The sequence below is a fragment of the Sphingomonas sp. 179-I 2A4 NHS genome (assembly GCF_045369135.1).
Classification (GTDB): Bacteria; Pseudomonadota; Alphaproteobacteria; order Sphingomonadales; family Sphingomonadaceae; genus Sphingomonas.
Map to the genome: position 1 here is coordinate 1 of NZ_JBIQFL010000010.1, position 41052 is coordinate 41052.

38 protein-coding genes and 1 tRNA gene are annotated in these 41052 nt (G+C 67.4%); 28 read left to right on the forward strand and 11 right to left on the reverse strand.

Annotated features, from left to right (window positions below; translation table 11 throughout):
• Positions 1-90: 90 nt before the first annotated feature.
• Positions 91-2187: a prolyl oligopeptidase family protein gene (locus tag ACH0CP_RS14970; RefSeq protein ID WP_294443448.1), complete on the reverse strand. Its 2097-nt coding sequence runs from the start codon at positions 2185-2187 to the stop codon at positions 91-93.
• Between the two features lie 96 nt (positions 2188-2283).
• Between ACH0CP_RS14970 and ACH0CP_RS14975 the strand changes: the two genes are divergently transcribed.
• Together ACH0CP_RS14975 and ACH0CP_RS14980 are read left to right on the forward strand one after the other, a co-directional pair.
• A complete protein-coding gene (locus ACH0CP_RS14975) occupies positions 2284-3678 on the forward strand; it encodes an MFS transporter (protein ID WP_294443447.1) in 1395 nt (464 codons plus the stop codon).
• 58 nt (positions 3679-3736) lie between these two features.
• A complete protein-coding gene (locus ACH0CP_RS14980) occupies positions 3737-4561 on the forward strand; it encodes an alpha/beta fold hydrolase (RefSeq protein ID WP_294443446.1) in 825 nt (274 codons plus the stop codon).
• 47 nt (positions 4562-4608) lie between these two features.
• On the opposite strand, the gene ACH0CP_RS14985 is transcribed toward ACH0CP_RS14980, so the two are convergent.
• A complete protein-coding gene (locus ACH0CP_RS14985; RefSeq protein ID WP_294443468.1) occupies positions 4609-5265 on the reverse strand; it encodes a sulfite oxidase-like oxidoreductase in 657 nt (218 codons plus the stop codon).
• A 118-nt stretch (positions 5266-5383) separates the two neighbouring features.
• On the opposite strand from ACH0CP_RS14985, the gene ACH0CP_RS14990 reads away from it, so the two are divergent.
• The 5 genes from ACH0CP_RS14990 to ACH0CP_RS15010 all read left to right on the forward strand — a co-directional run bounded on the left by ACH0CP_RS14990 (position 5384) and on the right by ACH0CP_RS15010 (position 12384).
• A complete protein-coding gene (locus tag ACH0CP_RS14990) occupies positions 5384-7660 on the forward strand; it encodes an FdhF/YdeP family oxidoreductase (protein WP_294443445.1) in 2277 nt (758 codons plus the stop codon).
• 365 nt (positions 7661-8025) lie between these two features.
• Positions 8026-10440 carry a TonB-dependent siderophore receptor gene (locus ACH0CP_RS14995; protein ID WP_294443444.1) on the forward strand — a complete coding sequence of 805 codons (2415 nt, stop codon included), beginning with the start codon at positions 8026-8028 and terminating at the stop codon, positions 10438-10440.
• Between the two features lie 134 nt (positions 10441-10574).
• Positions 10575-11054, forward strand: a complete 480-nt coding sequence (gene rplM / locus ACH0CP_RS15000; protein WP_294443443.1) for a 50S ribosomal protein L13 — start codon at positions 10575-10577, stop codon at positions 11052-11054.
• On the forward strand, positions 11054-11602 hold the full coding sequence (gene rpsI / locus ACH0CP_RS15005; protein WP_294443442.1) for a 30S ribosomal protein S9: 549 nt from the start codon (positions 11054-11056) through the stop codon (positions 11600-11602). Before rplM ends, rpsI begins: the two co-directional genes overlap by 1 nt.
• 152 nt (positions 11603-11754) lie before the next feature.
• Positions 11755-12384 carry a TIGR02281 family clan AA aspartic protease gene (locus tag ACH0CP_RS15010; RefSeq protein ID WP_294443441.1) on the forward strand — a complete coding sequence of 210 codons (630 nt, stop codon included), beginning with the start codon at positions 11755-11757 and terminating at the stop codon, positions 12382-12384.
• Here the strand turns inward: ACH0CP_RS15010 and ACH0CP_RS15015 are convergent.
• The 3 genes from ACH0CP_RS15015 to modA are packed head-to-tail and all read right to left on the reverse strand — an operon-like array spanning position 12371 to position 14401.
• Positions 12371-12973, reverse strand: a complete 603-nt coding sequence (locus ACH0CP_RS15015; protein ID WP_294443440.1) for an ATP-binding cassette domain-containing protein — start codon at positions 12971-12973, stop codon at positions 12371-12373. The two genes, ACH0CP_RS15010 and ACH0CP_RS15015, sit on opposite strands and share 14 nt — an antisense overlap.
• Positions 12963-13649, reverse strand: a complete 687-nt coding sequence (modB, locus tag ACH0CP_RS15020; protein WP_294443439.1) for a molybdate ABC transporter permease subunit — start codon at positions 13647-13649, stop codon at positions 12963-12965. Before modB ends, ACH0CP_RS15015 begins: the two co-directional genes overlap by 11 nt.
• The gene (gene modA / locus ACH0CP_RS15025) at positions 13646-14401 is read right to left on the reverse strand and encodes a molybdate ABC transporter substrate-binding protein (RefSeq protein WP_294443438.1); all 756 of its coding nucleotides are present in this window, start codon (positions 14399-14401) and stop codon (positions 13646-13648) included. The genes modB and modA overlap by 4 nt, the downstream gene beginning before the upstream one ends.
• 156 nt (positions 14402-14557) lie before the next feature.
• Here modA and ACH0CP_RS15030 point away from each other — a divergent pair, with 156 nt between their 5' ends.
• The 6 genes from ACH0CP_RS15030 (at position 14558) to ACH0CP_RS15055 (ending at position 20306) form a co-directional block, all read left to right on the forward strand.
• On the forward strand, positions 14558-15517 hold the full coding sequence (locus ACH0CP_RS15030; RefSeq protein WP_294443437.1) for an acyl-CoA dehydrogenase family protein: 960 nt from the start codon (positions 14558-14560) through the stop codon (positions 15515-15517).
• Positions 15514-16665, forward strand: a complete 1152-nt coding sequence (locus ACH0CP_RS15035; RefSeq protein WP_294443436.1) for an acyl-CoA dehydrogenase family protein — start codon at positions 15514-15516, stop codon at positions 16663-16665. Before ACH0CP_RS15030 ends, ACH0CP_RS15035 begins: the two co-directional genes overlap by 4 nt.
• A 12-nt stretch (positions 16666-16677) precedes the next feature.
• The gene (locus ACH0CP_RS15040; protein WP_294443435.1) at positions 16678-17475 is read left to right on the forward strand and encodes a crotonase/enoyl-CoA hydratase family protein; all 798 of its coding nucleotides are present in this window, start codon (positions 16678-16680) and stop codon (positions 17473-17475) included.
• Between the two features lie 48 nt (positions 17476-17523).
• Positions 17524-18699 (forward strand): MiaB/RimO family radical SAM methylthiotransferase, encoded by a 1176-nt coding sequence (locus ACH0CP_RS15045; protein ID WP_406875602.1) that lies wholly within the window; start codon positions 17524-17526, stop codon positions 18697-18699.
• Positions 18696-19628: a signal recognition particle-docking protein FtsY gene (gene ftsY, locus ACH0CP_RS15050; RefSeq protein WP_294444198.1), complete on the forward strand. Its 933-nt coding sequence runs from the start codon at positions 18696-18698 to the stop codon at positions 19626-19628. The genes ACH0CP_RS15045 and ftsY overlap by 4 nt, the downstream gene beginning before the upstream one ends.
• Positions 19629-19691: 63 nt before the next feature.
• Positions 19692-20306 (forward strand): septation protein A, encoded by a 615-nt coding sequence (locus ACH0CP_RS15055; RefSeq protein ID WP_294444199.1) that lies wholly within the window; start codon positions 19692-19694, stop codon positions 20304-20306.
• A gap of 66 nt (positions 20307-20372) precedes the next feature.
• Here the strand turns inward: ACH0CP_RS15055 and ACH0CP_RS15060 are convergent, their stop codons facing one another.
• On the reverse strand, positions 20373-21011 hold the full coding sequence (locus ACH0CP_RS15060; protein WP_294444200.1) for a PadR family transcriptional regulator: 639 nt from the start codon (positions 21009-21011) through the stop codon (positions 20373-20375).
• Between the two features lie 93 nt (positions 21012-21104).
• On the opposite strand from ACH0CP_RS15060, the gene ACH0CP_RS15065 reads away from it, so the two are divergent.
• The 4 genes from ACH0CP_RS15065 (at position 21105) to ACH0CP_RS15080 (ending at position 24771) form a co-directional block, all read left to right on the forward strand.
• Positions 21105-22430: a replication-associated recombination protein A gene (locus ACH0CP_RS15065; RefSeq protein ID WP_294444201.1), complete on the forward strand. Its 1326-nt coding sequence runs from the start codon at positions 21105-21107 to the stop codon at positions 22428-22430.
• 37 nt (positions 22431-22467) lie between these two features.
• Positions 22468-23781, forward strand: a complete 1314-nt coding sequence (locus ACH0CP_RS15070) for a serine hydrolase (protein ID WP_294444202.1) — start codon at positions 22468-22470, stop codon at positions 23779-23781.
• An 18-nt stretch (positions 23782-23799) separates the two neighbouring features.
• Complete coding sequence (locus ACH0CP_RS15075; protein WP_294444203.1) at positions 23800-24678, forward strand: hypothetical protein; 879 nt, start codon at positions 23800-23802, stop codon at positions 24676-24678.
• Between the two features lie 17 nt (positions 24679-24695).
• Positions 24696-24771: transfer RNA gene (locus ACH0CP_RS15080), tRNA-Thr, on the forward strand.
• Positions 24772-24793: 22 nt separating this feature from the next.
• Here ACH0CP_RS15080 and ACH0CP_RS15085 read toward each other — a convergent pair.
• Both ACH0CP_RS15085 and ACH0CP_RS15090 read right to left on the reverse strand, forming a co-directional pair.
• The gene (locus ACH0CP_RS15085; protein WP_294444204.1) at positions 24794-26173 is read right to left on the reverse strand and encodes a serine hydrolase; all 1380 of its coding nucleotides are present in this window, start codon (positions 26171-26173) and stop codon (positions 24794-24796) included.
• Complete coding sequence (locus ACH0CP_RS15090; RefSeq protein WP_406889701.1) at positions 26154-27734, reverse strand: alginate export family protein; 1581 nt, start codon at positions 27732-27734, stop codon at positions 26154-26156. Before ACH0CP_RS15090 ends, ACH0CP_RS15085 begins: the two co-directional genes overlap by 20 nt.
• A 433-nt stretch (positions 27735-28167) precedes the next feature.
• On the opposite strand from ACH0CP_RS15090, the gene ACH0CP_RS15095 reads away from it, so the two are divergent.
• Positions 28168-29274 (forward strand): serine hydrolase, encoded by a 1107-nt coding sequence (locus ACH0CP_RS15095; protein WP_294444206.1) that lies wholly within the window; start codon positions 28168-28170, stop codon positions 29272-29274.
• Positions 29275-29281: 7 nt separating this feature from the next.
• On the opposite strand, the gene ACH0CP_RS15100 is transcribed toward ACH0CP_RS15095, so the two are convergent.
• Positions 29282-29512, reverse strand: a complete 231-nt coding sequence (locus ACH0CP_RS15100) for a hypothetical protein (protein ID WP_294444207.1) — start codon at positions 29510-29512, stop codon at positions 29282-29284.
• Positions 29513-29594: 82 nt separating this feature from the next.
• Positions 29595-29741, reverse strand: coding sequence for a hypothetical protein (locus ACH0CP_RS15105; protein ID WP_294444208.1), 147 nt, complete (start codon positions 29739-29741; stop codon positions 29595-29597).
• 131 nt (positions 29742-29872) lie between these two features.
• Between ACH0CP_RS15105 and ACH0CP_RS15110 the strand changes: the two genes are divergently transcribed.
• The 10 genes from ACH0CP_RS15110 to ACH0CP_RS15155 all read left to right on the forward strand — a co-directional run bounded on the left by ACH0CP_RS15110 (position 29873) and on the right by ACH0CP_RS15155 (position 39531).
• Positions 29873-30568 carry an endonuclease/exonuclease/phosphatase family protein gene (locus tag ACH0CP_RS15110; protein ID WP_294444209.1) on the forward strand — a complete coding sequence of 232 codons (696 nt, stop codon included), beginning with the start codon at positions 29873-29875 and terminating at the stop codon, positions 30566-30568.
• Entirely contained in the window at positions 30565-32850 is a 2286-nt protein-coding gene (locus ACH0CP_RS15115) for a patatin-like protein (protein WP_294444210.1), read from the forward strand. The genes ACH0CP_RS15110 and ACH0CP_RS15115 overlap by 4 nt, the downstream gene beginning before the upstream one ends.
• Positions 32851-32907: 57 nt before the next feature.
• Complete coding sequence (locus ACH0CP_RS15120; RefSeq protein WP_294444211.1) at positions 32908-33294, forward strand: hypothetical protein; 387 nt, start codon at positions 32908-32910, stop codon at positions 33292-33294.
• A 5-nt stretch (positions 33295-33299) separates the two neighbouring features.
• Entirely contained in the window at positions 33300-33974 is a 675-nt protein-coding gene (gene pyrF, locus ACH0CP_RS15125; RefSeq protein WP_294444212.1) for an orotidine-5'-phosphate decarboxylase, read from the forward strand.
• A gap of 97 nt (positions 33975-34071) precedes the next feature.
• The gene (locus ACH0CP_RS15130; protein WP_406875603.1) at positions 34072-34710 is read left to right on the forward strand and encodes a phosphoribosylanthranilate isomerase; all 639 of its coding nucleotides are present in this window, start codon (positions 34072-34074) and stop codon (positions 34708-34710) included.
• Positions 34707-35936, forward strand: coding sequence for a tryptophan synthase subunit beta (gene trpB / locus ACH0CP_RS15135; protein ID WP_294444214.1), 1230 nt, complete (start codon positions 34707-34709; stop codon positions 35934-35936). Before ACH0CP_RS15130 ends, trpB begins: the two co-directional genes overlap by 4 nt.
• On the forward strand, positions 35933-36724 hold the full coding sequence (gene trpA / locus ACH0CP_RS15140) for a tryptophan synthase subunit alpha (protein ID WP_294444215.1): 792 nt from the start codon (positions 35933-35935) through the stop codon (positions 36722-36724). The genes trpB and trpA overlap by 4 nt, the downstream gene beginning before the upstream one ends.
• Positions 36721-37581 (forward strand): acetyl-CoA carboxylase, carboxyltransferase subunit beta, encoded by an 861-nt coding sequence (accD, locus tag ACH0CP_RS15145; protein WP_294444216.1) that lies wholly within the window; start codon positions 36721-36723, stop codon positions 37579-37581. The genes trpA and accD overlap by 4 nt, the downstream gene beginning before the upstream one ends.
• Before the next feature lie 112 nt (positions 37582-37693).
• Positions 37694-39031, forward strand: coding sequence for a folylpolyglutamate synthase/dihydrofolate synthase family protein (locus ACH0CP_RS15150; RefSeq protein ID WP_294444217.1), 1338 nt, complete (start codon positions 37694-37696; stop codon positions 39029-39031).
• 68 nt (positions 39032-39099) lie between these two features.
• Entirely contained in the window at positions 39100-39531 is a 432-nt protein-coding gene (locus tag ACH0CP_RS15155) for a DUF6628 family protein (protein ID WP_294444218.1), read from the forward strand.
• Positions 39532-39545: 14 nt separating this feature from the next.
• Here ACH0CP_RS15155 and ACH0CP_RS15160 read toward each other — a convergent pair whose 3' ends face one another.
• Positions 39546-40895, reverse strand: coding sequence for an AmpG family muropeptide MFS transporter (locus ACH0CP_RS15160; protein WP_294444219.1), 1350 nt, complete (start codon positions 40893-40895; stop codon positions 39546-39548).
• Between the last annotated feature and the right edge of the window lie 157 nt (positions 40896-41052).

Sequence of the window (41052 nt, forward strand, 5' to 3'; positions counted from 1 at the left end):
TCTGGGAATCTCCAGTGATTCAGACTCACGTCATCCCGCTCTAGGGTGTCATTTCGCCCTCAGCCGGAACCGACCCCTTTGTGGTTGGCTTCAGCTCGCGGGGCCCATCAGCCTCTGCGCGAAATACACCGTCTGCAACGCCTGCAGCCGTGCACCCTGGGCGATGTCCGCGTCGCCCGAATGTCCGCCGGCGGTATCCTCGTAGAAGAGGTACGGCAGGCCGAATTCCTTCATCCGCGCCGCGAACTTGCGCGCATGCTGCGGCCCGACGCGATCGTCCTTGGTCGTCGTCCAGATATAGGGCTCGGGGTAACGCACCCCCTTCTTCAGCGCGTGGTAGGGCGAGATACGCGCCAGGAACGCGCGCTCCTCGGGCACGCTGACCGATCCATATTCGTCGACCCAGGATGCGCCCGCCGCAATTCCTTCGTACCGCAGCATGTCGAGCAGCGGCACCTGGATCGTCACCGCCTCCCAAAGCTCGGGATGCTGCGTCATCTCGACGCCCATCAGGAGCCCGCCGTTCGATCCGCCGTAGATGCCAAGCTTCGACGGCTTGGTGATGCCGCGCTTCTCCAGATCGCGGGCAACGCTCGCGAAATCGTCGAACACGATCTGCCGCTTGGTCTTCCGGCCCGCCTCGTGCCACGCGGGCCCGAACTCGCCGCCGCCTCGGATGTTGGCGAGCACGAAGGCCCCGCCGCGTTCCAGCCACAGCTTGCCGGTGATCCCCGAATAGGCCGGCGTGCGCGACACCTCGAACCCGCCGTAAGCGGTCATGATCGTCGGCGTGTCACCGGTCAGCTTGCCGGCGCGGTGAACCACGAAATAGGGCACCTTGGTGCCATCCGACGAGGTCGCCTCGAACTGCTCCACCGTCAGCCCCGTCGCATCGAAGCGCGCGGGCAGCGCCTTCACCTCGACGGGTGCGGCAGTACCTGCGGCGTCGAACGCCATCAGCCGCGTCGGCGTGGTGAAGCCCGAAACGGCCAGGTAGCCCCGGTCGCTGCCAAGCTCGCTCGTCACCAGATCCACCGAAAGGTTGTCCGGCAGTGCCAGCGTGCGGCTCGTCCAGCCGTCGCCGTTCGGCGTGAACACCATCGCGCGGCCACGAACATTGTCATAAACCGATGCCACCACCGCGTTTCGGGTCACCGTCACATTGTCGCGATCGACCGATTGGCGCGCGGCCGGCTTGAAGATCAGCTGCGGCGTGCCGCCACCCTTGTGCGCCTCCTCCAGCGTCAGCGAGGCGAGCGATCCTTCCGGCAGCGCACCCCACGGTTCGCTGGCGCGGATGATCAGCCGGCCATCCACCATCCCGCGAATGCTGGTCTTCTCCGGCATGGCAATGCGGACAACCTGCTTGCCGTTCCAGATCAGCTGTTCGGACGTGAAGAAGGTCTTGCCGCGCGAGATCAGCACCGCGCGGTTTCCCTTGGCATCGACGACGACCGCCGGCCACACGCCGATATCGTCCACGGTGCCCTGGTAGATCTCCTGCGCCGCCTCCAGCGGCTGGCCGCGCTTCAGGATCTTCACGATGCGCGGATAGCCGGACTTGGTCAGCGCGCCCGCGCCCCAGTCGCGCGACACGATCAGCGTGTCGGCATCGATCCAGTCGGCGCCCTGCTTCGATGTCGGGAGGTTGAAGCCGCCCTCGACGAACTTGCCCGTCTCCAGGTCGAACTCGCGCATGGTGGTGGCGTCTTCGCCGCCCTCGCTCAGCGCGATCAGGCAGCGCCGCTCGTCGGGCTCCAGACACGTCGCGCCCTTCCACACCCACTTCTTGCCCTCCGCCTTGGACAGCGCGTCGAGATCGATCAGCGTCGTCCATTTCGGCGTTGCCGAGGCGTAGTCCGCTGCGCTCGTCCAGCGCCAGATGCCCTGCGGATGCTCCTTGTCGCGCCACAGGTTGAAGATCCGCCCGGCGATCATTTGCGGCATCGGGATGCGATCTTCAGCGGAGGCGATCTCCAGCGCCTCGTTGAAGAACGTCTGGTAGCGCGGGTCGGATTCCAGCCGCGCCAGCGTGCGCTTGTTCTCCGCTTCGACCCAGGCGAGCGGCTTCGCGCCATCCTTGTCTTCGAGCCAGATATGAGGATCATCGGTCATCGTCTTGATCTGGGCGACAGCCCCCGTCGCTGCAAGCGCCGCAAGGGCCACACCGATCGTCCAACGCTTCATTCTTCACTCATCCTCTTGGTTCGGCGACGATCTCTACGCAATTGCCGCTGCGTCACAACGCTTGTCCCTCTGGTGCGTCTGGCTATGGCAAAACCAATGTCTGACGGCCTCCCCCTCCCCCGCCGCCTGGTCGCGATCGCTGCGCTGGGCTGTGGATCCGCCTTGGTGATCATCGACGGCAGCGTGGCGAACGTCGCGCTGCCCACCATCGCGCGCGATCTGGGGGTGGAGCCAAGCTCCGTCGTCTCGATCGTCACCGTCTATCAGGTGATGCTGGTGATGCTGCTTCTCCCCTTCGCCGGGCTCGGTGAGCGGATCGGCCTGAAGCGCACATACCAGGCGGGCCAGGTCATCTTCGCCTGCGCGACGCTGCTCTGTTTCTTCGCCAAGAGCCTCCCCTTCCTGCTGATCGTCCGCGCCGTGCAGGCGATCGGCGCGGCGGGCGTGCTCAGCGTCTCGTCGGCGCTCATCCGCCAGACCTATCCCGCGAGCCAGCTTGGCCGCGGGCTCGGCATCAATTCGGTTATCGTGTCGAGCTCCGCCGCGCTCGCGCCCACGATCGGCGGCCTCATCCTGGCGGTCGCGCCGTGGCCTTGGGTGTTCGCCAGTGCGATCCCCTTCGCCGTGATCAGCATCGCACTCGGCCGCTCGCTTCCCAACCCGCCGCCGGGGCTGACGCAGCTCGATTTCCTCGGCGCCGGCCTGTGCGCCGCCACCTTCGGCCTGGTGATCGGCGGCGCCGAAACCTTCGTCCATGGCGACAGCCCGGTGGTCAGCGCCGCGATCGTCGCGGTTGGCATCGCGATCGGCTGGTTCTTCGTGCGGCGCGAGCTTGGCGCGCCGGCCCCCATCCTGCCTGTCGATCTCCTGTCGCGCCCGATCATCGCCCTGTCGGCGACCGGCAGCCTGACCGCCTTCATGGCCTCCATGACACTGCTGGTGTCCACGCCGTTCCGTCTCGCGGCGCTTGGCTTCACGCCCACGCAGATCGGCGCCTGTCTTGCCCCCTGGCCGCTCACCAACATGATCGTCGCGCCGCTGTCGGGCTTCCTTTCCGATCGCGTCCCCGCAGGCATTCTCGGCGGCATCGGCATGGCGGTGACACTGGTCGCGCTTGCCCTGCTCGCCAACCTGCCGCCGGACCCCAGCTTCTTTGACGTCGCCTGGCGCATGGCACTGTGCGGCTCCGGCTTCGGGCTGTACCTGCCGCCGAACGCGCGGCTGGTGGTCGGCTCCGCCCCGCGTCACCGGTCGGCCGCAGCGGGCGGCCTGATCTCCACCGTTCGCCTCACCGGCCAGACCACCGGCGCCACCCTTGCCGCCGCGCTGCTCGCCGCCGGCGTCGGTGCCGGCGAAGTACCGCCCTATGTCTCGGCCGGCCTCGCGCTCGTCGCCGGCATCTGCAGCGTCGCGCGCCTGCGCCCCTCGATCCGCAACCCGAGCATCACTGACGTGCGCGACGATCTGCCGACGCTCCGCCAGTCGCGCTGAGCCGCGGAACGCGCGCCCCGCAGGCACGTTGCCCCGCGATACGAAGCGGGAGATGAAGATGCCCTACGTCAAGACGCGGGACGGGAATGACCTCTTTGTGAAGGACTGGGGCCACGGCCGCCCGGTGGTCCTCATCCACGGCTGGCCGCTATCGGCGGACAGCTGGGATCCGCAGGCACTGGCGCTGGCAGAGGCCGGCTACCGCGTCATCGCCTACGACCGCCGCGGCTTCGGCCGCTCGAGCCAGCCCTGGAACGGCTATGACTATGATTCGCTGACCGACGACCTGGCGGACGTGATGAAGGCCGCCGAGATCGGCCCCGACGCAACGCTCGTCGGCTTCTCGATGGGCGGCGGCGAAGTCGCGCGGTACATGAGCCGGCACGAGGGCCGCGGCGTCGCCTCGGCGGTGCTGGTCGGCTCGGTCGTGCCGTACATGATGAAGACGGACGATAATCCGCACGGTGTGTCGGAAGCGAACCTGCTCCAGATCGGCCAGGGCATCCTGCGCGACCGGCCCGAGTTCTTCCACAATTTCTTCAAGGATTTCTTCGGCGTTGGCTATGTCACCAGCCCGGTCAGCGAGCCGATGCTCGAATGGGCGTGGCGCCTTGCGATGCAGGCGTCGCTCCGCGCGACGCTGGAATGTGCGAAGAGCTTCAGCTTCACCGATTTCCGCCCCGATCTGCCCGCCTTCCGGGTGCCGACGCTCGTGATCCACGGCACCGGGGACAAGACGGTGCCGATCGACGCCACCGGCCGCGCCGCCGCAGCCGGCATCGCGGCCAGCCAGCTCGTCGAATATGACGGCGCGCCGCACGGCCTGTTCGCCACGCACAGCGATCGCCTCACCGAGGATCTGCTGACCTTCCTCAGCCACTAGGCCAGGGTGCGTGGCCCCGGGGGCGGCGCCGCCGGGGCCGCGCACGATCAGCTATAGCGCTGCTCCGCCCACGGGTCGCCGCGCATATGGTATCCGTTCACTTCCCAGAACCCCGCCCGATCCGCACCGATGAACTCGATCGCGCTAATCCACTTGGCGCTCTTCCAGAAATAGCGATGGGGGATCACCAGGCGCGCCGGCCCGCCATGCTCGCGCGTCAGCGGCCGGCCGGACCATTCGTGCGCGATCAGCGCGTCCGGGCTCGCGAAATCCGCCAGCGGCACGTTCGTCGTATAGCCGTCATAGCCGTGCAGCATCACGAACCCCGCCTCGTCGCGCGGCTCCACCAGGTCGAGCAGGGTGTGCGTCGCCACCCCGCGCCAGTCATTGTCGTAGCGGGACCAGGTGGTGACGCAGTGTATATCGCTGCGCAGGTCCACCTGCGGCAGCGCTATGAAGGCGTTCCAGTCCAGCGTCACCGGCCGCGTCACCATGCCGCGGATGTCGAGCCGCCAGCGTTCGCGCTGCACGTCGGGCTGCGCACCCAGGTCCAGCACCGGCCAGTCGCGTACCAGATGCTGGCCCGGCGGCAGCCGGTCGTGTGCGCCAGACGTGGGTGCACCGGTCACGAACTTGCGCTCGCTCGCCCAGCGCTGCTTTGATCGCGTCAGCTTGCTGTCGGGTGGCGGTACGTCCTCGTCCATCGTCTGCCTCACCTCATCGCTCACCCGCACTATAGCTCCGGCCATTCGCGCAGCCAGCAGTGATCCAAACCGGCCGCTACGCGTTTGTGGCTGCGGGCAGGCAGCGCGGGAGGCCCTGGTGGCGGACGAAAAGGATACGGTGCATTACGCTGGCTCGGCCGGCGGCTGGGGCTCGGTCCGCGGCATGACGGAGGTGTTCGCCCGCGAACGCCCGCGCCCCTCCGTGCTCGACACGCTGCGCCGCCAGAACAAGCCCGGCGGCTTCATGTGCGTCTCCTGCGCCTGGGGTAAGCCGGCAAAGCCGCATACCTTCGAATTCTGCGAGAATGGCGCGAAAGCGACGCTGTGGGAAAACACCACCCGCCGCTGCACGCCTGCCTTCTTCGCCGAACATACCGTCACTGAGCTGCGCGGCTGGAAGGATTACGATCTCGAACAGGAGGGCCGCCTCACCCATCCGATGCGCTATGATCGCCCCACCGATCGCTACGTCGCGTGCAGCTGGGACGAGGCGTTCGCCGCCATCGGCGCGGAGCTGAAGGCGCTGCCCCCGAAAAGCACCGTCTTCTATGCGTCGGGCCGCGCCAGCCTGGAGACGAGCTACCTCTACGCCCTGTACGCGCGCATGTACGGGCACAACAACCTGCCCGACAGCTCCAACATGTGCCACGAGACGACGTCGGTCGCGCTGAAGAAGCTGATCGGCTCGCCGGTCGGCACCTGCGTCCTCGACGATTTCGAGAAGTGCGACGCGATCTTCTTCTTCGGCCAGAACACCGGGTCGAACTCCCCCCGCCTGCTTCACCCGCTGCAGGAAGCGGTGAAGCGCGGTGCCACCATCGTCACCTTCAACCCGATCCGCGAAAAGGGGCTGGAGCGGTTCAAGAACCCGCAGAGCCCGGTCGAGATGCTGACCGGCAAGCACACCGACATTTCGTCGCTCTATCTCCAGGTGAAGACCGGCGGGGACATCGCGGCCATCACCGGCATGATCAAGCACGTCCTCGCGGCCGAGGAGAAGAAGTGGGCGGCCGAGAAGACCCACGTGCTCGACGTGGATTTCATCGAACAGCACACCCGGGGCTTCGACGAGGTGAAGCGACACGCCGAGGCGCTGTCATGGGACGAGATCGAGCGTGAGAGCGGCCTCGCACGCGCCGATATCGAGCAGGCCGCGGAGGTGTACGTCCGCGCGAAGAACACGATCTTCATGTACGGCATGGGGCTGACGCAGCACGTCCACGGCTTCGACAGCCTTGCTGCGCTGGTCAACCTTGCGCTGATGAAGGGCAATCTCGGCCGCGAGGGCGCCGGTGTCTCGCCGGTGCGCGGCCATTCCAACGTGCAGGGCCAGCGCACCGTCGGCATCTCCGAGAAGCCGGAGCTCGTTCCGCTCGATCGGCTTGCCGAACAGTTCGGCTTCGATCCCCCGCGCGACGAGGGGCTCAACACCGTTCACGCCTGCGAAAAGATCATCAACGGCGAGGTGAAGGCCTTCATTGGCCTTGGCGGCAATTTCCTGCGCGCCATCCCGGAGCAGGAAAAGATGGAGGAGGCGTGGCAGAACATGCGCCTCACCGTTCAGATCGCCACCAAGCTCAACCGCAGCCACCTCGTCAACGGTGAGGTTGCTTATCTCCTCCCCTGCCTCGGCCGTTCCGAACAGGACATGCAGGTCACCGGCGCTCAGGCCGTGACGATGGAGGATTCGCTCTCCTGCATCCACGGCTCGCTCGGCAACGTCACTCCGGCCAGCGAGCATCTGAAATCCGAACTGGCGATCGTCTGCGCCATGGCCAAGGCGACGCTGCCGCCGAACCCGAAGGCGAAGTGGGACGACTGGACCGCCGACTACGGCCTCGTCCGCGATCTCATCGAGGAAACCTATCCGGAGATGTTCGCCGACTTCAACGATCGCGTCTTCACGCCCGGCGGCTTCTACAAGGGCAATGCCGCGCGGGAGCGGATCTGGAAAACGGAAAGCGGCAAGGCGGAATTCACCGTGCCGGGCACGCTTTCCGCGATTGGCGTCGGGGACACGCCGGGACGCTGGCGCCTGATGACGCTTCGTTCGAACGATCAGTTCAACACCACCATCTACGGCTATTCCGATCGCCTGCGCGGCATCGAGGGCACGCGCGACGTGCTGCTGATGAACCCCGAGGACATCGAGGCCGCGGGCCTCGCGGAGGGGCAGGTCGTCGGCCTCGCGACTGATGCCGGCGACGGCGAGCATCGCCAGGTCGACGGGCTCACCGTCACGCCCTTCCTGCTCCCGCGCGGCTGCCTCGGCGGCTATTATCCGGAGCTCAATCCGCTCGTCCCGCTCTGGTATCACGATCAGGAATCGAAGACCCCGGCGTCGAAGGGCGTGCCGGTGCGCATCGTCGCCTGATCCGTTTCGCTGCTTCACTCGCCGGTCGGACCACGATATCCGCCGCGTCCCCTCGGGCGCGGCGGTGTCGATCGCCGCACCCCGGGCTTCCTCCGTTACCGCCAATTCATTGAAATGTTGGATTAATCGTGATTTCGTCTGTGCATGGTTTCGTTTCCCCTGATCGCGTGCCCGTCATGTTGGGAAAAAACGCGCTATCGCCTCAACTTCCTCAACATTCGTTTTTTGCAATCGTCCCCTCCGCCCGCGGTCGCACGGCCAGCGGCTGTTACATTCTGCGACGAATTCCCCCCTGCTCCGACACATCGGCCTGACAGCCACCCGCCAAAGCTGATCAATCCTGACCGCCTTCTCGGAGCAACGACGTGTCATCCTGGTTTCTTCCCGTGCTTTCCATCGCCGCGGCCGCAGCCCCTGCTCCGGGCCAGCCGCAGACCCCCGTCGATCAGGAACTCCCCAGCCCCGATCCGGCGGGCAATCCCGCTGATCCCGATACAGAGGTCGAGCCGGACGGTGAGGACATCATCGTTACCGGCAGCCGCCGCCCGGTCGGCTCCGTCACCGGGGACATCACGCCCGAGGTCGTTCTCACCAGCCGCGACATCCGCGCCTACGGGGCCAGCAACATCGGCGAACTGCTCGCCGAGCTGAGCCCGCTCACCGGCAGCATCCAGGGGCGCGGCGGCGGCGGCCAGCCGGTCGTGCTGCTCAGCGGCCGCCGCATCAGCGGCTTCCGCGAAATCCGCGATCTTCCGCCCGAGGCGATCCAGCGCGTCGACATCCTGCCGGAGGAAGTCGCGCTGAAATACGGCTACCGCCCCGATCAGAAGGTGGTGAACATCGTTTTGCGCCGCCGCTTCCGCGCCGTGACCGGCGAGGTATCGACGTCGCTCGCCACCGATGGCGGCCGCGCGGTTCAGGAGGCCGATCTCAACTATCTGCGCCTCGGCAACGGCAGCCGTTTCAGCGTCGATGCCGAATACAAGCACAGCGATCCGCTGTTCGAAACGAGCCGCAATCTCGCCCAGCCGGATCCGGACCGGACCTTGCTGTCGGCGACCGACGCGGCGAAGCTCAACGCCACCTACAATCGCACGATCCTCGGCAACGTCTCGGCCACGATCAGCGGCGGGCTGGAGGGGCAGGACAGCCGCGCCGCGCTTGGCCTCGCGGATGACGGCACGCAGCGGCTGATCCGCGACAGCCGCTCCCGCACCGGCACGCTCACCTATGTCCTCAACGGCGATTTGTCGCAGTGGCGCTGGTCGCTGAACGGCGGCTACACGCGTGACTGGACGACCACGCTCACCGATCGCGACATCGAGGGCGGCGGCGTGCGCCGCGACCGTGCCTATTCGGTCGCCGAGACGATCGACAGCGAGGCGACGCTGAACGGCAGCCTGTTCGATCTGCCTGCCGGCCCGATCACCACCACGCTGAAGGCCGGCTTCACCCTGCGTGATATCGCTAGCGAATCGACCCGTGCCGGTATCTTCAGCGCGGTCGATCTGTCGCGCGATCAGGTCAGCGGCCAGGCGAATGTCGATTTCCCGCTGCTGAAGAACAGCGCGGTCGGCACGCTCTCTGCCAACGTGAACGCCACGATCGATCAGCTGTCGGATTTCGGCACGCTCGGAACGCTCGGCTATGGCTTCAACTGGCGGCCGAGCGACGCCGTCCGCCTGATCGGTTCGGTCAGTCACGAAGATGGCGCGCCGTCGATTCAGCAGCTCGGCAACCCGATCATCGTCACCCCCAACGTCCGCGTTCTCGATCTCGTTCGTGGCGAGACGGTGGACGCGACGGTGGTCGACGGCGGCAATCCGAACCTGCGCGCCGATCGCCGCCGCGTGATGAAGCTCGGCCTCACGGTAAAGCCGATCCCGAAGACGGATCTGACCCTGCTCGCCAATTATACCGACAGCAAGATCACCAATCCGATCGCCAGCTTCCCCACCGCAACGCCGGAGATCGAGATCGCCTTCCCCGACCGGTTCGAGCGCGATGCGGATGGCACCTTGCTGCGCATCGACAATCGCCCGGTGAATTTCGCCAGCAGCCACCAGCGCCAGATCCGCTGGGGCATCAACTGGTCCGAGACGCTCGAAGCCCCGCCTCCCGCCGGCCCGGACGGACAGCCGCTCACCGAGGCCGAGCGCGAGGAGCGCCGCGCCGCCTTCCGCCAGGCGCGTGAAAGCAGCACGGGCGTGCGTCCGGGCGGCGGCCGGCGCCCGGGCTTCGGCGGCCCCGGCGGATTTGGCGGCGGCCGGTTTGGCGGCGCGCGCCAGGGCCGTGTCCAGCTCAGCGCGTTCCATACCTGGCGGCTGGAGGACACGATCCTCATCCGTCCGGGCGTGCCGGAACTTGATCTTCTGGGCGGCTCTGCAATCGGCGCCCGTGGTGGCCAGCCGCGCCACCAGGTCGAATTCAACGCCGGCTACAATCGCAACGGCATCGGTGTCCGCCTGAACGGTACGTGGCAGGAAGGGACCAGCGTCATCGTCGATCCCAGCGGCGCGCCCTCGCCGCGCGATCTCGAGTTCGGCTCGCTGTTCACCGCCAACCTGCGCGTCTTCGCCGATCTCGGGCAGCAGCAGTCGCTGGTGCGTGACATGCCCTTCTTCCGCGGTTCGCGCGTGACGCTGTCGGTCAACAACCTCTTCAACCAGCGGCTCGACGTGCGAGACGCTTCGGGGCTGACGCCGGTCGGGTATCAGCCAGCGCTACTCGATCCGCTCGGCCGCTCGGTCCGGCTGAGCTTCCGCAAGCTGTTCTTCTAGGTCTATGGTATCATAATACCCGTCACGGATGCGGCGGAATCGTTGACTTTTTGCCGCCGCATCATCAAAGACCCCTCAACGCGCCGCACCTTTTCCGGGGGCGGCGTCTTCGTTTTTTGCAAAGGTCTAAGCCCATGAAGGCGCTGATGAAGACCACCAAGGCGGCCAAGCCCGCCGAAGTGGAAAAGAAGTGGCACATCGTCGATGCCACCGATCTGGTGGTCGGTCGTGCGGCGGTCGTGATCGCCAACGTCCTGCGCGGCAAGCACAAGCCGTCGTTCACCCCGCACGTCGATTGCGGTGACAATGTCATCGTGATCAACGCTGACAAGGTGCGCTTCACCGGCAACAAGCTGGCCGACAAGGTCTATTACAAGCACACCGGCTATGCCGGCGGCATCAAGGGCGTCACCGCCGCCAAGGTGCTGGAAGGCCGCTTCCCGGAGCGCGTGCTCGAGAAGGCTGTTGAGCGCATGATCCCGCGCGGCCCGCTCGGCCGTCAGCAGATGCGCAACCTGCGCATCTTCAAGGGCGCTGAGCACCCGCACGAAGCGCAGAACCCGCAGGTCCTCGACATCGCCGGCATGAGCCGCAAGAACAAGGTGGGCGCATAATGTCCGATAATCGCCAGTCCCTCGCCGATCTGGGCGCAGCGCTCAGCGAGCAGCGCGAAACCGCCGTCGCGGCTGCCGAAGAGAAGGCCGAGGCCTATCTCGAAGGCAAGATCGACGAGCCGACGCAGCGTGCCCCGCTGCGCGCGCAGGAACTCGACAAGTACGGTCGCGCCTATGCCACCGGCCGTCGTAAGGACGCCGTTGCCCGCGTGTGGCTGAAGCCGGGTTCGGGCAAGATCACGATCAACGGCCGTGATCAGGAAACCTATTTCGCACGTCCGACGCTGCGTCTCGTCATCAACCAGGTGTTCGGCATCACCGAGCGCGAAGGTCAGTATGACGTGATCTGCACCGTCAAGGGCGGCGGTCTGTCGGGTCAGGCCGGCGCGGTGAAGCACGGCATCAGCCAGGCGCTCACCAAGTACGAGCCGATCCTGCGTGCGCCGGTGAAGGCCGCGGGCTTCCTGACCCGCGACAGCCGTACCGTCGAGCGTAAGAAGTACGGCCGCGCCAAGGCACGCCGCAGCTTCCAGTTCTCGAAGCGCTAAGATCCGGTGCGCCTGGCCTGCTGCGGCAGGCCAACGGCCAGACGGCAAGATTGGGGCGGTCCAGCGATGGGCCGCCCTTTTCTTGTCCGGTCGCGCCAAGTTTCTGCGCGCCGCCCGTCGCAGCGCGGCGGCGATGATCCTATATCGGCCAGATGCCCGCCTATGCCGATCTGGCCCCGCATCTCCCGCTGATCCTGTCGCTGCTGGCCATCATCGTCATCGCCGGCTGCCTCCGCAGAATTCCGGTCATCGGACGGATCGTGGGTGCCGCAACGTGGCTGGTGCTGCTCGGCGCGCTGGCGCTGGTACTGGTGCAGCGCGAGCGGTTCGATCCCTATCTCGGCCGCGTTGCCGAGATCCTCGATCTGTCTGGGCAGCAAGTGGCGGGCGAGGAAACCCGCATTCGGATGAGTCCGGACGGCCACTTTTGGGCGAACGTGCAATTCGGCGGCGTCAAGCGGCGCATGCTGATCGACAGCGGCGCCACCGTCACCGCCCTCTCGCTCGACACCGCCAATGCTGCCGGGCTCGAAGTACGGGATGCGATGTTCCCGATGCTGCTGCGAACCGCGAACGGCACGATCCGCGCGCAGACCGCGTCCCTCGGCGAGCTTCGCCTCGGCAACATCGTCGCGCGTGACGTGCCGGTGGTCGTGTCGCCTGCTTTCGGCGAGACGAACGTGCTGGGCATGAACTTCCTGTCGCGGCTGAAGTCGTGGCGGGTCGAGGGACGAACGCTGATCCTGACCCCCAATCACCCGCAGGCCGTCACATCGGGATGATCCGGTCGCCCAGCCGCTCCGCTTCGGCACGGTCATGGGTGACGATCAGCATCGGCAGGCGCAACTCGTCTCGCACACGCTCGATCGCGCGCGTCGCGTCCTCCCGCCGCCCCGCATCCAGCGAAACCAGCGGCTCGTCCAGCAGCAGGAAGTCCGGATCGCTCAGCAACGCGCGCCCGATCGCCACGCGCCGCGCCTCCCCGCCCGACAAGGTGCGTGGCCAGCGATCGAGTAACCCTACAATGTCGAGCGTATCTGCGACTTCATCGAGCCGGTTGCTCCGCCGCGCGCCATAAAGCAGGTTCCGACGCACGTTGAGATGCGGGAACAGCCGCGCCTCCTGGAACACCATGCCCACGCGGCGGCGCTCCGGCGGAAGGTCGATCCGGCCCGCCGCGTCGAACAGGGTACGGCCGCCCACCCGCACATGTCCGCGGTCCGGCCGAAGTAGCCCGGCAATCATCATCAGCACGCTCGTCTTGCCGACGCCCGAGGGGCCGACGAGCACGCTGGCGCCGCTCCCCGCCTCGAAGGTCGCGCCCAGAATGGCGCTCCCGCGCCGCACCGTCACATCAATATCAAAGGACATGGAGCCGCCGCCCCTGCCGCCGCACCAGGACCTCGGACAGGATCAGCGCGGCGAGGCTGATCGCGACCGAGATCGCGGCGAGCTTCCACACCGCCGCCTCGCCGCCCGGCCGCTGAAGCGCGGCGTAAATCGCCAGCGGAAGCGTCTGTGTCTCGCCGGGCACGTTCGACACGAAGGTGATCGTCGCGCCGAACTCGCCCAGCGACCGCGCGAAGCCGAGTACCGCACCCGCCAGCACGCCCGGCAGCGACAGCGGCAGGGTAATCGAGGCGAACGTCCGCCAGCGCCCGGCGCCCAGCGTCCGCGCTGCCTGCTCCAGCCGCTGGTCCACCGCCTCCAGCGACAGCCGGATCGCCCGCACCATCAACGGCAGTGCCATGACGCCCGCCGCGATCGCCGCCCCCGTCCAGCGGAACAGCACCGTGGTGCCGAACCAGCGCTCCAGCAACGCTCCGGCGGGTCCGCCCGTTGCAAACGCCAGCAGCAGCAGCCAGCCAGTCACCACCGGGGGGACGACCAGCGGCAGATGGACAATCCCGTCGAGCAGCACCTTCCCCGGAAAGCGCCCGCGCGCGAGCAGCCAGGCCAATGCGAAGGCGATCGGCAATGTGCCCGCCGTCGCAATACCGCCGACAAGCAGCGAGAGCCGAACGATCGTCGCGATATCCTCGCTCAACGCGTGGTGAACCCGTGGCGCCGCATGATCGCCTTGCCCGCCGGCGACAGCAGGAATTCGCGGAACGCCTCGGCCCCCGGATTTCGGGAGGCCGCCAGCCGTGCGATGGGATAGAGGATCGGCGGATGGCTGCGCGCGGGAAAGACGCCGGCGACTCGCAGCGTCGGTGCCACCCGCACATCGGTGGCATAGACGACGCCATAAGGCGCCCCCCCGCGCTCGACCATCGCCAGCGCCGCGCGCACGCTCTCCGCCCGCACTACACGCCGCGCCACAGCGGGCCACGCCCCGAGCCTTGCCAGCGCTGCCCGGCCATAGCGGCCCGCCGGCACCGCATCCGGATCCGCCATCGCCAGCGGCCCGGCTGCCAGCACGCGTGCCAGCGCCTCGCCGCGAAGCCCACCGACGGAGCGCTGCCCGGCACGCGCCACCACCACCAGCCGGTTGCCGGCCAGTGTCGCGCGGGTATTCGGCGCCAGCACGCCGCGCCGCGCCAGGTCGTTCATCCAGTCCTCGTCTGCGGAAACGAACAAATCCGCGGGCGCGCCCGCCGCCACTTGCCGCGCCAGCGCAGAAGATGCCGCAAAGGAGAGCACCGGCGCGGCATGCCCCTGCCGGGTCCACGCCTGCGCAGCGTCTTCCAATGCCTCCTGCATGCTCGCTGCAGCCAGCACCAGCGGCCCGCGTCGCTGCGCCGCGGCCTCGCTGCCAGCGAAGGTGACTAGCAGCAGGAGCATCGCGAGGAAGCGCATCCACCTTCTCTATCGCGCTCCTGCGCAATGAACCACCATCGTTCACACCGCCGCCATTGATGCGCGGAGGCTGTGGACAAGCATAAGCCGATTGCTTTAGCGGCGGTGCAGCAAAACGGAGAGGGCAGCCATGGCATTGCCACGAGGATCACGGCGGTGAGCGAGCTCGGGACGATGCTCGCCGACACGGCCGAGCGACTGTTCGCCGCGCCGGAGGAGGCTGGCGCCCATGACGCTGGTTGGTCCGATGCCCGCTGGTCAGCGATCGAGGGAAGCGGCCTGCCTCTCGCGCTGGTGCCAGAAGAGGCTGGCGGCTTCGGTGTCCCAGTGGAGGAGGCGCTGGCCCTCATCCGCCAAAGCGGCCGCCACGCCCTGCGCCTGCCGCTGGCCGAGACGATCGTCGCCAACGCCGCGCTTGCTGCTGCCGGCCTGCCGCTCGCGGACGGCCCGGCCGCGCTGGTGCCGGCCGGAACGGATCGTGTCGCCTGGGGCCGTAACGCGCGAACGTTCGTGGTCCAGCGTGACGGCAAGCTTCACCGCGTCACTGGTCGAGCGACCGTCGCGACTGAGGGCTCGAACCTTGCCAACATGCCGCGCGACGTGATGACGCTTGGCGACGGCGAGAGTGCCGCCAGCAACGGGCCCGGGTTGCTCGAGCTTGGTGGGCTTGCCCGCGCGCTGCAGATGGCCGGCGCACTCGAGCGCGTTCTTGAGCTGACGGTCGATCACGTCTCCACCCGTGTCCAGTTCGGCCGCCCTTTGTCGAAGTTCCAGGCGATCCAGCAGGAACTGGCGAAGCTCGCCGGGGAAGTCGCCGCTGCTTCGGCCGCCGCGGATCACGCTGCGAGCGCCTATGCCGAGGGCGCCGACCTCGCCTTCGCCGTCGCAGTCGCCCGTACGCGTATCGGCGAGGCCGCCAGCAAGGCGAACGGCATTGCGCACCAATTGCACGGCGCGATCGGCTTCACGCGCGAACACGCCCTCCACCGCTTCACGACCACGCTTTGGGCATGGCGCGACGAATTCGGCACGCAGCGTCACTGGACGCTTCTGCTCGGCAAGCGCGCGCTGGAGAGCGGGCGAGACGGCTATTGGCCAATGGTGGTGGCAGCATGACGACGCTCCGTTTTCCCTCGCCGCCGCGCCACGATTCTGCCGAGAGCCTGCGCGGCGAGGTGCGCGCGTTCCTGGCGGAGGCGCTGGCGGACCGTAGTCCGCTGTCCCGCGCAGACAGCTGGAACGGCTTCGACCGCGATTTCAGCCGCAAGCTGGGCGCGCAGGGCTGGCTCGGCATGACGTGGCCGAAGCGCTACGGCGGGCATGAGCGAAGCGCCTTTGAACGCTACGTCGTGGTGGAGGAGACGCTGGCGGCGGGCGCCCCTGTCGCCGCCCACTGGATCGCTGATCGTCAAAGCGGCCCCAGCCTCCTCAAATATGGCACCGAGGAGCAGAAGCAGACCGTGCTGCCCGGCATCGCTGCAGGCGAGACGGTATTCTGCATCGGCATGAGCGAGCCCGACTCCGGTTCCGACCTTGCCGCGACTCGCACTCGCGCCGTGCCGGTTGACGGCGGCTGGCGTGTAACCGGCACCAAGCTGTGGACCACCGGCGCGCACCACGCCGATTACATGATCCTTTTCTGCCGCACGAGCGGCACGCCAGCGGAGCGCCAGGCCGGCACCAGCCAGCTCCTGGTCGATCTTCGCCGCGCAGAGGGGATCACGATCCGCCCGATCATCGATCTGGCCGGTCAGCATCACTTCAACGAAGTCCATTTCGAAGACGCCTTCCTCCCTGCTTCGGCGCTGATCGGCACCGAGGGCCAGGGCTGGGAGCAAGTGATGAGCGAGCTCGCGTTCGAGCGCAGCGGACCCGAACGCTTCCTCTCCTCGATGCAGCTGCTGATCGAACTGATCGGCGTGCTTCAGCGCGCGGAGAGCGAAGCCGCGCAGCTCGCCGTCGGCCGCCTCACCGCGCATCTCATCACGCTGCGGCGCCTCTCGCGCGGCGTCGCGGCGATGCTGGAAGCCGGCGAGAACCCCGGCACCCATGCCGCGATCGTCAAGGATCTCGGCGCCACTTTCGAGCAGGAGCTGCCGGACATCGCCCGCTCGCTTGTCGATGCCGAGCCGGACAGCGCCTCGACTTCGGACTTCATTGCCGTTCTCGCCCATATCACCTTGAACGCGCCCAGTTTCTCGCTGCGTGGCGGCACGCGGGAAATCCTGCGCGGCATCATCGCGCGCGGCCTCGGCCTGCGCTGACCGGAGAGTTTCATGACCGTCATCACCACCGAGATCCGCGGCCCGATCGCCATCCTCCGCCTCAATCGTCCCGACGCAATGAACGCGCTCGGCGCGGAGGGCGATGGCGAGGCGGTGCGCGCCGCCTGCGATGCGCTGAACGCCGATCTCTCCATCCGCTGCGTGATCCTCACCGGCGAGGGCCGCGCATTCTCGGCTGGCGGCGACGTGAAGAAAATGGCGGATCCGGATGGCCCCTTCTCCGGCGGCGGCCTGCCGGTGCGCAGCCAATATCAGCGCAACATCCACCGCATTGCCCGCGCGCTCTTCTCGCTCGACATGCCGGTGATCGCCGCGGTCAACGGTGCCGCGATCGGCCTCGGCTGTGACGTTGCGTGCATGGCGGACATTCGCATCGCCTCGGACAAGGCGAAGTTCGGCGTCACCTTCCTCAAGCTCGGCCTCGTCCCGGGCGACGGCGGCTCGTGGCTCCTCCCGCGCACCATCGGCATGAGCCGCGCGGCCGAACTGTTCTTCACCGGCGACCTGATCGACGCGTCTACCGCCGCCGACTGGGGCCTCGTCAGCCGCGTCGTGCCGCACGATGCGCTGATGGACGAGGCGCTGGCCATGGCCGCCAAGATCGCCGCGCTCCCGCCGCACTCGCTTCGCCTTACCAAGTCGCTGCTGCGCCAGGGGCAAACGAGCAGCTACGATCAGGCGCTCGACTCGGCCTCCACCGCCCAGGCGGTCAGCCACGCGACGCAGGATCATCGCGAGGGGGTCATGGCCCTCCTGGAAAAGCGCGAGGCAGTATTCCAGGGCAAGTGATGCGCCGCGGCGTGGACTAACGCCGCGTCCGTCCCTAGATCGCGCGCCATGCTCGCGTCCCGAAAGCCCGACGTCGTTACCTTGGGCTGCCGATTGAACCTCGCCGAAAGCGAAATGATCAGGGCGCTCGCCGGTGATCGGGACATGGTGGTGGTGAACGGCTGCGGCGTCACCAACGAAGCGATGCGGCAGACCCGCGCGGCCGTCCGCCGGGCGCGCCGCGATCGGCCGGCGGCGGAGATCGTCGTCACCGGCTGCGCATCGGAGATGGACCGTGCCGCCTTCGCCGCCATGCGGGAAGTGGACCGCATCGTCCCCAACGCCGCGAAGCTGCTACCCGCCACCTGGGGCGGCTTCCCCAACCAGCGCCCGCGTCGCCGCCACGCCCGCGCCTTCCTCGGCGTGCAGAACGGCTGCGATCACGGCTGCACCTTCTGCGCCATCCCGCAGGGTCGCGGTCCCAGCCGCTCGAGCCCGCTAGGCCAGGTCGTCGCCGAAGTGGCGGCGCTTGTCGACGAGGGCGCCAACGAGGTGGTGCTGAGCGGCGTCGATCTCACCAGCTATGCCGGCGGCCTCGGCGCGCTGGTCGAGGCGGTACTCAAGGGCGTGCCGCGGCTGCCACGCCTGCGCCTCTCATCGCTCGACACGATCGAGATCGACGATCAGTTGTTCGATCTCGTGACAAGCGAGGCGCGCGTCATGCCTTCGCTTCACCTCTCGCTCCAGGCAGGCGACGATCTCATCCTGAAGCGGATGAAGCGCCGTCACCTGCGTCGGGAGGCCGTTGCCCTGGTCGAGCGGCTGAAGGCGAAGCGCGATATCGCCATCGGCGCCGATCTCATCGCCGGCTTCCCCACTGAGGATGACGCCGCATTCGAGAACACGCTCGCACTGCTCGATGATTGCGACATCGTCGGCGCGCACATCTTCCCCTTCTCCCCGCGCGCAGGCACGCCCGCCGCGCGCATGCCGCAAGTGCCCGTGCCGGTCGTGAAAGTCCGCGCCGCCCGCCTACGCGAAGCCGCCGCCGACCGCCGCGCCCGCTGGCTTCAGACTCACGTCGGGTCGACCGGCACGATCGTGGTCGAAAAGCCCGGCGATCGCGGCCATCTGCCAAGCTTCGCCGAGGTACGCCTCGCCGCCCCGCTTCCCACGATCGGCGCCTTGGCCGACGTGCGGATCACCGCTGCTGCCGACGATCATCTAATTGGAATTCCAGCATGACTGACCAGCGTTCCTGGCACGACAAGCTTCTTGGCGGCTTCCGGCGCACGTCCGATCGCCTCGTCGGCAATCTCGCGGGCCTCGGCACCGCCCGCCTCGACGAGGAAACGCTCGACGAGATCGAGGAAGCACTGATTGCCTCCGATCTGGGTCCGGAAACCGCCAGCCGCATCCGCGCCCGCCTCGCCGAGGGCAGCTTCGAGCGCAACATGGAGGAGCTGGGCATCCGCCTCGTCGTCGCGGAGGAGGTCGAGAAGGTCCTCGCCAAGGTTGCCAAGCCGCTGGAGATCGAGGCCTTTCCGCGCCCGCAGGTCATTCTCGTCATCGGCGTCAACGGATCGGGCAAGACGACGACGATCGCGAAGCTCGCGCACTTGCTGATGGAGCAGGACTATGGCGTCATGCTGGCCGCTGGCGACACCTTCCGTGCCGCGGCTATCGGCCAGCTCGCCACCTGGGCGGAGCGCGTCGGCGTGCCGATCGTCACCGGGCCCGAAGGCGGCGATGCTGCCGGCGTCGTATGGGATGCGGTGAAGAAGGCAACCGAGACCGGCATCGACGTGCTGATCGTCGACACCGCCGGCCGCCTCCAGAACAAGCGCGAGCTAATGGACGAACTCGCCAAGATCCGCCGCGTCCTCGGCCGCATCAATCCCGCCTCCCCGCATGACGTGGTGCTGGTGCTGGATGCGACCACCGGCCAGAATGCGCTGTCGCAGATCGAGGTGTTCAAGGAAGTCGCTGGCGTCACCGGCCTCGTCATGACCAAGCTTGACGGCACCGCGCGCGGCGGTGTGCTGGTCGCGGCGGCGGAGCGTTACGGCCTGCCGATCCACGCCATCGGCGTCGGCGAGGGGATTACCGATCTGCGCCCGTTCGACGCGCATGAGGTGAGCCGGATCATCGCCGGCGTTGACGACCGGCGCTAGGTTCAGCGCAGCGAAACCTCGATCAAGCTACGTCTGTTCGGCAGGCGCACGTAAACGGAGCAATTGGTGAGCGGCACGACGAAACCTTCCCCCGGGATACGATTGGCGGTCGATTACGGCCCGCTGCTGGTGTTCTTTGCGGTGAACTTCCTCGCGCCGGGCCCGGCGATCGCGCGCATCGTCGCAGCGACGGCAGCCTTCATGGTCGCGATGGTCATGGCGCTTGGCCTGTCGTGGTGGAAGACGCGCCACATTCCCCCGATGCTGCTGATCTCGGGCGCGCTGGTGATCGTGTTCGGCGGGCTGACTCTCTGGTTCCACGACGAGCGCTTCATCAAGATGAAGCCGACCTTCGTGTACGCCATCTTCGCCGCGACGCTCGGCTTCGGCCTCGCCACCGGTCGCCCGCTGCTGCAGGCGTTGCTCGAAAGCGCCTATCCCGGCCTCAGCAAGCAGGGCTGGCACAAGCTCACGCGCAACTGGGCCTTGTTCTTCGTCTTCATGGCGCTGCTGAACGAGGCGGTCTGGCGCACCACCAGCACGGATTTCTGGGTCGGGTTCAAGCTCTGGGGCGCGATCCCGCTGACCATGATCTTCGCCATCGCCAACGTTCCGATGCTGATGCGCCACGGGCTCCAGGCCGGCGAGGTCGCGGAAACCGTGCCGCCAAGCGAATGATGAAAGGCCCGCGGGGATCATATCCCCGCGAGCTCACACGGCGCCGCAATGCTGATGCAGAAGTACTTACAAACGCTCGATCTTCTGGGCCACTTCGTCGATCAGCGCCGCCACGTCGTGCACCGTCGCTTCTGACGCGTCGCCCCGCATCAGCCGTCCCTGAAGCGCCGTCTTGAGATTGGCCATTGCACGGCGCACCGGTGCGCCATCGGTGCGCTTGTGCTGCTCGCCCAGTGCGGAAAGTCGTGCGAACAGCTTCTCCACCGTCGCCGCCTGCTCGTCGAGCTGCGCACTCCCTTCCAAAGTGATCGTGAACTTGCGCCGGCCGTCGCCCGCATCCTCGCTGGCAACGAGACCGATCTCGTTCAGCATGGTCAGCGATGGGTAGATCGTACCCGGTGAGGGCGCATAGCCGCCGCCCGTCAGTTCCTCGATCGACTTGATCAATTCGTAGCCGTGGCGCGGTTCGTCACTGATCAGCTTCAGCAGCACCAGCCGCAGCTCCGCGCCGTCGAACATCCGCCCGCGCCGCATCCCGCGTCCATGCCGGGCCGCCATCTTGCCCGCCATCGCGGCGAGCATCTTGTCGCGTCCGCCCTCCTTGCGCGCGTGCGCAGCGCCGTCGCTACGCGTCGGCCGACCGCCTCCACGATGCATCCCGCCGCCATGGCTGTGGCCGCGGCGATGCCTGGTTCCGGTTTCCATAACAATTCTCCTCAAGATGGCACCAAGATATATCTTGAGCGGTCTTCGTCAAGGGCGCTGTGCAAAAACCGGAGCGCCACCTATCTAGCGCGCATGGCCGATCTCTTTGCCGGGTTCGAACCCCCGGCCGCTGCGGACGTACCCGCTGCTGATGCCCCACTTGCCGATCGCCTCCGCCCCCGCCGGCTGGAGGACGTGGTCGGGCAGAAACATCTCACCGGCCCCGAAGGCGCGATCGGGCGCATGGTCGCGGCAGGTCGCCTGTCGTCGATGATCCTCTGGGGACCGCCCGGCACCGGGAAAACGACGATCGCACGCCTGCTGGCGGACGCGGTCGGCCTGCGCTTCGTTTCGATCTCGGCCGTCTTTTCGGGCGTCGCCGATCTCAAGAAGGCGTTTGCCGAAGCGCGCGATGCAGCCAGGATGGGGCGTCGCACGCTCCTGTTCGTGGACGAGATCCACCGTTTCAACCGCGCGCAGCAGGACGGCTTCCTACCCTATGTCGAGAACGGCACCGTCACCCTCGTCGGCGCAACCACCGAGAATCCATCGTTCGAGATCAACGCCGCATTGCTCAGCCGTGCCCAGGTGCTGATCCTCCAGCGGCTCGACACGCGTGCGCTGGGCGAACTCATCACGCGCGCGGAGGCGATGGTCGGACGCCCGCTGCCGCTTGATGAGGCGGCGCGTGACGCGCTTCTCGCCAGCGCCGACGGCGATGGCCGCTTCCTTCTCAACCAGGTTGAGACGCTCTTCTCGGTCGATCTTGAGAAGCCGCTCGATCCGGCCGGATTATCGGCGTTTCTTCAACGCCGGGTCGCCGTCTACGACAAGGATCGTGAGGGGCATTACAACCTCATCAGCGCCCTTCACAAGTCGATGCGCGGGTCCGATCCGCAGGCCGCGCTCTACTATCTCGCGCGCATGCTCACCGCTGGTGAAGAGCCGCTGTACGTCCTTCGCCGCATCACGCGCTTTGCCAGCGAGGACATCGGGCTCGCCGATCCGAAGGCGCTGGTACAATGCCTCGCCGCCAAGGACGCCTATGACTTCCTTGGCTCGCCGGAAGGCGAACTCGCGATCGTCCAGGCGTGTCTCTATTGCGCCACCGCGCCCAAATCGAATGCCGCGTACAAGGCGATGGGTGCCGCCTGGCGCAGCGCACGGGAAACGGGTTCGCTGATGCCCCCTTCAACAATCCTCAATGCACCGACGAAGCTGATGAAAGACATCGGCTATGGCAAAGGCTATGCCTATGACCATGACAGTGCAGATGGATTCTCAGGGGCCAATTACTGGCCGGACGAACTCGGCCCGCAACATTTCTACTCTCCCAGCGGACGTGGCTTCGAGCAGCGGATCGCGGAGCGGCTGGCGCATTGGGAGGCGCTCCGCGCTGAGCGGGGTCCTCGCCGCTAGCCTCGCAGCGACGGCGGCGGTCCCGGCGAACGCGCAGGTGATCGCGCAGCAGACGAGCAGCGAATACCACCATGCAATCGCCGCCGGCTACAAGGCGCTGATGCTGTGCGAGGGTGTGATCGCCGCCGGCCGCACGGAGGCGCAGGTCTCCGCCGTCGAACTGCGCGGCATCTACCCCGAATATGACGCGATCGTGCCGAAGCTTCGCGCCTCGATCGATCGTAAGGCACGCACGGTCAGTGTCCCGTTCGCGGCCGATCTCCCGCCACGCCGCGCCGAGTGGGGCCCACGCACCGGCTGTGTCCTCGCGCCGATCGGCGGCACCGCGCGCGTCGCGCCTGCCTTAACCACAGCGCCCGCCCTCCCCGCGCCGGCCGACCCGCGGCCTTGGCCGATGGGTGATGCCGGCGTCGCACCGCGCCCTTCTCCCGCCCTCGCCGCCACGATCGGGCGCGCCTTCGATCGCGCCAGCTACGGCAAGGGCGAGACGCTCGGCGTCATCGTCATGCGAGACGGCAAGATCATCGGAGAACGCTACGCCGACGGTTTCGGCCCCTTCGTTCCCAACCGCACCTGGTCCGTGGCGAAGAGCGTCGCCGGCACGCTCGTCGGCATGGCAGCGCGCGATCTGGCGATCGATCCGAGGAAATCCGCCGGTATCCCCGAATGGAAGACGCCGGGCGATCCACGTCAGGCGATCACGCTCGATCAATTGCTGCGCATGTCCTCGGGCCTGCACAGCGACCATTACGGCAATCGCACGGACGCGCTCTATTTCGGCGGCACCACCGTCACCGAACAGGTGCCCGGCTGGCCGCTCGAAGTGAAGCCCGGCACGCGCTTTCGTTATGCCAACAACGACATCCTGCTCGCGGTCCGTGCCGTCCGTGCGCGAATGAACAACGATCGCCGCTACGCCGATTGGCCCTCACAGTTGTTCCGTCCGCTCGGCATGCAGCACACCACCGCCGGCACCGACTGGCAGGGCAATCTCCTCCTCTCCAGCCAGATCTGGACGACCGCGCGCGATCTCGCCCGCCTCGGCCAGTTCTGGCTGCAGGACGGCGTGTGGCAAGGAAAGCGCCTGCTTCCCGCCGGTTGGATGCGCAACATGACGACGCCGTCGGGCCCCCAACCCGCCGACGGCCCAGGCTACGGCGCGACTATGTGGCTGTTCGGGCCGAAGCAGGGCCTTCCCGCCGGCAGCTATTCCGCGCAGGGCAATCGCGGCCAATATGTCATGGTGGTGCCCAGCGAGCGGCTGGTGATCGTCCGCCGCGGCGAGGATCCGGGCAGCGCGCGCTTTGACATCGCCCGCTTCACCGCGGATGTCATCCGGGACGGCAGGTAAAGAGCTGGCCGTAATCCTTTGATCTTCCCGAATACTCCGCCCCGCCTCCCGACGCATTTCCGCCGCTTCGCCGCGATCGACTGGTCGGGAGCGAAGGGGAAGCGCCACAAGGGGATCGCCGTCGCCCTCTGTGAGGCTGGCACCGCCGCGCCCAGGCTCGTCCCCCCGCCGGACCGGGTCTGGTCGCGCCGCGACGTGCTCGAGTGGCTGCTGGCCGAGGCGGCATCCCCGCTGCTGGTGGGGATCGACTGCAGCTTCTCCGCCCCCTTCCTCGCCCGCGGTGCGCACCTGCCGGGCGAAACCCAGACCGCTACCGCGCGTGACCTGTGGCGCTACGTCGATGACAACAGCCCCGACGACGATCTCGGCGCCGCTTCCTTTCTCGAGGCACGCCGCGGCCGCCACTTCTACCTCGGCGCCGCCGACGGTCCGAAGCGAGATTTCCTCCACTGGCGCGCCTGCGAAATGGCCGGCGATCGCTCGACCAAGCCGACAACCGTCTATGACGCGATCGGCGCGGCGCAGGTCGCCAAGGCAAGCTTCGCCGGCATGCGCCTCCTGCATCACCTCGACGGCCGCCTGCCGGTCTGGCCGTTCGACGGCATTCCGTGCGAGGGCGCGCTGCTGGTCGAGATCTACACCTCGATCGCCGCCCGCGCCGCCGGCATGCCGCGCGGCCGCAGCAAGATGCGCACGGGTGAAGCGCTGGACATTGCGCTGCAGAACATCGGCAGCGCGCCGCATGCCGCGCTCGCCCGCTATGACGATCACGCCACCGACGCGATCCTCGCCGCGGCGTGGCTGCGCGCCAGCGTCGGCCGCCCCGATCTCTGGCATCCGCCAGGCCTTACCAACACCGTTCGCGAAACCGAAGGCTGGACGTTCGGCGTCGCTTGACGCATGAGCACCGCCACGCCGGTTTAGCTCAGCTGGTAGAGCAGCGGTTTTGTAAACCGAAGGTCGCGGGTTCGATCCCTGCAACCGGCACCACCCCCTCAACGCCAGCGATCCGTCACCGCCGCGATTTCAGATATCCGGCGACGGCGCGATACGCGGGCAGCGACGTCGGGTCGTTCAAGCCGTTTGACGCCGTCGGCATCGACGCGAACCTCACCAGCACCATGTCCGCATCCCAGTCGACATACACGGTCTGCCCGTGGACGCCGCGTGCCGCGATGATCGTGCGATTGCTGGGATAGATCCACCACAGCCCGGCGTAGGTCCCACCGGCAAGCGCCGGATAGGCGTTGCCGAACTTCTTCGGGTCGCCGCCCGTGCGGATCGCCTCCACCGCCGCGGCGGGGAACAGCCGCTCACCGTTGATGACGCCCTTGTTCAGCATCAGGAGGCCAATGCGGCCCATGTCCCGCATGCCGGCGCTCAGCCCGCCACCGGCGAACGGCGTCCCGATGGCGTCGACCGTCATATAGGCGTCCTGCTCGGCGCCCATGCGCCGCCACAGCCGCTCCGACGCCAGCGTCGCCACCGACTTGCCGCTGACGCGCGAGACGATCCAGCCGACCATATCGGCATTGGGCGTCTTGTAATGGAAGCCCTCGCCGTTCTTCCCCTCCGGCTTGATCTGCTCCAGGAACTCGAAATAGCCGTTCGGCCCCTCGTAGCCGGCCGGCTTTGGCAAGGGGCTGGTGGCGGCGGCATATTTCCACACGCCCGCATTGGGATCGGTATAGTCCTCGGAATAGTCGAGCCCGGTGGTCATGTTCATCACCTCGCGCACCGTCGCGGTGCCGAACGCGCTCTTCGCGACCTCCGGCACATAGCGCGTCACCAGTGCGTTCGGATCGAGCTTCCCTTCGGCGATCAGGATCTCCGCCAACAGCCCCGTCATGGACTTGGTCATCGACATGGCAGCGTGCTTGGCGTCCGGCTCCAGGCAGCCGGAATACCATTCATAGATCACCTTCCCCTTGTGGAAGATCAACATGCCGTCGGTGTAATTGACGCCGAGCGATTGCTCCCACGTCAGTGGCTTGTTCGAATTCAGCGGCGTGAACGTCAGCGCGTTGATCGCCTTCGCCGTTTGCGCAAGCTCCGCCGGCGGCAGATAGGTCAGCGGAATGGCGTTCTTCAGGCCGCGGTTGATCTCCACCGTCGGGAGCAGCTGGCGGATGTGGCAGACCGACCAGCGCAGCTTCGGGAAGCTGAAATAGTCGGATTCCGGCTGCATGATCAGCTTGTCCTTGGGCGGGGGGAAGCCCTGCATCCAGCCCATCACGCGCGGGTCTGATTCCGCCGCCGACAAAGGCGCCTTCTGCGTGCTCCCGGCGGAAGAACTCGCCTGTTCCTGTGCCGACACGGCCACTGCCGCAACGGCGATGGCGGCGGCGCAGGCAAGCCCCAGGCGCGAGGCGCTAGTAATTGACCACGACATTGATGAATGCTCCAGACCAGATGGGCGGTGTTCCCGGGACCGCTGCCTTGATCCCGGCGCCCGGAAACGACGCGCTCACCCCCGCGGTCAGGAACACGTCCGGCCCGAAGATGTGGTTATACTCCAGGAACAAATCGTCCGAGAGATGCCGCTTGGTCACGCCCGAGATCAGGTTGAACCCGCTCGGCGTGGAGACGAGCCGCGTCGTCTGGCCGAACTGGATCGGGCTGCCGAGCTTGTCCGCGTCGATCCGGGCAAAGCGCAGCGTCAGCGCGTCCTGCTTCGACGGCTGAACGGCGAACGCGAGTTCGAGCGCGCGCAGGTTCGAGTTGATGAACACCATCGAGGATTTCGATCCGGTCGCCCAGGCACCCGGCGATCCCTCGTAGTACAGCGGATCGAACCGCTCGAGCTTCGGCGTCGTCGGATCGTCGCCGGAGAACACCTTGACGGTGCCCGTGAGCGTCGGCGTCCACGACGTCTCTGCAAACCGATAGCCGACCTGCGCGCGGCCCGCCCAGGCGGACATGTTGATCCGGTTGTTCCACTCGTAAGCAAAGTCGCCGGTCGCAAACCAGTTTCGCAGCAAGCCCTCGCTGCCGATGGCGCGGAAATAGAGGTTGATCGCGTTCGTCTTGTCGCGCCCGTCGGGGATGATCGTCGGCGCGCCCAGGCCGTCCGGCGCGGCGCGGATGTACGGAGATTGCGATCGCAGCACGTTGACGTAGGTGAAGCCGAGATAGTCGCCGCCGGCGGAATCGTAGCGGATGTCGGCACCGGCCAGCTGGTTGTGGCCATTGTTCGATTTCAGTTCGCGCGGCTCGATGAAATAGCCGGTGATCGTCCGCCGCCCGTTGATGATGCGGATGATCCCCGCCTGCTTCCAAGCCTTGCGCGGCCCGAACTTGAGCGCTCCGCGCTCGAACCCGCTCGTCCCGCCGTTCGCGATCAGCATGCCGCTGCCCAGCTGCAACTCGCGCGGGCCGAACGAGCCGTCGAACGCGACGGGGTGATCCGCCGTGCGATAGCCGAGATAGCCCTCCTCCAGCGTGATCGCACCTTCGTCCTTGGCGTCGAAGGCGTCCCGACCCCAGGTCCGTGAGGCGACGCCGGAAACCTTGCCGTACAGGGTACCGCCGTTCGCAAAGGTCTTGTCGAAGCCAAGGCCCGGCTTCACGTAGGATTCCAGCCAGTTCTGGTTGGAGTTGAACCGCGCATCCGGCGCGTAGACCGAGGCGAAGTTCCAGAACAGATTTGATTCGCTGACGAGGTTCAGCCCGCCCTGGAAGTACCAGCGGACGGCAAGACCATCCTTGTCGTAGATCGTCGTCTTGGCCGTGTTGACTGGCGAATTGTCCTTCAATTCCTCTGATTCGAGCGCCGAGGGGCCACCTTCGGGCAGGCTCGTCCTTCCGGTTCGCCGGACCGATCCATCGGTCACCTGAAGCCCGCTGTCGCGGCCCGCGGGAATATCGCAGTCTTCTCCGCCGGTGCATTCCTGCTCTTGGGCGATCAAGACGGCCTGAACGTCGGCAGATGGAGGCGGCAAGTCGATCATCATGCACGACTCGCCAGCGCTGCGATGCTGGACGCAGCCGCACCTCCGGCCGGGCGCCTGCGCCGCATCAAAAGCCCGGCTAACTTCACCAGAAGCAGGGGAGTGTTGGTAGAAGCGACAGATGGCCGCATCAGTATAACGACGGGCCGCAGAGCGATCCGGTAAGCACCTGCCGAGACACGACGGACGAGACTTGTTGCTCCAGTTCCCGCAAACCCATCGCGACGCCAGCAGCTCATCATTCGGCCTCCCGTCGTGAACTTGGTATGCCGACGGGTAGAGTGGGACTATGGGTAGACCTACCTACGTGTGCCCGGACCGGCTGGCCCGCACGGAGAGCGGCGGTGCGATCTCAGCAACACTTGATGACTACGTTTGTAGTCGATACAGCAGCCTTCCTTCAGTCACCACGAGTGCCAGTGTGCTACGATCCGCCTTGTCCCGCCTTGCCGCCGCCAGTGTCGCTGCCGCCAGCCTCACCGCCGCTGCGCCGGCGGATGCCCCCCAAAGCTATGACATCACCGCGATTGACCGCGAGGTGAAGGCTCAGTGCGCCAGCGGCACCTTCTCGGGCGTGGTGCTGATCCAAGCCGGTTCGCGGCGGCTCTACGAGCATGCATGCGGAATGGCGGATCCCGTCAACCGCATCGTCAACACTCGCGGCACGCGCTTCAAGATCTTCTCCACCAGCAAGTTCCTCACCGCCTTGGTTGTCATGCGGCTCTCCGAACTCGGCACGCTCGAACTAGACGCGCCGGTCAGCCGTTACGTTCGGGACGTGCCGCGCACGTGGCGGCCGGTCACCCTGCGCATGCTGCTGAACCACACGTCGGGGATTCAGGACCTGTCCGACCTCGCCTTCGGGAGTTTCCGCAGCACGCCGGAAGCCGCAATGCGCGATACCCTTGCGCGCGTGCCAAAAGATCGTGCCCGCCTGCTAACGCCGGCCGGCATCGCCTTCGCCTACAACAATTTCGGCTTCGAGCTTCTCGCGGACGCGGCTGCCCACGCCGCCGGTCGCCCCTTTGCGGAGCTTCTCGACACCCTCGTCTTCAAGCCCGCCGGCATGGCGACCGCCTCGGTCGAGCCGCCCAATGTCCTGCTCGGTCACCCGCTCGCGGTGACGGAGCCGGGCGTCGCGATCGGCTTCAACGGCACGCCGGGGAAGCTGGAACAGGCCACCAATTACGCCTTCATGCAGCTTGGCGCCGGCGCCGTGCGCGCGACCGTCGATGACTTCGTCGCGCTGGACCGTGCGCTCAGCGAAGGCCGGGTGATCTCCCGCGAAAGCTACGCCGCGATGAAGCTCGATCTCGTGACCGAACCGAGCGGCCCCGCGCCGCGCCAGTTCGGCCTGGGCATGATCGTCACCACGGTGAACGGCGTCACCATGGAAGGGCACACCGGCGGCACCAACGGCTATATCTCGGATTTCGAGCGGCTGCCGGGCGGCGTGATGATGATCGCCTTGTCGAACCGCGGCTTCACGAAGACACGCTGGCTGCGCGAAGGCGTGGCTGAAATGGTGCGGCAGGCACGCTGAGGCGTGCCTATGCCGATGCCAGCGCCTTGGCGCGCTCCCGCTCAACGTCCTTGGTCACCAGCTTGCAGATATAGTTCCAGCGTCGCCGCTCGAACGTGCCGAAGCGGCTCAGCTTGATGCGGCGCTGCACATAGCCAATTGGATCGTCGGCATGTTCGGCGATGACGCGGCGCGCCCTGATCTTCGCATCCGTCTTCCATCGCTCGGAAGCGCCTGAGAAGAAGTCGAGACGAGCCATCGACGAAAATCCCCCACCACGAGTTGATCAGCTTACAGCAATTTTGGCAGCAGAGAAGATCCGAACCGGTCCTTTCCCGCAATCAGCGCTCGGGAAGCCCGGCGGTGCGGATCAGCTCGCGCCAGGCGGCCTCCTGGCGGCGGCGCCGCTCGGGATCGCGGCGCCGAGCGGTGGTCAGCATTGCCGCAACGCCGATCAGCGGCACGATGATCGTCAACTCGAATATCATGGCCGCCTCCTTGCCTCGTGATGCCGCGCTAGGTGCTTGCGCCATCGCAGCGGCTCGGCCAATCGACGTGCGACCTGGCGTCGACCAAGCGGCCGCAACCACATCGCGCGGAGGAGCGTTCCACAATCCCCATGATCCGCGTCGCCAGTTACAACATGCACAAGGGTGTTGGCACGGATCGCCGCCGCAGCCCCGAACGGATCCTCGAGGTTCTGCGCGAGGTGGATGCCGACGTGATCGCGCTGCAGGAGGCCGATCTGCGCTTCGGCGATCGCACCGCCGTAATCACCCCGCATCTGCTCGAGGAACATACCGACTGGAAACCGGTCGATTTCGGCGTCCGCGTCGCCTCGATGGGCTGGCACGGCAATGCGCTGCTGATCCGCAAGGACGCGCAGCTGGTCGATTGCGAAATCATCCACTTGCCCTCGCTTGAGCCGCGCGGCGCCGTGATGGCCGATATCGGCTTTGCGGAAGGGGTGCTTCGCGTGATCGGGATGCACCTCGATCTTTCCGGCCTGTGGCGTCGCCGTCAGGCCGCGGCCATCATGTCCCATGTCGAAAGCAGCACGCACCGGCGGCCGACCGTCCTGATGGGCGATCTCAACGAATGGACCCGCGCCGGCGGGTGCCTCAGGGATTTCTCGCGTGACTATGCCGTCGCCGAAACCGGCCCCAGCTTCCACGCGCGTCGCCCGATCGGCCGGCTCGACCGGATCATGGTATCGAACGACGTGTCGGTGGTGGAGGCCGGCGTCCACACCAGCGCCGCGGCGCGAAAGGCCAGCGATCATCTCCCGATCTGGGCAAACCTGTCGCTGGCATGACGCGTAAGTCGGAATTGCGGCTGGCACTGGTGTGCTACGGCGGGATCAGCCTTGCGGTGTACATGCACGGCATCACCAAGGAGATCTGGCACGTCGCCCGTGCCAGCCGCGCCAGCCATGATGGGCAGACGCTGGGCGGCAGCGCCGGCGCCTATGCCGCCTTGCTGTCGGAGATCGCCGAGACGGCCGAGGTGCGGCTGCGCATCCTGCCTGACATCATCGCCGGCGCCAGCGCGGGCGGGATCAACGGCATCTTCCTCGCCCAGGCGCTCAGCGCCGGCCAGTCGCTCGATCCACTCACCGATCTCTGGCTCGAACATGCCGATGTCGATGCGCTGATCGCGCCCGATGCCGCGCCCGCCTCGCGCTTCTCGAAGGCTTGGGCGCTGCCGCTCGCCTGGATGGCTGCGGGCCGTAGCGCCGAGAAGCTCGATGGCCTTGACGATCACACGCGCGAGGAAGTCCGCACGAAGCTGTCGCACTTTGTCCGCTCGCGCTGGTTCGAGCCGCCGTTCGACGGCCCCGGCTTCACCGGCATGCTGCTCGACGCCTTCGAGGCGATGGCCGCCGCCCCGCGCGGGCCGCGGCTGCTGCCCCCGGGCCAGCCGCTCGATCTCTTCGTTACCGTCACCGATTTCACCGGTCATCCCGAGCGGCTGACGCTCCACTCGCCGCCCGAGGTGGTCGAGACCGAGCACCGCCTCGTCATCTCGTTCAGCGATCGCGGCGCCCCGTGCGAGACGCTCGCGCCCCCGCCCGAGCTCACGTTCGCGGCCCGCGCCACGTCCAGCTTCCCCGGCGCCTTCCCCGCCTTCACGCCGGCAGAGCTCGATGGCGTGCTGGATAAGCGCGAGGCGAGCTGGCCCGGCCGCGAGGAGTTCCTGCACCGCACGCTGCCGCGCCACGCCGCCGCCAATGCGGCGGACAAGGCCGCGCTGATCGACGGATCGGTGCTCGCCAACGCCCCCTTCCGCCCCGCCATCGACGCGCTGGAGGAACGCCCCGCCCGGCGTGAGATCGACCGCCGCTTCGTCTATATCGATCCGTCACCCGGCATGAAGTTCCGCCTCTCGTCGGGCAGCGAGACCGCGCCCGGCTTCTTCCAGACGATCATCGGCGCGATCAGCGAACTGCCGCGCAAGCAGCCGATCCGCGACAATCTGGAGGCGATCGCCGCCCGCTCCCGCCGCATCGAGCGGATGCGCACCATCACCGCCGCGCTCCGCCCCCAGGTGGAGGCCGAGGTCGAGGCGCTGTTCGGCCGCACCTTCTTCCTCGATCGCCCGACGCCCGCGCGGCTCTCGTCGTGGCGCCGCCGCGCCCAGATCGCCGCCACTGACCGCGCGGGCTTCAGCTATGCCGGCTACGCCCATCTCAAGATCGCCGGCGTGGTGGAGATGATCACCAACTTGCTGCACACCGTGGGCGGCAAGGCCGGCGCGGCGCGCGGGGACCAGATTCGCGCGCGGATCGAGGCCGCGCTGTTCGCGCGGGGATATGACGAGGCTGCACCGTCCGACGCGTCGAGCGCCGCGTCGATCGATTTCCTGCGTACCTTCGACATCGGCTTCCGCATCCGTCGCCTGCGCCTCCTCGCCCGCCGCCTGACCGAGCTTGAGGCGGAGCATGAGGAAGAACAGCTGCAGCCGATCCGCGACGCGATCTACGATTCGCTTGCCGCCTATCTCGAGCGGCGCCTCGCCAGCAGCCACCGCGATCTGCGCGCCGATGTGCGCCGCCGCAACGGCGATACCGATGCGCTGCTTGATCGCCTCGCCGCCTCGATGAACCTGACGCAGCTTGATGCGGAGACGGACCAGCGCCTCGCCGACACGCTGGGCGCATTGCCGCGGCAGCCACGCCGCGCGCTGCTGCTCCATTACCTCGGCTTTCCTTATTTCGATCTCGCCACCCTGCCGTTGCTGCAGGGCGAGGGGATCGACGAATTCGATCCGATCAAGGTGGATCGCATCTCGCCGGACGACGCCACCGCAATCCGCGCCGGCGGCGCGGAGGCGACGCTGAAAGGCATTCAGTTCAGCAACTTCGGCGCCTTCTTTAGCAGGGCGTATCGCGAGAACGACTATCTCTGGGGGCGCCTCCACGGGGCGGACCGGATGATCGACATCATCGTCTCGGCGCTCCCGGCGGAGGCGCGGATGCGGCCCGGTCAGGTCGCTGCGGCCAAGCGCGCGGCCTTCCTCGCCATCCTCGACGAGGAGGAACCGCGGCTTGGCACCGCCTCGGCGCTGATCACCCAGTTGCGCAGCGAGATCGGCTGAAGGCTGGTCAAAGCGGCCCGCGCGTAATAGCGTCCGCCGCATGCCGGAGCCCCAACGATGCAGTTCCTGAAAATCCTGTTCTGGGCGCTGATCGCCTTCGTTGCCGCCATGTTCACCTTCGCCAACTGGAATTGGGTGCCGGTCCATGTGTTCGGCAATCTGATCGCCGAGGTGAACCTGCCGCTCTTGCTGCTGGCAACGTTCCTCCTGGGCTTCGTTCCGACCTTCCTGTTCCAGCGCACCATCCGCTGGCGCCTTAGCCAGCGCCTCGCCGCGGCGGAGCGGACGATCGCCGATCTTCGCGCCGTGCCGCTCGCGCCCGTCGTGCATGAGGCGACACCGGTCGCGCCGGAGCCAGCGCCAATGGCAATTGCAACGCCCGCCCCGGCCGCCCCCGCACCAACCCCAACCCCGCTTCCCCCCGTTCCTCCCGCAACGGCCTGACGTCCATGACCAACCGCATCTATGTCGCGCTCGACACACCGGACCTCGAACGCGCGAAGGCAATTGCCGCGCGCGTCCGTCATCACGTCGGCGGCATCAAGCTCGGGCTGGAATTCTTCCTTGCGAACGGGCGCAGCGGCGTGCGCGAGATGGCGGACCTGGGCCTGCCGATCTTCCTCGATCTGAAGCTCCACGACATCCCCAACACCGTCGGCAAGGCGATCCAGGCGCTGCGCCCGCTCGAACCGGCGATCCTCACCGTCCACGCCGCTGGCGGCCAGGCGATGCTGGAAGACGCGAAGGCCGCCGCGCCGTCGGGGACGAAGGTAGTGGCCGTCACCATGCTCACCAGCCTCGATCAGCGCGATCTCGCCGCCACCGGCATTCGCGGTGACGCGCACGAACAGGTGCTTCGCCTCACCGAACTCGCCCGGGCGTCCGGCGTCGACGGCATCGTCTGCTCGGGCGAGGAAGTGAAGGCCGCCCACGATCTGTGGCCCAGCGGCTTCTTCGTCGTACCCGGCGTGCGCCCGGCGGACGGCGTGATCGGGGACCAGAAGCGCGTGGTGACGCCGCGCGCCGCGCTTGACGCCGGCGCCTCGATCCTGGTCGTCGGTCGACCGATTACCCAGGCCGAGGATCCGGACGCCGCCGCCCGCACGATCAGCGCGACGCTCTGACAGGCGCGCCCCGCCTACCGGGATCCCTGACGCTGATCATTGATTGAGCTTGGTGCGCGCGCCGTCTGGCCGCGCTTCCACGACAGGACCGTTCTTCATGCCAGCAACCGCAAAGATCTGCGGCCTTTCGACGATCGAGACGCTCGACGCGGCCGTCGCCGGCGGCGCCAGCCACGTCGGGTTCGTCTTCTTCCCGCCTTCGCCGCGCCATCTCGGTTTCGACCGGGCAGCCGCACTTGCCGGCCGCACCCCGGGCCATGTCGGGCGCGTCGGCGTGTTCGTCGATCCCGATGATGCGCTGGTCGAGCAGGCCGCGCGCGCCGCTCGCCTCACCGCGATCCAGCTTCACAAGACAGCGCCGGCACGCGTCGCCGCGTTGCGCCAGGCCACCGGCATTGAAACCTGGGCAGCAGTGGCGGTGAAGGCGCAGGCTGACGTCGCGGAGGCGCGCCACTTCACCGGCGCCGCCGATCGCATCCTGTTCGACGCCAAGACGCCGGATGCGGCCACGCTCCCCGGCGGGATGGGTATCCGCTTCGACTGGTCGCTGCTCGACGGCGTCAGCCACGCCCTGCCCTGGGCGCTCTCCGGCGGGCTCAATCCGGCCAATGTCGCCGAGGCGATCCGGCGTACCGGGGTGCGGCTGGTCGACGCTTCCTCCGGTCTCGAGACCGCGACCGGCGTCAAGGACGTGGACAAGATCACCGCCTTCCTGCAATCGGTCGCCGCATCATGAACGCCCCCAATTCCTTCCGGGCCCAGCCCGATGATCGTGGCCACTTCGGCGATTATGGCGGCCGCTATGTCGCCGAGACGCTGATGCCGTTGATCCTCGATCTTGAGCGCGAATATCGCGCCGCGAAGAACGATCCCGCGTTCCAGGCGCAGTTCGACGATCTGCTGGAGCATTATGTCGGCCGCCCCTCGCCGCTCTATTATGCCGAGCGGCTGACGGAGGCACTCCGTGCGAGCGCGCCGGACGGCATGGGCGCAGAGGTCTGGTTCAAGCGCGACGAGCTCAACCACACCGGCGCGCACAAGATCAACAATTGCATCGGCCAGATCCTGCTCGCCATCCGCATGGGTAAGACGCGGATCATCGCGGAAACCGGCGCTGGTCAGCATGGCGTCGCCACCGCCACGGTCTGCGCGCGCTTCGGCCTCCCCTGCGTCATCTACATGGGCGCCAAGGACGTCGAGCGGCAGCAGCCTAACGTGTTCCGCATGAAGCTGCTCGGGGCCGAGGTCCGCGCCGTCACCTCCGGCGCGAACACGCTGAAGGATGCGATGAACGAGGCGCTGCGTGACTGGGTCGCGAACGTCCACGACACCTTCTACATCATCGGTACCGCCGCCGGCCCGCACCCGTATCCGGAGCTTGTCCGCGATTTCCAGAGCGTGATCGGCCGGGAGGCCCGCGCCCAGATGCTCGCGCGCACCGGCCGCTTGCCCGATCTGCTCGTCGCTGCGATCGGCGGCGGCTCGAACGCGATCGGCCTGTTCCACCCGTTCCTCGACGATACCGACGTGAAGATGCTCGGTGTCGAGGCAGCGGGCGAAGGGCTGGAGAAGCGCCACGCCGCAAGCCTTGCCGGCGGCTTCCCCGGCGTGCTTCACGGCAACAGGACCTATCTGCTGCAGGATGACGACGGCCAGATCGCCGAGGCGCATTCCATATCTGCCGGTCTGGATTATCCCGGCATCGGCCCGGAACATGCCTGGCTGAAGGATATCGGCCGCGTCGAGTATACCAGCGTCACCGATGACGAGGCGCTGGACGCCTTCCAGCTGCTCTGCCGCACCGAGGGCATCATTCCCGCGCTCGAACCTTCGCATGCGATCGCAGCGGTGGGCCGTAAGGCACGGGAAATGAAGCGTGACGACGTGATCCTCGCCAATCTGTGCGGCCGCGGAGACAAGGATATCTTCACCGTCGCGCACGCGCTGGGGGTGGCGATATGAGCCGCCTGTCACAGGCGTTCGGTGCGGATCGTGCCGCGCTCGTCACCTTCATCACCGCGGGTGACGGTGACACCGCCGCGGTGCTCGACGCGCTCGTCGCCGGCGGCGCCGACGTGATCGAACTCGGCATGCCCTTCACCGATCCGATGGCGGATGGCCCGGCGATCCAGGCGGCCAATCTGCGCAGCCTCGGCGCCGGCACGACAACCGCCGATATCCTGCGGATCGCAAAGGATTTCCGCGGCCGCCACCCGCAGGTGCCGCTGGTGCTGATGGGCTATGCGAACCCGATGCTCCGCCGCGGCCCGGATTGGTTCGCCGCTGCCGCGAAGGATGCCGGCATCGACGGCGTGATCTGCGTCGATGTCCCGCCCGAGGAAGACGACGCGCTCGGGCCGGCGCTGCGCGCCGCCGGGATCGATCCCATTCGCCTCGCCACTCCCACCACCGATGCGGCGCGCCTCCCGCGCGTGCTCGATGGCGCCTCCGGCTTCGTCTATTACGTGTCCGTCGCCGGCATCACCGGGCTGCAGCAGGCAGCACAGACCTCGATCGAGACGGCGGTCACCCGGCTGAAGCAGTCCACCGATCTTCCGATCGCGGTCGGCTTCGGCGTGCGCACGCCCGAGCAGGCGCAGGCGATCGCCCGCGTCGCCGATGGCGTCGTCGTCGGCTCGGCAATCGTCGAACTCGTCGAGCGTCACGGCGGGGATGCGCCGGCTGCCGTGCGCGACTATGTTGCGACCCTCAGCGGCGCGATCCACGCCGCGCGAAAGGTAGATGCATGACTTGGCTCTCGAGCGTCCGTAACGCGCTCTCCTTCGTCGTCCCGGCGAAGAAGGAAACTCCTGACAACCTCTGGCACAAGTGCAAGGGGTGCGGCTCCATGGTGTTCACCAAGGAGTGGGAGGAAAACCTCTCCGTCTGCCCGACGTGCGATCATCACGGCCGCATCGGCCCTGCGGCTCGCTTCGCGCAGCTGTTCGATCCCGGCAGCGCCGACGTGCTGCCTGCGCCGAAGGCACCGGAGGATCCGCTCAAGTTCCGCGATTCGAAGCGCTACGCCGATCGCCTGAAGGCCGCCCGCGCCGAGACCGGTGAGCAGGACGCGTTCATCAACGCGCGGGGCCGCATCCACGGCCACAAGGTCGTCATGGGCGTGCAGGATTTCGCCTTCATGGGCGGCTCGATGGGCCAGGCCGTGGGCGAAGCCTTCATCCAGGGCGTGGAAGCCGCGATCGCGGACAAGTCTCCGTACGTCGTCTTCACCGCCAGCGGGGGGGCGCGCATGCAGGAAGGCATCCTCAGCCTGATGCAGATGCCGCGCAGCACCGTCGCGATCCAGATGCTGCACGATGCCGGACTGCCGTACATCGTCGTTCTCACCGATCCCACCTCGGGCGGCGTGATGGCGGCTTATGCGATGCTCGGCGACGTCCAAATCGCGGAGCCGCGCGCGACGCTCGCCTTCACTGGCCGCCGCGTGATCGAGAACACGATCCGCGAAAAGCTGCCGGACGATTTCCAGACCAGCGAATATTATCTGGAACACGGCCTCATCGACATGGTCGTCCACCGCGCGGATCTGCGCGAGCAGCTCGCGACGGTGATTGGCTATCTCTGCCCGGAACGCAAAGTGGCCTAAGCACGCCGCTCCACGTCACGGCTAAGGGGTAGGGCTTGCCCCCGGGACCAACGCACTGGGCTAAGGGACAAGCCCTCCCCTAGCCCCTTCCCGCCGGCGGGAGGGGGGACCGATGCCCGATCACGCGATTTCAACCGATCCCGCCGTGCAGGCCCAGCTTGATCGGCTCTGGTCGCTGTCCCCCGGCGCCGACGTGCTCGGCCTGTCGCGCATCAGTGCGCTGCTCGCCCGGCTCGGCGACCCGCACCACCATCTGCCGCCCGTGTTCCACGTCGCCGGCACCAACGGCAAGGGCTCCACCTGCGCCTTCCTGCGCGCAATGCTGGAAGCGGATGGAAAGGCGGTGCACGTCTATTCCAGCCCCCACCTCGTCCGCTTCAACGAACGGATCCGGCTCGCCGGCCGGCTGATCGATGACGAAGCGCTCGCCCCGCTGCTTCAGGAAGTGCTCGACGTGGGCGGAGACATTGGCGCCAGCTTCTTCGAGGTAACCACCGCCGCCGCCTTCCTCGCCTTCTCGCGCACGCCCGCTGATGCCTGCGTCATCGAGGTTGGGCTCGGCGGACGCCTCGACGCCACCAACGTGCTGACGCCGATTGTCGCTGGCGTCGCTGGGCTAGGGATCGACCACGAAGGCTTCCTGCTCGCGCCGGAGCCCGGCGTGCCCGAGGTCCCGCTCGCTCGCATCGCCTTCGAAAAGGCCGGCATCGCCAAGCCCGGCGTCCCGCTCGTCACCCAATCCTATCCTGACGTCGCCCGGCACGCGATCGAGGCCGTCGCCGACGACCGCGCCGCGCTGCTCTGCGCGCGCGGCGACACATGGGATGTGGAGGCGCGTTCCGACGGGCTGCATTACCAGGACGCGTTCGGCCCGCTCCATTTGCACCCACCTGCGCTCATTGGTGCGCATCAGATCGCCAATGCCGGTCTTGCGGTGGCCATGATCCGCCATCAGCGTACGGTTTCGGTTCGCCATGCCGCGCTCTCCGCCGGCCTCCAGCACGCGCATTGGCCCGCCCGGATGCAGAAGCTCGCCGACAGCCCGCTCACCCGGCGGCTCGGCACGATACCGCCCGGCGGCGTCTGGCTGGACGGCGCCCACAATGATTCGGCCGCCGCGGCGATCGCCGCGGATTGGCCGCGCGACGCTTCCACTTCGATCGTGCTCGGCATGCTCGCCAACAAGGACGCAGCGGGCGTCGTCCGGCACCTCGTCGGCATGGCCAGCACTGTCCACCTCGTTGCCGTGCCCGTCCCCGGCCACGCCTGCCACGATCCCGAAGCGCTCGCTGATCTCGCCCGCGCCAACGGCGCCACGGCCGGAACCGCGGATGACATCGGATCGGCCTTCGATCTTCTTGCTGCGCACACCCCGGACCGTATCCTCGTCGCAGGATCGCTATACCTCGCCGGCAAGGTGCTGGAGGCAAACGACGAGCTGCCTGCCTAGCGTGTTAGTTGCGATTGACTTGCAATAGCGGATTGGGGACAGTGCCGGGACGAGAGGAGTCGTTCCCCATGTCCCTATCCGCCACCACCACCTTTTCCGCGCTGCCCCACGCGCTGCCGATTTGCCCGAACGCGCGGCTGGCGCTCTTCGCGATGCGCCGCATCGGCGCGCATGGCCTTGCTGACGCGCGCGCCGCGCACGCCGTCTTCACCGCGTTCGGAGAAGGCTTCCGCCGCCCGCTCGTGCTGCTCCGCGCCTTCATGGCGGACATGGCGTCAGCTGCCGCTCGCCCGATCTCGATCGCGCATTGCTGCTGCAGCCGCGCGACCCCCGCCGAAGCCGCGCTCCTGACGGTGCTCGCCCGTGTCGAATGCTATTCGGAAACGTCGCGGCTGTTGCTGGCCGACCTGCTCGGCATCCGCAACGTGGATGGCGTGCTCGCCAGCGCCGCCGCAGTCGCCGCCGCCTTCGCCGACGAGGGCCGCCCGATCACCGCCTGAGCATCGCTTGGGCGCTAGGGCGTCAGCTTCTGCGGCGTGGCGGGCACTTCCACCTCTTCCGGCTCCACCTGCCGTGCCCGCTCCACCACGAACCCCTTGCGCCACAGGAACCACAGCAGCACCAGCCCCGGCAGGGCGACGATCATCGTCACGATCCAGAAGCCCACCCAGCCGAACGTATCGGCGACATAGCCCGACGGCGTCGAAAGCCACGTTCGCCCCACCACCGCAAAGGAGCTAAGCAGCGCGAACTGCGTCGCGGTATAGGCAAGGTTCGCCAGCCCCGAGAGGTACGTCGCGAACACCGTCAGCCCGATCCCGCTCGTCACCTGCTCCGTCGCCACGGCGATGAACAGCCAGGTATTGGAATGCCCCTTCGCCGCCAGGATCGCGAAGGTCGCGTTCGACAGCATCATCAGCATGCCCGACACGAACAGCGCGCGCCCCATCCCCAGCCACGCCAGGAACGGCGCACCAAGCGCGGTGCCGATCAGCAGCCCCCACAGCCCCACCACCTTGTTGATCGCGATGAACTCAGTGTCGGAGAAGCCGAGTTCGACGATCATCGGGTTCAGCATCCCCTGCCCCATCGCGTCGCCCAGCTTGTAGACGAGCACGAACAGCAGGATCAGCACGGCGCCGCGCCGCTGGAAGAATTCGCGGAACGGGCTCACGACCGTGTCGGTGAACCATCCCTTGCCGCCGCGCGCCCGCACCTGTTCGTGCAGCCCCGGTCCGGCCCATATCGCCGCGATGATCGCCGGGATGAGGCACAGTGAGGTCAGGCCGTAGCCAAGCGCCCAGCCAAGCCCCAGGCCCTCGCTTGACGCCACCGCGATCGTGCCGACGCCGGCGATGAAGTTGCCGGTGCGATAGCCGAACTGGTTCATCGCCGTGCCGTGCGCCAGTTCCTCGTCGGGGAGGATCTCGATCCGATAGGCGTCGATCACGATGTCCTGCGTCGCCGACAGGAACGCGGTCATGATCGCCCAGAAGGCGAAGACGCCGATGTGGTTCTCGGGCTCGCTCGCGCCCAGCATCCAGACGGAAACGAACAATAGCGCCTGGACCAGGAACAGCCACGCGCGGCGCTGCCCGAACATGTTCGCGAGCACCGGCAGGCGAATCCGGTCGATCAGCGGCGCCCACAGGAATTTCAGGGTGTAGGGGGTAGTGAGCCCGATCGCGAAGCCGATCGTCTTCTTGTCGATGCCGACGCGCGCCAGCCAGAACGTCATCGTGCCCAGCAACAGCGTCAGCGGGAAGCCGCTCGAAATGCCCAGCAGGAATGCAGCGATCGGCCGCGGCCTCAGATACGGGCCGACGGCTGCGCCAAAGCCACGCTGCGCCACCGCTTCCGCCATGCTACGCCAACTCCCCACCCGCCGTGCCGCCAAGACTAGCGGGAAAAATCATCGAGGTAAGCCCCTTGCCCGCACGAAGGCGGCAGCATCCGCCGCGACGAAGCAGTTCCACGTTCGATCGAGACTGGAAGAAGAAGGGGCGCCATCCTTAAGGGAT

Bases quoted from the DNA above. Each gene is read 5' to 3' on its own strand.
- ACH0CP_RS14970 (WP_294443448.1), bottom strand. From the start codon at position 2,187: ATGAAGCGTTGGACGATCGGTGTGGCCCTTGCGGCGCTTGCAGCGACG.
- ACH0CP_RS14975 (WP_294443447.1), top strand. From the start codon at position 2,284: ATGTCTGACGGCCTCCCCCTCCCCCGCCGCCTGGTCGCGATCGCTGCG.
- ACH0CP_RS14980 (WP_294443446.1), top strand. From the start codon at position 3,737: ATGCCCTACGTCAAGACGCGGGACGGGAATGACCTCTTTGTGAAGGAC.
- ACH0CP_RS14985 (WP_294443468.1), bottom strand. From the start codon at position 5,265: ATGGACGAGGACGTACCGCCACCCGACAGCAAGCTGACGCGATCAAAG.
- rplM (WP_294443443.1), top strand. From the start codon at position 10,575: ATGAAGGCGCTGATGAAGACCACCAAGGCGGCCAAGCCCGCCGAAGTG.
- rpsI (WP_294443442.1), top strand. From the start codon at position 11,054: ATGTCCGATAATCGCCAGTCCCTCGCCGATCTGGGCGCAGCGCTCAGC.
- ACH0CP_RS15010 (WP_294443441.1), top strand. From the start codon at position 11,755: ATGCCCGCCTATGCCGATCTGGCCCCGCATCTCCCGCTGATCCTGTCG.
- ACH0CP_RS15015 (WP_294443440.1), bottom strand. From the start codon at position 12,973: ATGTCCTTTGATATTGATGTGACGGTGCGGCGCGGGAGCGCCATTCTG.
- modA (WP_294443438.1), bottom strand. From the start codon at position 14,401: ATGCGCTTCCTCGCGATGCTCCTGCTGCTAGTCACCTTCGCTGGCAGC.
- ACH0CP_RS15035 (WP_294443436.1), top strand. From the start codon at position 15,514: ATGACGACGCTCCGTTTTCCCTCGCCGCCGCGCCACGATTCTGCCGAG.
- ACH0CP_RS15040 (WP_294443435.1), top strand. From the start codon at position 16,678: ATGACCGTCATCACCACCGAGATCCGCGGCCCGATCGCCATCCTCCGC.
- ACH0CP_RS15045 (WP_406875602.1), top strand. From the start codon at position 17,524: ATGCTCGCGTCCCGAAAGCCCGACGTCGTTACCTTGGGCTGCCGATTG.
- ftsY (WP_294444198.1), top strand. From the start codon at position 18,696: ATGACTGACCAGCGTTCCTGGCACGACAAGCTTCTTGGCGGCTTCCGG.
- ACH0CP_RS15060 (WP_294444200.1), bottom strand. From the start codon at position 21,011: ATGGAAACCGGAACCAGGCATCGCCGCGGCCACAGCCATGGCGGCGGG.
- ACH0CP_RS15065 (WP_294444201.1), top strand. From the start codon at position 21,105: ATGGCCGATCTCTTTGCCGGGTTCGAACCCCCGGCCGCTGCGGACGTA.
- ACH0CP_RS15085 (WP_294444204.1), bottom strand. From the start codon at position 26,173: ATGTCGTGGTCAATTACTAGCGCCTCGCGCCTGGGGCTTGCCTGCGCC.
- ACH0CP_RS15090 (WP_406889701.1), bottom strand. From the start codon at position 27,734: ATGATGATCGACTTGCCGCCTCCATCTGCCGACGTTCAGGCCGTCTTG.
- ACH0CP_RS15100 (WP_294444207.1), bottom strand. From the start codon at position 29,512: ATGGCTCGTCTCGACTTCTTCTCAGGCGCTTCCGAGCGATGGAAGACG.
- ACH0CP_RS15105 (WP_294444208.1), bottom strand. From the start codon at position 29,741: ATGATATTCGAGTTGACGATCATCGTGCCGCTGATCGGCGTTGCGGCA.
- ACH0CP_RS15110 (WP_294444209.1), top strand. From the start codon at position 29,873: ATGATCCGCGTCGCCAGTTACAACATGCACAAGGGTGTTGGCACGGAT.
- ACH0CP_RS15115 (WP_294444210.1), top strand. From the start codon at position 30,565: ATGACGCGTAAGTCGGAATTGCGGCTGGCACTGGTGTGCTACGGCGGG.
- ACH0CP_RS15120 (WP_294444211.1), top strand. From the start codon at position 32,908: ATGCAGTTCCTGAAAATCCTGTTCTGGGCGCTGATCGCCTTCGTTGCC.
- pyrF (WP_294444212.1), top strand. From the start codon at position 33,300: ATGACCAACCGCATCTATGTCGCGCTCGACACACCGGACCTCGAACGC.
- ACH0CP_RS15130 (WP_406875603.1), top strand. From the start codon at position 34,072: ATGCCAGCAACCGCAAAGATCTGCGGCCTTTCGACGATCGAGACGCTC.
- trpB (WP_294444214.1), top strand. From the start codon at position 34,707: ATGAACGCCCCCAATTCCTTCCGGGCCCAGCCCGATGATCGTGGCCAC.
- trpA (WP_294444215.1), top strand. From the start codon at position 35,933: ATGAGCCGCCTGTCACAGGCGTTCGGTGCGGATCGTGCCGCGCTCGTC.
- accD (WP_294444216.1), top strand. From the start codon at position 36,721: ATGACTTGGCTCTCGAGCGTCCGTAACGCGCTCTCCTTCGTCGTCCCG.
- ACH0CP_RS15150 (WP_294444217.1), top strand. From the start codon at position 37,694: ATGCCCGATCACGCGATTTCAACCGATCCCGCCGTGCAGGCCCAGCTT.
- ACH0CP_RS15155 (WP_294444218.1), top strand. From the start codon at position 39,100: ATGTCCCTATCCGCCACCACCACCTTTTCCGCGCTGCCCCACGCGCTG.
- ACH0CP_RS15160 (WP_294444219.1), bottom strand. From the start codon at position 40,895: ATGGCGGAAGCGGTGGCGCAGCGTGGCTTTGGCGCAGCCGTCGGCCCG.